We start from the raw sequence: 56,360 nt of genomic DNA, 5'->3' as shown, positions 1-56,360 counted from the left end.
CAAGCTGTTCGACCAGGGCCGGGGAGAGGTATTGCGCGAAGGCGCCGCGCACCTGCTTGCGCTCCCCTTCCGTCCGGATATAGCTGATCAGCGAGGCGGAAAGGTAGATGCCGAGGACAGCCACCGACGGATAGACCGGGTCCAGCAATATCTGTTTTTCGGTATAGCCGTACCAGGACCCGCCAAAGACCGCGACAACCGCAACGCCGCCGATGATTGCGCACCACACAGCGCCGAGGCGGGGCAGCAGCAGGATCAGGATGAGCCCCAACCCCGTGAGATAGGCCAGTTCGGCGCCCATCGCCCAGTCCGGCCGATTCAGGAAGTCCCCTTCGAGTATCTGCTCGATCAGTTCCGCATGCACCTCCACCCCCGGCAGCACCTGATCCAGCGGCGTGGACCGCAGGTCGAGCAGCCCGGCCGCGCTGGCGCCGACAAGAACAATATGGTTCTCGATCAGCGAACGGTCGAAGGAATCGTCCAGGATTTTCCAGATCGGGACGTAACGCGCCGCCTGGCTGCCGGCGTAATGCACCCAGACGCGGCCCTGATTGTCTGTCGGGACCTCGATCCGGCCGATCTTGAGGCTGACGACGCCGGTCTTTTCGCCAAATCCCGTTTCACCGCTGCCGCCGGACGACTTGATGATCATCGTCTTCGCACCCTGCGCCACGCGCAGGGCTTCCACCGAAATCATCGGGTACAGCCGGATTCCGCCCCCGGCTTTTTCATCGAGCTGGAATCCCGCAACGAGCGGCACCCGGCGGATCAGCCCGTCGGTTTCGGGCAGGACATTGAAATTGCCGTTGCCCGCCGCCGCTTTTTCAAAGGCGGCAAGATTGGCGACCGCGCCCGGCAGCGCCGGCAGGAACTGGGTCGGGTCGTCGCCACTGAACGCGAAATTTCCCCGTTGCACCGGGATGCGCGGGGCCTTGCCCGCGGTCAGCGCGAACCCGGTGACAATGCCCTTCAGTTCGCTGATATAGGCGGCAAACATTTCGTCATGGTCCGGCAGGCCAATCGCCTGATCGCGCAGCGACGCATATTCCGGCGCATGCGTCCAGTTTTCGACGATGTTGCGCGGCGATGTCCGGTCCGGCTCCGAAAACACGATATCGAAAACAACAACCGCCGCCCCGGCCTCGCGCAGTCGATAGATCAGTTCGGCCAGCCTGGTGCGCGGCCAGGGCCACTGTCCCAGCCGCTCCAGCGATTCATCGTCGATATCGACGATCCGGACGCCGGATTCGGGATTGTAGGGCCGCGGGTTCTCCACATTAAGGATATCGAACCAGATAACCTGGAACTCAGCCAGCCAGCGCGGCTCATAGATCCGCAGCGTCGCCGCCGTGGCCAGCAGGGTCAGCGGCAGCAGGATATGCATCGAACGGATCAGAAATCGGCGCAACGTGGGTTTCCTTCCGGCCGTCGGCCCGTACAGGTCTTCAGGAGCAATGCCAGTAATGACAGAATACAGTTAATATTTCGATACCCGCCTAACGGCACGGTTACCGCCAGAACCCCGGCACGCAGCCGCATCCGAAGGATTTCAGGGGTTCCCTTTGCGGCCGGCAACGCCGCTGGAAATCAATATGCGGTCGACAATTATTTCGGCGCCGAATCCATCGCCGACCGGCGCAGCAGATTCCAATTAAACCTGTGAAGGTGCTGCATCTTCAACAAGATAGAGCGAATTCAAATGGTTGCTGGATCGCCACGGGCGATTCCAGCAGACCATGATCTGGTTTAGTCGGGGACGCTGCCTTCCACGGTAACCGGCGCCGAACCCGTATTTCCCTGATGTGCGAGCGTTACGTTCAGATCAGCCGTACTCGAGGATACATCTGTAACGGCGATATCAAGTTCGCATCCCGCGCAGTGATTGGACAGGGCGGTATCCGCGTCGGCTTCGGTAAACAGCGCCTGTCCGGTCCGGTTCGTGTAATCGACCTCGCAGGAACTGAAACAGCCGATCTCCTGGCCATTCAGGCCCCCGCCGCTGATATTCTGCAGATGGAACTGGAACTGGTTACTGGAAAAATTGAACGAAAACAAGAAGTTGCCGACATTAAAGACGCTGCCCAGATTCAGGTTATTGCCGCTGATCGAAGCCGACCCGGTCGGTATGTTGCGGAGGTCATCGAACGAACAGCAAATTTCGGGTATTGGCGGCGGCGGTTCGGCGATATCGCCCTGACGGCTCACATTAAAAGCGTCGCCGGACGCTTGCGCGATATCGTTGCCGCTCAGCGTTCCGACGTCACTGGCGGCGCTGGCTTCCTGTGCATTCGGATCAGACGCGCTTCCCTTTGGCCCGGCCGGCGGCTGCGCGCCGAGGCTGTTGGTGAATCCCTGGGTGACGACCGGCGGCGCGGGAAACGGACCGAATATATTGCCGCCCGGGTCGGAGGCGACCGCATAGCCGCTGCGCGATACGGTCGTTCCGGGGCCGCCATCGCCATCCTGAAAAACCTGCGCCAGCTGCGAGAAGCCCGATCCGGCGCTCCGGCCGGTTTCCGCCCGCGCGGCACCGCGCGGTGCATAGGTGAAGGCGCCGCCCTTGTCATTGGTATTGTTCTCGCTGCCGGGGCCCAGCAGGACGACAAAATCCCGTGCCGAATCCGCGTTTGGCACCTGCTCCCGGATACCGTCGAAAACCGCATCGACCTGCGCATCCACTCCGACCGCGGGCCGGACGGCCCCGGCCACGATGGTGCCACGGATACCGATGGTCGCGGTCGGCAGGCGGACGGTCATGTCTTCCGGCCGCTGCTGGGCGATCTTGCCCGTAATGAACCGGAAGACCCCCTTGGCCACGGAGGCGGTGACCTTGCCGGCGCTTGTTTCGGGGTCGTAGACGAATTCGTCAATCGAGATTTCGCTGTTCGGCCCGATCGTAAACACCGTTTCGTCCAGCAGCATGACCTGCATGCCGCTGTCCCTGCCCGATGTAATCGCATCGCCCAGGAAAATGGCGTCGCCGCTTTCCACCTGGCGGCCAACGATGTTTTGAGACGTCCGCGCCAGGGCGACCTGCCCCCGAACGGCGGCGGAAACCCCGGCCTGTTGCGATTGCGCCGTGGCCGGACCCGATATGGCGGTCGACAGGGCGAGAGCGGCGACGGCGGAGATCAAGCGAAACATGGTTCGTTCCTTCCCGTTTGCGCCTAGAAGTCCCAGGACCGGGTGAGCATGGTCTGCGCCCGCCGGTTCTGGTAACTGAAATTCGGAAGATTCGATCCCTGGTCGAGAACTTCGCCGGTGACGGTCCAGGTCCAGTCCTTCAGGAAATCATAATATTTTTTAGAGGCCTCGGTGCCGAAATGGGCTTCGCTCAGGAAATTGCCCAGCGGCGCGCCATAGGTGACGCGAAAGCGCACCTGGGTGTCGTGGCGGGTCTGAAACGCGGTAACGGACGGGTCGGGTTCCTTGTACAGGTTCGTCGCATATTCCAGCCCCGTCAGCAGGAACTGTCCCTCGCCCAGCAGCCAGGTATGCTGCAGGGAAACCTTGTGGCCGCGAAACCCGTTGAACGATTTGTCGTAAGGCAGCTTGCGCGTATACAGGGCGGCGCCGGACAGGCTGTGTGTCGGGTTTATCTGTTTTTTCAGACCGAATTCCGCTTCCACCCGCTGACCGTCCCGTTCCGGCCCCAGCGCATTTTCGGAAATAACACGGAACCTCTCATCCTTCACGCCCAGCCGGAAATGCCCGTCGATACCGCCAAAATTCGGCAGGACATTGCGCCGGTCAAACTGCACATCGGCGCCCCAGCTGGTATAGAATTTTTCACGCGACAGGCGCAGGGTCGTATAGGAAAGCTTCGGCGTCATCATGAAGTTTTCATAATTCAGCCTCAGCGCGACGCTGGCGCTACCGGACTGCAGATCCTGCTGGTCGATCGACATCTGCTCGTTATGAAAATACGTTGCCGAAAACAGAAATTTGTCCGGCGCCTGATGGCCGAGATCCTGTGTCACATCGGCGGTAATGACGCCAAGCGCGGCGAAATCATCCTGTTTCCGCGCCCGTCCGGTCGGCGCGAATAAAAGGCCGGCACCGAGCGCCTGTCCGCTACGGGGGCCGGCATTGACGTTCGAGTCGCGCTTCACGCCGACAGCGACCTGCACACGCGCCGTTGTTGTCTGACGCCGCTTCTTGATCGCGCCCAGAAAGCGGTCGATTTCCGCTTCCAGGCTTGCCGCCATATTCAGTTCCTTCAGCGCGTTGAATTCGCGCTCGGCCTCGTCAATATTGTCCAGCCGGAACAGAACGATGGCGTACATCAACCGAATCTGCGGCAGATCGGGCGTGACCAGCAGGATACGCTCCAGCGTGGACGCCGCGCCGCGGACATTGCCCCGCGCGACCTGCGCCTTGGCATAGCGGAAATTCAGATCGACATTGTCCGGGTCCTTCAGGACGTCGGCATAGGAGATATCTTCGGCGGCCGGCAGGACCTCCTGGGATGCGCTGCCGGCACGCTCCTGCTCTTCCAGCAGTCGCTTCTGGCGCGCGGCCTCTGTCTCATCGAAACCCGGTTGCGTCTGCGCCATGCCTGCGGCCAACGGCAGGACCGTTCCGGACAGGATGACTGCAACGAACCGAAGCCCGATCCCGGATACTTTTACCATCAACGGCATCCTCCCCCCGCAACCGGGGACTACGCAACGATCATGCCGGAACGCGTCACGCACCAACCACGCACCGCACCGATGCAATTGTCGTATTACAAGCGTTCTCAGGCGCGATCCCACCGCCAGCGACTATGCATTTGCAGGACATCTGAAGTCAATTCACCGGCGACCATGGGCGACGCGGGGAAAAGTCGGATTTAAATCGCTTTAGCGTTTTTTTTCAAAAAGTTATATGTTTCTTGTGTGATTTTTCGCTCAATCCACAGCAGCGCTTTTCACGGGTAATGTTGCGGTTCTGCAACAGCGGGGCCGACACCCGAATTGACGCCGCAAACAGCCTCGGGACGAAATCCGGTCCATGGATGCGCCATGATTGCAGCCGCCGGAAACGGATCGGCCGGGACAGTGGCCCGGCCGAAAGGATAACGTGGACAACCGGAATCACCCGAAATGAGTCCGGCTGTCTGCTTCAGACGACACCATACGCCATCATGGCGTCGGCGACCTTCACGAAGCCGGCAACATTGGCGCCCTTGAGATAATCAACGCTACCGCCGGGGACACCGCCATATTCAGCGCAATTGTCATGAATATCCTTCATGATGCCATAGAGAAGATCCTGCAGTTCCTGTTCCTTCCAGGAAATCCGCGCGCTGTTCTGGCTCATTTCCAGGCCGGAAACCGCGACGCCACCCGCATTGGCGGCCTTGCTGGGCGCATAGAGGATGCCCGCGCTCTGGAACGCGTGGATGCCCCCTATCTCCGTCGGCATGTTCGCGCCCTCGGACACCGCCATGCAGCCGTTCGCGAGCAGCATTTCGGCTTCCGCCTTCGTGATCTCGTTCTGCGTGGCGCAGGGCACCGCGATATCGCAGGGAACGGACCAGGGCCGGCCCTCATGGAATTGGACTCCGAATTTCTCGGCATATTCGGAAATACGACCGCGGCGGACCTGCTTCAGATCGACCATATAGGCCAGTCTCTCTTCGTCGATACCGTTAGGGTCGTGAATGAACCCGGACGAATCCGACATGGTCAGGACCTTCGCACCGAGCTGCCGCGCCTTTTCCGCCGCATAGGTCGCCACGTTGCCGGAACCGGAAATGCAGATGCTCTTGCCTTCCATCCCGTTATTGGCATGTTTCAGCATGTTATCCAGCATATAGATCGTGCCGTAACCGGTCGCTTCGGTACGGATCAAACTGCCGCCGAATTCGAGGCCCTTGCCGGTAAGCACGCCGACAAACTCATTTTCGAGGCGCTTGTACTGGCCGAACATATAGCCGATTTCCCGGGCGCCGACGCCGATATCGCCGGCGGGAACATCCGTATTCTCGCCGATGTGCCGATGCAGTTCGGTCATGAAGGACTGGCAGAAACGCATGACTTCGTTATTTGACTTGCCCTTCGGATTGAAATCCGCACCGCCCTTGCCGCCGCCCATGGGCAGGCCCGTCAGGCTGTTCTTGAAGGTCTGTTCGAACCCCAGGAACTTCAGCACGCTGAGCGTGACAGTCGGGTGAAAGCGAATGCCGCCCTTGTAGGGGCCGATGGCATTGTTGAACTGGACACGGTATCCGCGGTTCACGCGGATATTGCCCTTGTCGTCCTCCCAGCAGACGCGGAAGATGACGGCCCGATCGGGTTCCGCCATACGTTCCAGAATCTGCATTTCCTGGTATCTCGGATTATCATGCAGGAACGGAATTACCGACGAGGCCACTTCCAGAACCGCCTGGTGAAATTCCGTTTCGCCCGGATTGCGCTTTATCAGGCCATCCATGAAACGATCGAGGCTATCAGATCTAACAGTCATTCATTCTCTCCTTGAACACACAGCTTCGTCACCCGAAAACCGGGAACGAATACCCCCTCACCACCGTCCAGGAACTAGGCGTTCAGAACCAGCGGTCCCTTTGGAATAGAAATACACGCAAGACACGAGCCCGATTCCGGCTTTTCACCAGGCTCTGAAATATAGTCGACATCACCGGATTTGATGGCCGTAATGCACGTCCCGCAATTGCCTGCCCGGCACCCGAAGTCTATTTCGATGCCGTTTTCTTCAGCAAAATCGAGCAGGGAGCCGATACCGGGATCCCACTTCACCGATTTTCCGGACTTACCGAAGGTGACCTCGAATTCGGATGTCGCGGCGGCGGGCGCTCCTGTACCGGATGTATCGGCCTCTTTCTTTTTCTGGACCGTCGCGGGTCCGAACGCTTCGTAATTGATATGCTCTTCGGGTACGCCCCATTCGCGGAGTCCCTCGAAGAGCGAGTTCATCATTGGCGGCGGACCGCAGAAATAGTATTCGTAATTGCTCGACGGCAGGACGCGCTTGAAGAGATCCACCCCGACACGTTCACGATGATGGTAGTCCTTACCCTGAACGTCCGCGTCGGTCGCGTCGGAATAACAGACATGCAATGTGACGTTTTCGTGTTCCAGCGCCTTTTGCTCGAGATGTTCCTTCATGATGTGCTCGGCGCGATTGCGGACTCCATAGAAGAAATGCGTCTCGCGCGTGGAACCCGATGCCGTGATCTGGTTCAGCATGCTCATGACCGGCGTCAGTCCGATCCCGCCGCCGATCAGCACGACAGGCGTATGCTTCGTCGTATCCAGGTAGAAATGACCGCTCGGCGCCTTCACATCGAGAATGTCGCCTTCGTTTATGCTGTTATGGAAGAAGTTGGATGACAGCCCCGGCGGCACATCCGGCTTGTCGCGCGGTGGCGGTACGGCCTTGATCGATACCCGGTAGTAATCAGGATTGGGGCTGTCGGACAGGGAGTAACACCGCATGACCGGCTTCGACTGCCCTGGAACGTCAAGCCGGAAGGTCAGATACTGCCCCGGACTGAACGCCGGCAATGGCTTGCCGTCATGCGGCCGCAGATAGAACGAACAGATGCCGCCGCCTTCGGGAACCTTCCGCGCCACTTCGAATTTCCGGAAACCGTTCCATGAGAACTCGTTCTTTTCGCGCTCGAAATCCCATTTCCCCATGATCTCGGCGACCCGGGTCTGCATCAGCTTGCGTTCGGATTCCGCAATGCCCGTTGCCAGCCTGGCCGCGCGAAACCCGCCATACAGCAACTGCGCAACATAAAGCGTCAGCATCAGAAGAACGGCCAAAGCCGCAAACTGGATAACAGTCCCCATATCCCCCCCCTCGGCCGTCCGCTAGAACTTACGTCGCAATTCCAGGCGCGCGCCGCCAATGTCGTCTACATTTTCAAGCCAGCCATACATGGCGTCGGCCCGCACGATCCAAGCCGGGGAAATTGGCAACTGATAACGGATCCCCAGTGCATATTGCGAACCCTCCGCCGCGCGGCCGACATCGAAGTCCCCGCCAATCGGCTGAACCGTCGCGGCCTCCACAACAATCTGCTGGTCCAGATTGAACAGATACTGAAGGCCGAGGGCGCCGCCATAGGTGTCGTGGCCCGTATCGTCAAGCTTGGGAAATCCGGTCAGTGCGTCTGTTTCGAAATTGATGCCGGTGTTCTTCAACAGCCCCGTATCATCCACCAGCGGCTGCGGCCGGTCCAGACCGACCCAGGCGTTGAAATAGGGGATCAGGGTCGACGGCTTCGACGTGAAGAACGAGCTTTCGAAAAGCAGGGCGACACCATCAGCTGTCTGCTGCTTTCCATCGGCGTCCTGTCCAAAGGTCCAGACCGCGCGCATGCTGTTGGACATCAACCGTCCGTAACGTTTCGAATGCGCGACCGTCGCGTTGGTATAGCTGAGATCGGAGAAATTGCCTTCGCCATCGACCCGGCCGATACCCGCTTCGATATAGGATTCACGCGTTTCGATGAATGTCGCAAATCCGTAAACGTTCACACCGTGGTCGGCCAGGTTGCCCTGCGCATCCTTGATCGCCGGGGTCGTTACCTTGTCAATCCCGCCGAAAAAGGTAAAATCCATATTGCTGATATCGAGCTTGGGGCTGTTCAGCGCCGGAATCGCGAAGGCGCCGCCGATAAATGCATCTTCCGCCCACACGCCGTTCTGGAAAATCACGGGCATCAGGCCAAAGGCGATTGGCAGGTCGAGCGACGTGTATTCATCCGAAAGGCCCGCATAGATGGCGCCCAGATCGCCTTCGAAAAACAGCGTCTCCAGGTTCAGGTCGAAGATCGCCTTGTTCTCATCGCGATCGTCGCCGAAGAACTCAACGCGTGAAAACTGCCCGCCCTGGTCGATCGGGCGTATGAAGGCATGAATTCTTTCGGTACCGGTCAGCTTCAGGTCGAGCTCGAGATTAAGCCGTGTTGCGATCTGCCCGACCTCTTTATCGCCGTTGTCGTTGAAGGCTACAGCCGTCCGCCAGTCGCCGGAAATGTTGAAGGCCGGGAACAGCAGGTTCTTCTCGCCGATGAGGTTGATTCCCTCGCCATAGACACCTTCGGTATAGATAGGCCGGCCCAGTTCTATCAGGGGCCTGGGCGCGTCTATCGCGGTCTTGCCGCCATAGATATTGATCTGCTCGCCGGCGTCATAGGGCTTGTCCTCATAAGACGGATCCGATCCGAACACATTCGTATCGTGCTCCACCGGTTTTGCATCCGGAGACATCGTGCGCGGTGCATCATGGCCTTCACTGGCCGCGAAGGCCGCGCCGGACAGTGTCAAGGCTGCCGCGATTGTCGCCGACCATATGGAACAACGGACAGTGATCCGATTTTCATAATTTCTGTTAGCCACGAACCCTACTCCCTGGGACAGATAACGACCGATTCACCCGATACGACCGTCTCCGGTCCTTTTAACTACCCCTATGGTTAACAAACCCCTAACCGTCTCGAAGCCGGGATGCATTGACATGCGTCCCGGGTGACGCCCTACTTGACCTCGAATTCGACGGTGTACGGATGGATATCCAGCATCCATTCGTTCATGGACTGCTCCATCTCGCTCGTCGCCCCGACGAACCGCATGAAGTAGATCGGCTCCGCCCGGCTGCGCAAACGCGCCGCAAGACGGTATTTGCCAGGCTTCTTCATGACACTCGCCGGGATGGTGTATTCGGCATCCCTTTTGCCCAGCGGCGGGATCGACCGCCCTTCCATCCGGACAAACGGCGGATGGTTCAGCACCGTTGTCGGCACGTTGATCGGGCGCAGGAACGGGCGCTGATCGATATCAAAACTGACCGGCAGGTACATTTCCCGATCCGTTCCCTTGACATTCGTCGTCAGGAACTTGGTCTGGAAATTGACCAGCTGGTCGTCAAATTCGATCTTGCCTGCCGCCACGTCCAGCGAATGGATATCGGCGAAATCGCCATTGCTGTCGACATATCCCGATTCCCAGACACGCTCGCCATCGGGATCGATAAGCGCGACGTTGAACCAGATCTCCGGCTGCGCGCCAAGCGAACCGGACGGCAGGTTATGACCGTCATCGGTATTCACGATGGTGTACTTGAAGCTGAGCGATTCGCCCGCTTCCGGATCGCCGGAGAAGAACGGGCCGTCAATGCGGCTGCCGTTTTCCATAACCTGGCGGCGCAATTCCCGCTTTTCTTCCAGGGCGACGATATTTTCCTGGATGATCTCGTTGGCTTCCTCACGGTCGCCGGGGTATTCCCAGATTTCCGGGAAACGGACGCCCAGAACCGACGCCATTTTTTCAACGGATTTCTTCACGACGTCCGGATCCGCGGTTTTCGCGGCAATAAGGGCGGCAAGCGCCTCCCTGACCCGCGGTTCCTTGCGGTCCGCCAGAAGTTCCGCCAGGGCATCCGTCTGTTCCGCGAAGGTTTTCCTGGCCTCGTCGTCGCTGGCGATATCCTCCACCGCATCGTCCAGGTCCTCGAAGATTTCCGCGATATCCTCAATGGAGGATTCGAACTCCTCGGTACCCCAACCGGCGCGATAGTCGAATTTCAACCATTCCTGCATGGTCCAGCGTTCGGCTTCCGGATTATGCGGGAAGACGCCGGGATGGGCGATCGGATAACCCGGACCATAGAAGGCGTGGTTGCTGTGCTTCCGGCCCGGATTGATCGGAACGCCGTTGACGACGGCAACCGGTGCGGTGGTGTACCCTTCGGCGCGTCCCGGAACCTTGCCCATGTGGCAGTCCTGGCAGGTAACGCCGTTCTTGGCGGCCGGCGAGTCGCGGTACTGTTCCCAGACGACTTCCAGCTTGATGCCGAGATTGACCGCGACCTGATGGCAGGAAGCGCAGAATTCGGATTGTGAAATCTGGCTGAACTTCACGACATTCGCATGCGTCTTGGCGCCGCGATCCTCTTCGGACGTCGCGATCTTGTATTCGTCCTTCTTGGCGATCACCTCATCGAATTTACTGTTCTCCAGCGACCCGTAAACCGGGTTGTGGATATTGCCGTAATTAATGCGACGTTCGCCGTTCTGGCCCCGGCCGTATTCTTCCGTGACGCGATGACAGGTGATGCAGGTGATGCCTTCGCTGGATACACGGCTGCGTTCCCAAAGGGGAAGTTCGCGCGGTTCGCCGCGCTGCGTGCCGACCTGCTGATGGCAGCGCACGCAGAATGTGCCGATCGTTCCCTGGGTCAGGTCGCTGATGGCCTGCTCGAACTTGTGAAACATCGGCGAGATCGACGCGTAGGCGTGATTCGACGACGCCCATTCCTTGTATATCTGCTGGTGGCACACGGCGCACTGGGATGCGCTGGGATAATTATCTTCTGCGAACATTTCCGCATGCGGGTCGCCTGCCGCTCCCGGCGTCGTCACGGCCTGCTGGATTGCGGCGCCCTGATCATCCGCCGATGCGGGCAATGCAAACAGCAGGGCGACGCCACACCCCAGGACGGCGAACCACCGCACGATGTTTCTGGAAAAGATCGAATTCAACATAACCAAATCCCTCTCGATCACCCCATCCCGATAAAAAGCACTATAGCATGCCCCCGGGACCCGACAATTCAATATGACGCATATCACACTTCGCGGATGCGACACGTTGCGCCAACGCAACACCCAGCCCTCTCTCAATTCGCCATTGGACCGCCTGTATTCTGGTCATTGTCCGTTGCTGACATGCGGTGCCTGAAACCATGTCCGTTGTGATATTCATGGCACAGCGTGCAGTCCTGCCGCACCTCGCCCTCCGCATGGCAACCGATACAGGTATTATTTTCAATCGATTTAAAGTTGCTTGCGAACTTGTTTGGATCGAACTGCTTGAACGCGGCGTCGAAATCCGCTTCCTGATCCATTTTGTGACAGGTTTCACACGCCTGTTCCATTCCAAGCAAATTCAGATGCGGCACATGCGAATAGCGGACATGGCGCTGCTTGGATTCGGCGCCGAGTTTCCAGCCTATAGTGAGAGTATCGGCATTTTCCGCATCCGCGTTCACCGAATGACACTTCGTGCAGGCGCCGACCCCATCCGAGCCGCCAATCATCGTATCGCGAAAATCCTCGTCGATGCCCTCGCCGCCGGCCGCGGCCAGTTCAACCCAGGCCCTGGCAACCGGATCCGCATGTCGCACCGGCTTGTACCGCAGCGAAAGGGCATCGGCATACCAGCCCCCGGCGATCGGATCCGCCGGCGCTTCGTATTCGACATTGGACGCCCATGCGCAACCGACACGGTGTACGAGATCCGAGGACAGTCCGGCGAACAGCGTATCTGCGGGAACGCCGCGTCCTTCGACGGCGCCCTCAAACGCCTCGCCGCCTTCATCGATCATCGCCAGAACAAGATCGCGGACAGGTTCGGTATACTCTTCCATGTCCCCGCCATCCTCGATCCCCAGCAGCATGACCGCAGCGGCGGGCAGGAATTCGATCGAAACCGACAGGAATTCTTCTTCTTCCGCCCCGTCGCCGGCGGCAAGTCCCAAGCGGCTTTGCAGCGCCTTCATGCTTTTTTCTATACCCACGGTATCCTCGGCCACCAGGGCATCGGCGACGTTGTCGAAGATGTCCGACGCACTGTCCAGGTCGGCGACCGACGGCCCGCACGCTTCGCGGACGGCGGAAAGGTCAAATGGATTTTTTTCGAATTCGGGCAAAGTAAATACCACGATTTCACGGTCGGCAATCTGGCTCTCGTGGCATCCCGCGCAAGTCTGCTCGAACGCCTTGACCGGAACATTGCGGCCCGCGCGATCCGTATCGTGGCAGGCGACGCAACGGTCCTTCGGCGCCCGATCCGCGAAACGCTGATCCTCGAAATGCCTGGTGAAGTGACTCGTGTGGTTGAACGCGATGGCCGTTCGCCGGCGCGACGGGTAGGTTTCGGAAAACGGCGGATGTCCGTTTGAGAAACTGGCGAATTTCTGTTCATGGCACGCGTTGCATTGCGCGTCGGCCAGCTTGACGGTCGTCCCGTTCTCCCCTTTGTGTTCGGTGTGACACATCGTGCACTGTGTCTGGCGTTCCGCGCCGGCACTGGCATTCTGGAAGGTTTCGTTATGCGGCGCCGATGCCGGGCCGTTGAAGGTATGGCAGGTTTCGCAGGACTGGGACAGTTCGCCCGGCGACCAGGCGGCCTGCAGCCAGTTCGCCGCATCCTGACCATGCGGCTGGTGGCAAGTCGCACAGCCTTCGCTACTGGAAAACTTCGAATGCGCACCGGATATTTCACCGGGGTTCACCGAGCTAATCGCGCGCGCATCGTCGCCCATGAATCCGAAGGCCGACACCAGCGCCAGGACAAGCGCGGCCGCCAGCAGCGACAGGCGGCCGCGGAACCGGCGCAGGGACGGGATCGGCCGACACGCCGCGTGCTGATTACAACATCGTCCGTCGGGCAGCGGTCCGGATTCGCACGGCCCGCCATTGCGGACGGAACGCCGGCACTCCCAGCGGCCGTTGCTGAAATAGGGCGTACATTCGCTGACGCCGCCACATGCCCCTTCGCTGGACGGTCCCCGGCCGCAAGGCTTGCCCCAGAAGCTTAACCTGCCGCAGCGATACGGGAAGTTCGGTCGCTCATAGGGGCTCTTGTCCTGCCTGAACCGGTCCGGATCTGTAATCATAGCGCGTACACATTCACCAAAATGAGGTGCCAGACGGCCACGAGTATTACAGCCATTGCCAGCGGCACATGCACCAACAGCCACTTTTTCAACAGTTCCTGACACGCATAATGCCGGTCTATCAGGCATTTGAGCTCGCCGAGCTCGATAATCTGATCGAAATATGCCCTTTCGGGATCGTTAAGGTAGCGACTGGCGGCGGAACCGGGCCCCCGCAGCCAGTGCCCCGCGGCATCGCCGCCGACAATATGGCTGATCCGGAATCGCGGGCGGGCGAAAAACCAGCTCAACGTCCCGATATAATGCTGGGCGACCGTATCGCTGCCCGTTTTTTCCGTGCATTCCAGCACGAGCGCCTCGATTTTTTCGCGGATTTCCGCGAGTTCGGCGGGTATGCGTTCAAAGATGATCTCGATTTCGGTCTGCGCCAGACGGCGAGGCAGCATGCGGGACAGACCGTAGCCGACTATGCCGCTGAGGCTGACCAGATAAAAAAGCCCCGTCAGTACCTGCTCGTAGAGTCCGACCGGCCAGATCGTTCCCGTGTGCAGCCAGAACATTGCCAGCGCCAGGATTCCGGCCACCACGTGGAAGGCGAGCCAGACGCTCGCCCGGCCGACCGGCAGCATCGAGAGCCGCTTGCGGGCATTGAGGAAGCCCAGAAGCAACATCAGGACAAACAGCGTGTAGCCGGTCAGAATAGCGGGATTGCCGAGATTTTCCCACGTATCGCGCGCCGCCCAGGCCGTCAGCCCAAACACAGCCGCGCTCAGGACGCAGAATGTCGTTACGGGCACGGCGGAATAGCGTTGGGACATCAACCCGCTCCCGCCGGGTTGAATTCCCGGAAATGGACCCGACGCAGCGCGCCATACGGGCACGCCCGGACACAGGCGGGGCCACCGGGATTACTGTCGCAGAAATCGCATTTGGTCGCCTTGAAGATCGGCTTGCCGGTATTCGGGTCGGCGATCGTATGGCCGTCCTTCGTCCGGATCGCGACCATCGCGATGTTGTTGTACGGGCATGAATTCGCGCAGGTCGCGCAACCGATACAGGTCAGGTCGTTGATGACGACGATGCCGGTTTCAACGGTTCGATGGATCGCCCCGGTCGGGCAGCCGATCATGCAGACCGGATCCGCGCAATGCATGCAGGCATTGGCCACCATGATGTTATCGAATGTCCGCCCATGCCGGCGAAAGCGCGGATTGCCGCCATGGGTCGACGCGCAGGCGCGGACGCAATCGTCGCAACGCACGCAACGCTCCAGGTCGATCACCATCGATCGCGTCGCGTTGATGAAGCGCTCCTCGACCGCCCACTCCATCATGGCGTCATCGGCGACCGGCTTCGACGCGATATCCATCGTCGTCGATGTCGGCTGCTCCATGAACGGAAAAACATGTTCTTCCAGGATCGGGGCCGGCACCCGGATAACGTCGACATAGCCCAGCGCCGTCAGCGTCGTGTACAGCGCAATGTCCGGAATGTCGGGATTTTTCCAGGCCGCGTACAGTTCGCCCAGCCCGAAATGGTCGCCGGCGCCAAGATAGGTCAGCGTCCGCTCCCCATTGCCGTGCTTCACGCTGACCCGGGCAAAACCGGCGCGGATCATCAGCACGCCGTCGGGATACTCGCCCTGCCTTGCAATCACCGGTTCCTTGGCGTTGCCGCTCTGGCGCTGCTTCTGGAATGCGACATTCCAGTCAAATGCGCCATACGTCTCGAACAGAACCTTGTCGACAACGGACTGCAGGGCATTTTCGTCCAGGCGCGAAAACATGATGCTTTCCTGCAGATGCGTCTTCAGCGCATTTTCGCGGTAGCGCTGGTCGATCATCCGGCGCCAGCCTTCGTCATACTTGCGCAGTTCACGCAGCCCCTGCCAGCGGATTTCCAGCAGGGTCGCTTCCTGTTCGGCGAAAATCGTCGCTGTCCGCGGCACACGCCCCAGCGCCGCCAGTTCCCCGAACAGGGCGCCGTCTTCCAGCTTTGCGGTGCGGTGCCTGTCCAGCACAGCCGGCACGTCCTGCAGGAATACCCGGGCATTCGCACTGTCGGACCCGCCGCGCAGCCCCTGCCCCTGATAGCGCGAAATGTCGCGCACCTCGGGCACTGTCGAATTTGTCCAAAGTTGCGAAAGCGCCTCGAAGAACCCTTTTTTCCCGGTCTGCTGGCGCCCCAGCAGCGATTGCGGCAATTCCGGCGCCAGCACGACCCGGAGGCTACCTTCCAGAACCAGAAACGCCGAGTTTCCGTAGTCGCCTTCCCGGACGACGATATCGCCGGCCCGGAACCGGACGATCCGCGTATCGTTCAGAAGCACCCCCTTCAGGGGGGTGTGTTTGGGGAAATTATCCGCTTCGATAGCCGCGATGTCCGGACGGCGCAACAGCGACTCGACATCGCTTTCGGTCATTTCCGCACCGAATGGCGTCGACCACCGTTGCGGCCGCTCCATAGTTGCTCTACCCGCGAGATCCACCAAGCCCATTGCCCCCGAAACGCTGCTGGCCGTTATACACCTTCCCGCCCCAGGCGGGAGGATCGCCCTATTTACGGTCCTTCGGAAGCATGTCGCCAACGGCTCCTGTCAGATCCTTCCCCTTGACCGCCGCCGCCAGCGCGCGGCCGTTTGCAACACTGGGATCGGCAAGCAGCGCGCCGGCTTCCGGCACCTGCGCCTTGACCGCGTTCAGCGCCGTCGTCGCGGTGGCGATCCGCTTTTCCTGAGCCTCCTTGTACTTGGCGTGGTCGGATTTCGACATCGCCTTCGTCGCACTCACCAGCGCGGCAGCCTGGCCGACAACGTACATCTGGGACAGTTCGGCCGGCGTCATCTCCTTGTTAACGGTCACGTCCGGAGGATAGAAGCGGTGGCGCACCGTGCCCTGGCTATAGCTGACCAGTTCGAATTCCGGCTTGATCGGGTGCCCGGCGTCCAGCATCGCGGCCGCATCCTTGGCCTCCAGTTCATCCCGCGCCAGCCCGTGACAGCCCATGCAGTTCGACGCCACGTCAAACAGCTTGTCCGGACGGATCATCCCGGCCGCTTCGGCCTTCGCGATCCGTTCGGCCTTGTGTTCGGCGGTTTCGTCTTCCCGCTTCACGCCCGCGCCGTAATCGTTGTGGACGGCGATCCAGTCGGACGCCGCACCGTGGCAGCTTTCGCAGGATGGACCCGCAACCTGCTTCGGCCTCGCGCTTTCATCCTTCTGCTCGTCACTGTAATGGCAGATCGTGCAGGTTTCGGACCGCTTCATGCGTTTGTCGCCGACGGCCTCCACGATGTCGTCGGCTTTATCGTGCCGGTGAATATCCTTGAAGGACTTGAAATGCGCCGTGCCTTCCCAGACCGTTGCCTCGGCCGTATGGCACTCCTGGCATTTCTTTGGACCGACGTTGAACGGCGCCGCCTGCGTTTCCGCCGCGAATCCGATGAAACCGCTGACCACCACAAACGACAGAACCGAGAATATTGTCACCAAGAATTTGTTCAAAACTATTCCCCCTGCGGTATATCGGTTTCACGGACCGTTCAACGGAAGCCATCCGTATCACGCATTGCCGGATGCAAACTACCGCCCGAACGGAGCAATCTCAAGTCCATATTCTCGAAGGACCGGCAAATATTACGGATGAAATGTTAAGCAAAAGAGAATCCGCACCGCACTGGCCTGCCGGTGTTGACGCCGATACAACGTCAGGCGGCTCTTAAAGCAGATTGATTCGCATGTTTTCGCGAGCCACGATCGCCCCCGGCCAGACGGAGCGCGATTCCGCTTCAAGCTGCTCCATGAATCCGTCTTCATGATCCGGGTCATGATGGAAGATCGCCAGCATCTTGGCGTCCGCGGCGCGCGCCAGACGCACGCCCTCCTGCCATGTGGAGTGCCCCCAGCCGACCTTGCCGGGAAATTCATCATCGGTATATGTCGAATCGTAGATCACCAGATCGGCGCCTTCGATCAGCGCCAGCACGTTTTCGTCCGGCTTGCCCGGCACATGCTCCGTATCCGTGACATAACACATTGCCTTGCCCTTGTACTCGACCCGGTATCCTGTCGCGCCAAAGGGATGGTTAAGGGGCATGGTCCGTATCTGGATATTGTTATACAGCTTGAAGTTTTCGCCGGCCTTGAAATCCTCGAATTCCAGGGAACTCCGCATTGCCTCCAGCGGCACGGGAAATGTCGGCGTGGTCATCTGCCCTGCGAGGATACGCTTGATGCCGCCGTCCTCGCTGACATGCCCCGCCATGATCGTAAAGGAACTGCCTTCATGAAACGCGGGTGAAAAAAACGGAAAGCCGTTTATATGGTCCCAATGGGTATGCGACAGCAACAGATGCGCATCGTATACATTCTTGCGCATCAGCCAGTGGCCGAGATTCCGGATACCCGTCCCGGCATCGAATATCAGGCGTCGGCCGCCGCAAGAGACTTCGACGCAACTGGTATTGCCGCCGAAGGCGACGTGTTTCGGGGATGGCGTGGCGATGCTGCCACGAACGCCCCAGAACTTGACCTTGAAACTCATCGCCCACGACCTTCCGTTACCTTGTCCGCCACACCCCAAACACTAGAACGGATACGTCTAGTACAGCCCGCTTGTCCTGCACGCCACCTGGAAATCGCCGCTAACGCGAACCGGCAAGATCAAGAGGCACGTCAATCCCCACTCAAATTCCTTCAATCAACGGCTTATTTTCGAAGCGTTGCTGTGACGCCGGTCACTCCCTGTGACATTTAATTAAATTCCAACGATATCAGCACCGCCCGAAACGCCGCGACAACATCGGCCGGGGAGACTTCCGCCGCCCCGGCGCAATGGTCAGATCGTAAATTGAAGATCGCCCAGACGCTTGGTAAGTTTCATGTTTTCCGCATAGTCGATCGGCACGGCGAGCAGCGCCGGTCCGTCCTGTGCAAACGCTTCGGACAGCGCCGCGGGCAGCTGATCGGCGGCGGTGAGGGTCTTGCCCCACATGCCGAACGCCTGCGCCAGCAATTCGAAGTCCGGATTGCCGAATGACAGTTCGGAATGCTTGCCGTTGAAGTGGTTCTGCTGTTTCCACTTGATGAGGCCGTATTCGCCGTCGATCCAGACCATGATCACGGCATTCAGCTTGCGCCGGACCATCGTTTCCAGGTCCTGCACATTCATCAGGAATCCGGCATCGCCGCAGATCGCGAGGATCTTGCGGTCCGGCATCGCGATTTTCGCCCCCATCGCGCCGGGCAGGGCGAATCCCATGGAACAGAAGCCGTTGGAAATCAGGCAGGTATTCGGCGTATCGCACTGGTAGTAGCGCGAAATCCACATCTTGTGGGCGCCGACGTCGCTGAGCAGGATATCGTCCGGCCCCAGGGCCTCGCGGACATCCCAGAGAACCTTCTGCGGCTTCATCGGGAAGGATGCATCGTCCTTTTCCATCGCAAAATCGGCGAGGATCGCGTCGCGCATCTTCTTATGGTCGTTGATGTCGAACAGCGGCAGCTTGCCCTCGTTGTCGTAACGGAGATTTAGTTCCTCGTTGATCTGCCACAGCGCATCGGCCACATCGGACACGATATCGACTTCCACCGGATAATCGGAATCGACCTCGGCCGGCCAGAAATCGATATGGACGATCTTCTTGCCGCCCGACTTGTTCCAGAAGGCCGGGGAGAATTCGACCAGGTCATAGCCGACCGAAATTATCACATCGGCCGCTTCCGTTGCGGCGATGATGTGGTCGCGGCCCTGCAGCCCCATCGTGAACAGGCAGTGCGGATCGGTCCGCGGGACCGCGCCCTTGCCCATGAAGGTGTTGACCACGCCAATGCCGGATTTGTGCGCGAGGCGCTTGAGCTGCTGTGCGGCCCGTTTGCGAACGGCGCCGTTCCCGGCGATGATCAGCGGCTTCTTCGCCGACGCAATAACATCGACCGCCTGCCGGATCGCCTTGTGATCGGCGGCGGGGCGGCGGGTCCTGCCAGTCTTCATCGGCGCTAGGTTGACGTCTTCCTCGGCGATGTCTTCCGGGAATTCGATAACCGTCGCGCCGGGCTTTTCCGCTTCCGCGATCTTGAAGGCCTTGCGCACGACTTCGGGAATGTTCCGTGCGTCGTAAATCGACTGCGCCCATTTGGAAATCGGCCGGAACATGGCAATCGCATCCATGTTCTGATGGCTTTCCTTGTGCAGCCGCGTCGTCGAGGCCTGCCCGATAATGGTCACGACGGGCGCGCGGTCCATATTGGCGTCGGCCACCCCTGTCACCAGGTTGGTCGCCCCCGGCCCGAGCGTCGCGAGGCAGATACCGGACTTGCCGGTCAGGCGTCCATATACGTCCGCCGCGAAGGCCGCCGCCTGCTCGTGCCGACACAACACAAAATCGATCGGACTATCGTTCAGGGACAGCATCGTATCGGCATTCTCCTCACCCGGAATGCCGAAAATGTGCTCGACGCCCTCGTTTTCGAGACAGCGCACAAATAAATCAGAAGCCTTCATTAAAGTCCCCTCTTTTCTCTGGCCGATAAATCAAGAAATTCGCCCCACGCCGCAGAGTATGCCGCACGAACCCGTCAGGTAAAAGCGAACAATACGTTTCCCGTCGGCACCTGACATTATCATGGATGCAGCCGAATGGTTATGCGCCGGTTCTTCTCCCTGTTTCCGGGGATGACTTCCCCGAACAGGTCCCGGTTCGGATATTTCGGTTTCACATCCGCATAGCCGGAAGCCTTCATCCGGTCCGGCTGAGTACCGGCCCCGATCAGATAGCGGACAACGCCGGTCGCGCGCGCCGTGGACAATTCCCAGTTCGAGGGGAATTCCGGCGTATTGATGGGCGAATCGTCCGTATGCCCTTCCACATCGACGTAGTACAGGTCGTAAGGCGGCTGCTCCAGCTGGTAGGAAATCTCGATCAGGATCTGTTCGGCCTCGGGCAGCAGTTCCGCGGAACCGGACCGGAAAAAGGACCGGCTGGCGAATTCGATCACCACGCCAGCCTCGTCGAATCCCGTATGCACTTCCTGCTGGTCGATCTGCACCCTGTCAAGGATGGAATTCAGGTTCTGCGACAGCTTGAACATCGGCCGCTCGGGCGCTTCCTCCGCGCCCAGCTTGTCCTTGATGCCGGCCATGGCTTCCTCGAATTTCGGCAGATCGATTTTCGAGAACGACACCAGCATGACGAAGAACGCCATCAGCAGCGTGATCGCATCCGCGTAGGTCGTCAGCCAGCTTTCGTCTTCTTCAGGCGGGGACTTGGCGCGCTTCGCCATCACCTGTCCTTCATCTGCTGGTCGATGTTGAAACGGATCGACGGGTCGAGGAAGCTGTTCATCCGGTCCTGGATGAAACGGGGGCTGCGCTTTTCCGACAGCAGGGCAAAGCCCTCCACCATCAGTTCATGACGAAAGCGGAGAATTTCCTGGCGCTGCTGAAGCTTGTTCGCCGCCGGCACGAACACCATGCGGGAGAGCATCACGCCGTACAGCGTCGTATTCAGCGCGACCGCCAGACCGGGGCCCAGCATTTCAGGATTGCTGCCCATGGCGTCCAGCATCACGATCAGCCCGATCAGCGTTCCGATCATGCCGAAGGCCGGCGCTGTCCCGCCCATGGTCCGCAGGATATTGGCGGGCACCATGTTGCGCTCGAAGGTGTGATCCGCCACGGCCTGGAGAGTCTCGCGGACATCCTTGCCATCGTAACCGGTGATCAGCAGTTCCACGCCGAAGACCAGAAACTGGTCCGACGCGACTTTCTTTATTTCATCTTCAAGCGGCAGAAATCCCTTTTCCTTGACCAGGTAACCCCAGCGGATAATCCGCCCGACCTCCATGTTCAGGACATTTCGGTTGACGCGCTGCGGCAGAAAGGTGCTGCCGATCCCCTTGAGCGCCAGGATGACGTAACGCGCCTCCTGACCGACAAAGGTCGCGGCCAGGGTCCCGCCAACCACCAGAATAAAGCTCGGCAAGTCCAGAAACAGTCCAAAATTGTTTGTCGCAAGCAGAATCGAGCCGATAAACAGGCCGATGGCAGCAAGAAATCCGAAGAATGTCGCAAAGGACATGAAGCCTCATCACCCGCCGGCCGATAATATGGCTGGCCCCCACCCAAACTCTTCCCCAGTATGGCAACGATATCGTTAACGCTAACGGTCGTGAACCTTCATTAATATACATATATCAAGTATGAACAAATCGTTTCCAAATAATAACCGCCTGTCGAAGGTAACAGTCGACAGTCTAGGCGTGCATGGCGATGGAATCGCAAATGCCGAAGGCGGGCGATACTTCATTCCCTATTCGGCGCCGGGCGACATACTTGACCTGCGCATTGGCGCCAGGCGCGAAGACGGTCATGCCGCCACGATCGAAACCATCATTCGCGGCGGGCCCGGCCGCACCGCACCCGCCTGCCGCCATTTTGAAACCTGCGGCGGCTGCACGCTGCAACACATCGAAACCGCCACCGTCGCGGCGATCAAGCGGGAACTCATCGCCGTGGCGCTGTCGCGGCACGGATTCCGCGACCTGGCCATAAGGCCCGCGATTTCCGTGCCGCCCGGTCAGCGGCGCCGTGTCCGGTTCGCCTTCTTCCGGGCGCAGAAGAACGCCTTCGGGTTCAGCGCGGCGCGTAGCAACCAGATCGTCGACATATCGGAATGTCCGGTCACCCGACCGGCGATTACGGCGCTCATTGCGCCGCTGAAGGCGCTCGCGGCGGACATCGCGTCGCTGGGCCGGCGGGCGGAATTCCTGGTCACGGAAACCGACAGCGGCATCGACCTGCTACTGCGGCCCGACAGGCGGGCGGATCCGGACCTGGACGAACGCATGGCCCTGGCGGCCTTCGCCGAACGGTACGATCTGGCGCGGATCGGCTGGGAGGCGCCGCAGGGATACGAACCGCTTGCGGCCAGACGGGCGCCGGAAGTCGCCTTCGGCCCGGCCCGCGTCGCCCTGCCGCCGAACGCCTTTTTGCAGCCCAGCCGGGGCGGCGAACGCGCCATTATGGATGCGGTTGGCGCCGCGGCGGCGGGGGCGAAAAACATTGCCGACCTCTATGCGGGCTGCGGCGCGCTCAGCTTCCCGTTATCGACCATCGCCCCTGTGCATGCCTATGAAGGCGATTCACAGATGGTCCAGGCGATCCGGCGGGCGGACAGCGAACGCGCCGTCACCGCCGAGATCCGCGACCTCGCCCGGCAGCCCCTGCGCCAAACGGAACTGAAAAACTTCGACACCATCGTCTTCGACCCGCCCCGCGCCGGGGCGAAGACACAGGCCGCGGCGATTGCCGAATCCGAGGCCGCTACGGTGATCGCCGTGTCCTGTAATCCGGCCACGCTGGGACGGGACCTGCGGCTGCTGGCGGATGGCGGCTACCGGATCGAGTCGGTGCAACCCATCGACCAGTTTCCCTGGTCGGCGCATGTCGAAGCGGTCGCGGTGCTGCGCCGCTGACTATTCTTCTACCGTCGCCCCAGGCATCAACTGGCGCGCGGTCAGCACCGATTCGGGACCGACCGACGCCCATTCGGCGAATTCGACGACCATGGCGTCGTCGCTCAGCAGGTAGTCGAGCACGCCGCCGAGAAAGGCCGGGTCCGCGGCGCGGGCGCGGATATCCGCCGGCCCGATGCCGCTTAGCGCGAGGAACCGGCCGAGGCGGTCGGAATCCTCGGCGATAAAAGCCAGGCAGCGAATGGCGAGCAGTTGCGCCGCATCGCTGCGTCCTGTTTCAACTGGATGCTTCATGCCGCCTACGTTATAGCACCTTCAATATGATTGATCAGATTCACGTATTCGGCTGGATCGCCGGATTCCAATCAAACACAATCTGATCTAAAAGCGTATGGTCCATCCGGGCAACCCGGAAATCGCCCGACTGCCGAAAGAAACGCCGCATGGCATGGAACCCAGGCCAGTACCTCGCCTTCGCCGGACCGCGCATGCAGCCGGCCATCGACCTGCTGGCCCGCATCCCGCAGGAAACGCCCGGCACGGTCATCGATCTGGGCTGCGGCCCCGGCAATATCACGCCGCTGCTGCGCCGGCGCTGGCCCGACGCAAGCATACTGGGACTCGACAATTCGGACACGATGCTGGCGCGCGCCCGCACGGCGATGCCGGATGAGACCTTTGAATTCGCCGATATCACGGAATGGACTCCGGCCACGCGGTACGACGTCGTTTTTTCCAACGCGGCCCTGCAATGGGTCCCGGATCACGACACGCTGTTCCCGCGGCTGCTGGGGTATGTCGCGCCCGGCGGAACGCTGGCCATCCAGATACCGCGCAACGACGACGCCCCGTCGCACAGGCTGATCGACGACGTCATCGAAGACGGCCCGTGGCGCGACCTGCTGGCGCCGATCCGCGACGCCAACCCGACGCAGAAGCCGGCATGGTACCGCAACCTGCTTGCCGGGCAGGCGAAAGACCTCGATATCTGGGAAACCGAATACCTGCAGGTCCTGGACGGCGACAATCCGGTCGCCGAATATACCAGGGGCAGCCAGTTGACCCGATACCTGGGAAAGATGGACGAACCCTGGCGCAGCGAATTCGAATCGCGGTACCGGGCCCTGGTCGCCAAAGCCTATCCACCGGAATCCGACGGCAGGACGCTGTTTGCGTTCCGCCGCCTGTTCATCGTGGCATCCGCCTGAATTCAACTGGAGTACAAGACGTGAAACTTCTCGTTCTCGCCGCCGACGGCATCGGCCCCGAAATCACCGGCGCGACGGTCAAGGCCGTCGAGGCCCTGAATCACCGGTTCAACCTGGGGCTGGAACTCACCCATGCCGAAGCGGGGCTGGAAAGCTATGAAAAGAACGGTACCACCCTGACCGAAGCGGTTCAGGCGCAGGTGATGGCGAGCGACGGCGTCATCCTCGGGCCGACCGATTCGCTGGTCTACCCGCCGGAGTCGCAGGGCGGCATCACCCTGTCGCCCTGGTTCCGCAAGAACCTGGACCTGTACGCCAACATCCGCCCGTCGCGGGCGCGGCCGGGGGTGCCCTGCCTGGCGTCGGACATCGATCTCGTCATCGCGCGGGAGAACACCGAAGGCTTTTATGCCGACCGGTCGATGTTCCAGGGATCGGGCGAATTCATGCCGACCGAGGACATGGCGCTGGTCGTGCGCAAGATCACCCGCGCGGCATCGGAGCGCATCGCCGAATCCGCCTGCCGGCTGGCGATGACCCGGCGCAGGAAGCTGACCATCGTGCACAAGCGCAACGTCCTGAAACTGTCCGACGGGCTGTTCTACGACGTGGTGCGCGGTGTCGCGGCGGATTACCCGGAACTGGAAGTGGACGATGTCATCGTCGATGCCATGGCCGCGCTGCTGGTGCGCAAGCCCGCCGCGTTCGACGTGGTCGTCACCACCAACATGTTCGGCGACATCCTGTCGGATCTGGCCGCGGAACTGTCCGGCGGGCTGGGTCTCGGCCCGTCGATCAATGCCGGCAAGGACCGCGCCATCGCCCAGGCCGCCCACGGTTCCGCCCCGGACATTGCCGGCAAGAACAGCGCCAACCCGACCGCGCTGATGCTGTCGGCCGGCATGCTGCTGGCATGGCTCGGCGAACGGCGCGGCCGCGAAGACCTGAGCGAGGCCGCCCGGCGGCTCGACGAAGCAGTCGATGCGCAACTGGTCGACCCGGCCGGTCGGACCGTTGATCTTGGCGGGAAACTGGGTACGGATGCATTCGGCGCGGCAGTCGCTGCCAGGATCGCGGGGTGAGGCCGTTGACGAAAAACCCTGTCCAACGAAACGGTTAGATAAAATAATACACAAGTTATCCACAAGATGTTGTCCGTTAACCCATCGTTAACGCATTACCTAGTAAAAATGTCGCTGCGATACGTTGGCCCCGTAAACCATGCGGGGCCGCTCTTCCAGGACAGGACCGGAAAGCGGTGACAATGCCCGATTTACCCGATGGACACGGCAGAAAGCCGCGCAGAACGGTCACCCATCGCAGCCAGTCCGGCGTCTACTTCGGGTTTACCGAGTTTGGAATCGACGACCCGCTGCCGAACGCGGCCGGTATATACCTGCTGGTGACCGACACCCTGGGACCCGATCGCTGGCGGATCATCCTTGTCGGCGAAACCGGCAACTTCGCGGCCGGCATCGCGCCGGTCGCGGCCGCGTCCGAAGCGCGGCGCCGGGGCGCGAGCCGGGTGCTGCTGCATTTTTCGCCGCTGGGCGGTCGCGAGCGGCTGGCCGCCGCCCAGGATATCTGGATGGCGAATCGCGCGCCGCTGGTTTCCTGGACGCCGGAAACGAACCGCCGGACCGCGTAGAATACCGCCGCGACAAGCCGCCCGTTACCACTCAGCCGCCCTGTGTCTTGGGCAGCATCGTCCGCTCCGCAAAAACCCGCAGATCGCCATCCGCGCTGGCGCGCGCCGCGTCGCGCACCCGCCGCATCAGCGCGCCCGCCGCGGTCCGGTCCCAGAACCAGCCCTGCACCTCCTGGCTGGACCGCCTGCCCGGCTGCGCGGTTCCCGCTTCGGAATAATACGCCAGGATATCGGTGAACGCGTCCTTGAAGGCGAAGGCCGGGGCCCGGTCCGGCAGCGGATTGTCGGCGGGAGTCCCCTCCAGGAACGACGCCACATAACGCGCCGCCGCCTCGATCTCCAGCCCGCTGACGCCGACCATGGTCCGTTTGCGGCGGTCCAGCGACAGCTGGTACCAGGGCGACAGTTCGCCGATTTCCCGCAGCATGGCGGTGACCGGTCCCTCATCCGCGGCGGGCGGGGCGCCGAAACTGACCGGGCAGACCCAGCCGGTCATGTCCAAGGATTTCGGCCCCGGCGCATCCTCGTCGAAATCCGCCAGCACCACCGGCCCGTCCGGCGATTCGAGCAGCGCCAGCGCGGCGCGCAGCACGCGTTTCTGGAATGCCGGTTCGTCCGGCGCGCCGAGCGGCCGGCCAAGTTCGAACGGCACCCACAGCGCCCGCGGCGGGCGGATCTTTTCCGCATGGGGCCGCACCAGCGCGATGGCGGTCGTCGCCAGCCCCTCTTCCTCGAAGTAATGGGCAAGCGCGCTCACGGCGCGCGTGCAGTTGGGTCAGACGGGGGTCAGGATGACCGCGTCGACCCGGTCCGCCTTCATCATGCCGGCCAGTTCCCGGGCGCTCGCCTCCATCGGCGCCGTATCCGTCGCGCCCATGAAGGAATAGTGGAAATCCGCGACCGACCCGATTTCCCCCGCCGCCGCCATCTCCTTCAGCCGGTCGATGGGGTAGACGACGTTCACGTCGTCCTGGAAGCCGGTGCGGTCGAAATTCACCGAGACATGGTTCATCAGCACGTCGGCGGTATCCGCGTCGCCCGCGATCACCCGGTAATCCGCCGCGCCGCGCGTAAACAGCTTCTCGCCGCGCAGGCTCAACCCGGCGGAGGTGACGATCGCCACCCGCCGTTCCGCCAGCGGCGGCCCCGTAACCCAGGGCGTGGTGTCGAATTGCGGCAGCGGCAGGCGCCGCAGGTGTTCCTGTTCGGACTCGACGAGGTCTTCCATCCGGGCCATGTGCGGTATCCTTCGTTCCGTTCAGTGGGGTTGCGGCGAATTATGGCGCAAGCGGCTGTCCCGTCATAGCCGCCCACCGCCGTTGCGCCGGATCGTCCGGGAGCGCTACGCTGTCGCTCCCGGCATGTTAACAAAGGACGCACTCCCATGAAGGAAGCCGTTATCGTTTCCACCGCGCGCACGCCGATCGGCAGGGCCTATCGCGGCGCCTTCAACGATACCCACGGGGCGGAGCTTGGGGCGCATGCGGTGCGGCATGCAGTCGAGCGCGCCGGAATCGAGCCCGACGAGGTCGAGGACGTGCTGATGGGCTGCGCCATGCCGGAGGGCGCGACCGGGGGCAATATCGCGCGGCAGATCGCGATCCGCGCCGGGCTGCCGGAAACCACCTCGGGCGCCACGATCAACCGGTTCTGTTCGTCCGGCATGCAGACCATCGCCATGGCGGCGCAGCGGGTCATCGTCGACCATGTCCCCGTCATGGTCGCGGGCGGGCTGGAATCGGTCAGCCTGACCGTCAACGAACACCGCAACAGTTACCATGAGGAAAGCGACTGGATTCGCGCGCACAAGCCGGCGCTGTACGACAGCATGATCCAGACGGCGGAAACCGTGGCCCGGCGCTATGGCGTCAGCCGCGAGGCCCAGGACGAATATGCGCTGCAGAGCCAGCTGCGCACGGCGGCGGCGCAGCAGGCCGGGCGGTTCGACGACGAGATCGTGGCGATGACGACGCGCAAGGTCGTCACGGACCGGGAGACCGGCGAGACCCGGCCGGAAACCGTCACCCTGTCGCAGGACGAGGGCAACCGGCCGACGACTTCGCTGGACGGGCTGGCCGGGCTGAAACCGGTCATGGGCGACGACGCCTTCATCACCGCCGGCAATGCCAGCCAGTTGTCCGACGGCGCCTCGGCCACGGTCGTCATGGATGCGAAGCTGGCCGAGCAGCGCGGCCTCGAACCGCTGGGCTGGTTCCGGGGCCTCGCCGTCGCCGGCTGCGAACCGGACGAGATGGGCATCGGCCCGATCCATGCGGTGCCCCGGCTGCTGGAACGGCACGGGCTGAAAATGGACGATATCGACCTGTGGGAACTGAACGAGGCCTTCGCGGTGCAGGTCCTGTACTGCCGCGACTATCTCGGCATTCCCAACGAACTGCTGAACGTGAATGGCGGCGCGATATCCATCGGCCATCCTTTCGGCATGAGCGGCGCACGGATGGTCGGCCACGCGCTGATCGAGGGCAGGCGCCGCGGTGCGAAACGGGTTGTCTGCACCATGTGCATCGGCGGCGGCATGGGCGCGGCGGGGCTGTTCGAGGTGGCCTGACGGTATAGGGACGCTCGCCGCCCGCTACCGGCGCGGAATCGAAAACGGCGGCCCGAATATTCGGACCGCCGGAGCCAGCTTTCGACATGATGCTTCAAATACGAACGGACTGTCTCAGCCGCCCACCCCCGTCCCCTCAGGAACATCGTTGCATGGGAGCAGCAATTTTCGGGCCATATAGATACAGTATTGATTTATAACGATTAATCTATTATTTCCACATTTTCCGGTTCGCTTTTTGTAAAGTATTCCGACACTTTCCCGGTTCAAATTCCGGCCCCGGCGCCCGTTCCCGTCACAAAACGGCAACATTCCCAACGCACTGCATGGTATCGGGACCGGCAAACCGCAATCGTAAGAAATCCCGACAGACGTGATGCCGGTCACTGCGGCAACGCCATTTCCGGCGCATCCTCAATCATGAGACATCCTGATTGCGAGGTGTTGCCATGATACCGATAGATTTTCAGGAACTGAACCGGCGGTGCGAACAGGCTATCGGCCTGACGCACCGCGCCCGCCAGCTGGACAGCATCAGCGCGCGAAAAATGGGTGAAGTCGCCGCCCATCTGCTGAGGCAGGCCGTGCGCGACTTGCGCGTCTCGCGCCGGAACAAACGCCCCCGGCGTGTCGTTCTATGCCGTTAATCCGCCTTCACCGGTCACGGTGACCGGACACCCCTCGCTACGCAGAACAGAAGCGACACCATCTGCCGAAATTGGATTGAAACCCGGTCCGATACGCAACGTCACCGGCTTTCCCTTGACCATCGCCGTTTCGCCCGTTGCCTCTGTCGCGGCGACGCGCGTGGTCTGTGTGGTCGCGTCCTGGGCGACCGCTGGCGATTGCGGCGCAAGGGCCGCGCTTGCGGCCAGAACGCTGCCGAAGAACGCAGTACTTAATTTGCTCAGTGCCATTTTTCCGGCTCCCTCCCGGCAATGGGACCAAGTAATAGTCCCGCTTTATTGCCGGATTTCTGCATGTTTTACTGATGCTAAAGGGACCCGTTTGGTGAACATTAAAACCATCTTGGCAAGGGGACCCGCTGGCGCGTCCCCGTTGCATCCCCCCGGTCTTGGCGCAATATAGGCATCGAGCCTAATTGCGCCATCAAACCGTATCGCCGGTTCATCACTCGCATCCGTCTGGCCGGTGCACCTCCATTCAGGGGAGCCTCCGCGCTCCCCCGAAACCCCCATGGCCATCGTTGTCGCCGATGGACCTGCGACCAGGGCGTCTGCCGCCCATGGAACCCGCACCATGGTTTCGCCCCTGGAGACGACCGGGAGATTTCGCTCTCCCGGACCATCGACCAGAAGCCTGCGCCCCTGGACCCGCATACCCAATTGCGGAGAATGCTAGACATAATCCCCGCATATTTTGCGGAGAAATTTCTGGCGTTTTGCGGTGAAAATCGGATATAATCTCCGTAAGGAGTGCGGAGAATGCCGCCATATATCCATGAGATAAAAGAGTGGCCCGGCTTTCGGTGGGACGAGGTTTCGGTGTCCCATCGGCTCGCGCCGCTACGCCATCGGCAGGGGCGGTTGATCGGGCGCATGGAATCCCTGGGCTTCGATCTGCGCGCCGAAGCGGTGTTGGCCACCCTCACCGAAGATGTACTCAAATCCAGTGAGATCGAGGGCGAAATCCTCGACAGGGAACAAGTCCGCTCCTCGATTGCCCGGCGGCTAGGCATGGATATCGGCGCGTTGACTCCGGCCGAGCGGCACGTCGAAGGCATGGTCGAGATGATGCTCGACGCCACCCAGAAATACGATGAACCGCTGACCGATGAACGCCTGTTCGGCTGGCATGCCGCTTTGTTCCCCACAGGGCGCAGTGGCATGACCAGAATTATCGTCGGCGCATGGCGTGACGATAAAACCGGTCCGATGCAGGTGGTCTCCGGGCCGCTGGGGCGTGAGCGCGTTCACTTCGAAGCGCCCGCCGCGCCGCGTCTCAATGCGGAAATGTCGGCTTTCCTGAAATGGTTCAATGCCGGCCTGCCGCTCGACCCGGTCCTCAAGGCGGCGCTCGCGCATCTATGGTTCGTCACCATCCACCCCTTTGACGACGGCAACGGCCGCATCGCACGCGCCATTGCCGATATGGCGCTGGCACGTTCCGACCAAAGCCCGCAGCGCTTTTACAGCATGTCCGCGCAAATCCGCCTGGATCGGAATGCCTATTACAGCGTCCTGGAGGCCACGCAGCGGGGTAACCTCGACATCACCTTGTGGCTGAATTGGTTCCTGGGTTGTCTCGACCGGGCTATTGGCGGCGCGGAAGAAACCCTTGCAGGTGTTCTGCACAAGGCCCGGTTCTGGGAAACGCACAGGGAGCAGCCGCTCAACGAGCGCCAGCGCAACATCCTCAACCGGCTACTTGACGGGTTCGAGGGTAAGATGACTTCCTCGAAATGGGCGAAACTCACCAAGTCCTCGCCCGACACCGCGCTGCGCGATATCAACGACCTCATCGGCAAAGACATTCTCGCGCGCGACCCCGGCGGCGGGCGGAGCACCAGCTATTCGCTGAAGGCGGTACAGTGATGGGCCACTTCATACTTCAGCCCTTTGATCCCGGTGTCTTTGATATCGTCGTCTTCGATGAAGCTAGTCAGTGTGATATCGCTTCCGCATTGCCCCTGTTATATTGGACGGGTGAGCTTTGTCGTCGGGACCCAATTCGAAACCAGAGACTTTTTGAGCTCGGATACGATGTACTCCGATTCTGGGTTTATGAGGTGAGAGATGACCTCCCGTCGTGTCTTAAACGCATTGAAGCGTGGCTGGCCCGGTAACAATTCACGCTGTTCTGACGCCCGGAGATCGGTTGAGCGGACACCGTCTGCTATCGTTCGGGGCTCCGGTCGCGGCGCGACCGCGCCGGTTTCGCGGAATCCGCTCTGTCAGTCTGATCGACATTCCGTGCCGTGCTCGCCCTTCGACCCCGACGAATGGGCCGATCCGTTTCCGGCTGCTCCTGACGTTGTTTGGCTGCCTTGAAGAATGCGTCCCTGTGAGCCTCCAGCGCGGATTTCTCCATCGCGCCATAATGCCGAATATCGTCGTCCAGTTCATGGACGCGGCCTGTGTGCCGTTCCGTCAATGCCCCGCGCAGCCTCTGGAACTGCTACGGCGGCGGGGCTTTCGGCTTCCGCCTGCTGGCGGGCGCGGCGGAATCGTTGAACGGCTTCCGGCTCGACTGAAGGGGCAGGTCCATCATGGCTGCGGCCCTCCGAAATCGTTGTCGAGCTTATCTATATCCAAATGTTGAAGTTGTTCGTTCCAGTCTTCCAGTGTTTCCGGTAAGGTGTTCGAGGTTGCACCCTCTAGGCGCACCATTTCCGGCCATCGTATCTCAAATCAAACGGCAATCCGTGACGATGGGCCGCACCGTCGCCCGCGTCTTGCGTGGCTTCCATCGCTGTCGTTACAATACGCACGGTTTAATCATCCGCCGATGGCGGGTCACCGCGGTGGGCTTATTGCGAAAATTCTGTGGGAGGATGTCCGTGGCGGACGAAATCAGGATGCCGGTCGAGGCGGGTCATATCATGATGTTTGCGCGCTCGATAGGCGACGAAAACCCGATTTACAGCGATGCGGAATACGCGAAAGACAGCGAGGCGGGGCATATCCTGGCGCCGCCGACCTTTGCGCGCGCCGTCTACCAGTTCGACCCAGATTATCACCTGAGGTACCGCCCGAACGTGCCCTGGTTCGGTTCCGGCAAGAACCCGACCGGGCTGGACGGCCCCGCCCCCAGCACCGGCGGCCTGCATGCCGAAATGCATTTCGAGTATCACCAGCAGATGAAGCCCGGCGATGTCCTCACCGTCACCAGAAAGCCGGGCAAGACCTGGGAAAAGGAAAGCCGGCGGGCCGGAAAGCTGCTGTTCACGGAAACCATCCATGAATACCGCGACCGGAATGGCGAGCTTGTTGTTACCGCGCGTAGCGTCGGCGTAAAGACCGAACGCCCCGTCGAACAGAATTAAGGGGATCCCGGATGCCGTTAAGTGCAAGCAGGCTCAGCGTTGGCGACACCTATGAAGAGGTCGTCGTCGATGACCTGACGCGGACGCAGATCGTCATGTATGCCGGCGCTTCCGGCGACTACAACCCCCTGCACAGCGACGACCTGTACAGCCGTGAAGTCGCCGGATATCCCGGTGTGTTCGCTCATGGCATGCTGTCGATGGGCCTGACCGGCAAGATGCTGACCAATTATGTCGGCGACGGACGGCTGACGAAATTCGGCGTCCGCTTCACCAATCAGGTATGGCCCGGCGATACGCTGACATCGAAGGCGACGGTGCTGGAAGTCCGCGAGGAAGGAGGCGCGCATTATGCCGAACTCGCCCTCGAAACGGTCAACCAGGACGGCAAGACGGTTATCACCGGGTCGGCGACCGCGCGCGTGGACCCCTGACCCCTGCGGCCTCTCAGCTCCTGATCTCCGGCGCCGCCGATGTTGGCGTTATGCCCTGCGGCTTGCCGACGACGACCACCGTCAGTTTCTCCGGCGCCAGCAGCCGCTTCGCCACCCGCCGCACATCGTCCAGCGTGACCGCATCGATGATTTCCGCGCGCCGCTCGATATAGTCCTGGCCCAGTTTGTGGTACTGCATGGAAACCAGCAGCCGGGCGATGCTGCTGGTGCTGCTCAGCCGCAGCGGGAATGACCCGTTCAGAAACGTCTTGGCATTGGCCAGTTCCGATTCGCTCGGGCCTTCCTCATACATCCGCAGCCATTCGTCCCGAATGACGGACAGCGATGTCGCCACCCGGTCGTTTCGCGTCGCGACACCGCCGGAAATCAGCGCGCCGTGCCGCGTCGGGTTCAGATAGCTGTAAACGCTGTAGGCAAGGCCGCGCTTTTCACGCACCTCGTGATACAGCCGGGAGGCGAACCCGCCGCCGCCAAGCACGTAATTCATCACATAGGCGGCGTAATAGTCCGGATCGTCGCGCCGCAGGCCGGCCTGGCCGAACACGACGACGCTTTGCGGATTGTCCATTTCGACGACATAGGTTTCGCCGCCGGAAACGATCGCCGCGTCCGCCAACGGCGTCGGACGGGACGTCGCGGGCAATGCGCCAAAAATACTGTCCAGCATCGGTCCCAGCGCATCCACCGTGATATCGCCGACGACGCCAATAATCAGGTTGTCGCGCGCAAAGCGATTGGCAACGAAATCCTTCATGTCATCGATGGTGATGCCCGCAACCGATTCAACCGTCCCGCCGACGGGCCGCCCGTAGGGATGATCCGCAAATACGGCGCGCCGCCAGACCTTGCGGGCAATCGAATCCGGGTCGGTTGACTGCTGCTGCAGGCCCACGAGAATCTGTTGCCGGATCCGCGCGACGGCATCGGGATCGAAACGCGGCGCGGTCAGCGACAGGCGCAACAGGTCCGCGGCATCGTCCCGGTGCCGGTTCAGGGTCTTCAGGCTGCCCCGGAACGTTTCCAGCCCGGCCGAGAAGCTGATCCGGATCGACATGTCTTCCATCTTGCGCTGAAAGGCCTGGCTGTCCAGGTCGCCGGCGCCCTCGTCGATCAGGCTCGAGACCATTTCCGCCAGCCCCGCCTTGCCGTCCGGGTCGTGCGCCCCGCCAGTGCCGCTGAAGCTGAATTCAATCGCGGTTATGGGAACGCTATGGTCGCGGACGAGCCAGGCCTCGATACCGCCAGGGCTGACCACACGCTCCACCTCCACCGCCCGCGCGGGGTTTACGGCAAGCCAGAAAAGACCCAGTACGAGCCCACAGATCAAGCGCTTCGACATCATGATTTCCTCAACTCGTCGGTTCCGGCAACAACAGCGCCGTTACCGAGTGCTGGTCTTTCAGAACCGCTGCGATTGCCCGGTTAACCGCATCGACCGTTATCGCGCCGATCCGATCCGGCCAGGATTCCACATCCTCAATTGTCTGACCGATGGAAAGCGCTCCGCCGATCACGCGCGCCGGAGTCTGGAAGGAATCCAGCGCATATATGGCGGAATCCTGCAATTCCCTGACAGCGCGCTCGACTTCGTCTTCGGTGACGCCCTTGTCGATCAGCTTCTTGATTTCAGCGTCCATCGCCACCGCCGCAGCCCGGACATCGCCATTCTGCGGCGGCGAGATATAGAAGCCGAAGACGCCCGGTCCGCGCCCGTCGCCTTCATACCAGGCTCCGGCCGACACCGCGACCTTCTCCTCGACAACCAGCGTGCGGTACAGGCGGCTCGTCGCACCGCCGGCGAGGATTTCACTGAGCACCTGCAGCGCATCCGCATGTTCGGTCGCGCCATAAATCACGCCTGGCGCCATGAAACGCCGCGACCAGACCGGTTGCCGGACCCGGGGATGCTTCATTTCCACCCCCCGGTCGGCATTCAGCGGCGGCTCGCGCCATGCCACGCGTTCGGGCAATGGGCGAGCGGGAATAACACCATAATACTTTTCCGCCAGGGGCCGCACCATTTCGACCGTCACGTCGCCGGAAATGACGAGAACCGCGTTATTGGGCGCATACCAGGCCCGGTAAAAGGATATCAGGTCATCCCGCGTGAGACCCTCGATTTCGTGCTGCCAGCCGATAATCGGAAGCCGATAGGGATGATTCTGAAAAAATGCCGTATTCACCTGTTCCCGCAACAAGGCCGACGGTTCGTTGTCGGTGCGGCTGCGGCGCTCCTCGATCACGACCTGTCGCTCGGGCTCGATGATTTCATCGGTCAGGACCAGGTTCGTCATCCGGTCCGCCTCTATCTTCATCATCAGTTCCAGCCGGTCGACGGCGACAGACTGGTAGTATCCGGTATAGTCCTGTGAGGTGAACGCATTTTCCTGCCCGCCATTGCGGGCCACGATGGCGGAAAACTCACCGGGCTCCAGGGATTCCGTTCCCTTGAACATCAGGTGTTCAAGGTAATGCGCCAACCCCGACTTTCCCGGCGGTTCGTCCATGGCCCCGACCTTGTACCAGATCATGTGGGTCACCACGGGAACGCGGTGATTGCTTACCACGACAACCTGCATGCCATTGTCGAGCGTAAAGGATTCCGGACTGAATACGACCGCGCGTCCCGGCAGCGAAGCCGCCAGGGACAGAATGGCTGATAATGTGATTATTGCGGCAAGGCGCGCCATGGAACCTCCAATACGATACCAGTTGGATACCGTGACAGATGGGTCCTCGCCGTCCCTCTCTCAAGGTCGATGGAGAAAGATCACAGCGCTTTGATCGGCGGCAGGCCAGCCGGGGCTGGAGTACCTTCCCCCGGACCGTGGGCACCTGACCGTGGGATCGCCATGGACGATTCCAGCAAACCCGATCCGATCTAGAAAAGCAGACCGCCTTCCTTGCGTTTGATCGTCGGGGTCTTCCCCGCCGTGACGGGCTTGCCGAGGCTTTCGTTCTCGCGCAGCCGCTGCTTTTCGCGGGCCGGGTCGATCACGGCGTATTCCGACGTTCCCTTAACTTCTTTCCTGTCACGCCAGAAAAGCAGCTTGTCGACAAAACTTTCCTCGACATCGTTTACGGCGCCGGCCGTTTCGCTGTTGATAACCTGCCGGATCGAGGGATCGACTTCCAGCGCCCCTGTCCGGTTCAGCAAGGCGATTTCGCCGGCCGAACGACCGGCGGTGCGCTCCGCCCGGGCGATACGAATGTCCCGGCGGGTCTGGCGTTCGGGCGCCGAGGTGCCGCCGATCAGGCTGTTCTGTGCTGTTTGCCTTGCGTCTTCCTCCTGCGGACGCGGCGCGCCGGGCCGCGGCGGACGAAGACCGTAATCCGGCGGCAGGGCAAGCGGCGCCCGTTTTACGACCGCGAATTCATCCGGGGCGTTCTTTTCGAATCCGAGGATGTTGCCACCCTGGGCGCCGCCGCAACCGGACAGCAGGACCCCCGCGGTCAAAATCGTCATCATGGATATGGGGACTGTTTTTCGCATCGGTCCGAACCCTGTTCTACCGTAAAATGCCGTGGGCATATTACCTGGTTTTACTTTTACCCGCAAACAACCCGTCCAGAAGAATAAGAAATACCCCCACGCAAATCGCTGAATCGGCAACGTTGAAGGCTGGCCAGTGATAACCCATCGCGTGGAAATCCAGAAAATCGACCACAGCGCCATGCACCAGCCGGTCGACCGCATTGCCGATGGCGCCGCCCAGCACCAGACCGATGGCGGCGCCAAGGAAGCGCGTTTCCGCACGCCGCAGCCAGATGAGCAGCACGATCGAAATACCGAATGCCAGCACCGCCAGTACCGGCTGCGCCCAGGGAGAATCATTGCTCAACAACCCGAAACTGATGCCCCGATTGCCGACCAGCACAAGATTAAAGAACCCTGTAATTTCCACGACGCGCGGCGGCGACATCACCTGTGTCAGGATCAGCCATTTCGACGACTGGTCGAGAATGGCGACCAGCGCCGCCAGGCCGAGCCCGAGACGGATCATTCGGGAACCGCCTATTCCGCCGCCGCCCGCAACACCCGCACCGCATCCGCGCACCGGCCGCAGACTTCCGGCATTTCCGGGTCGGCGCCGACGTCGATCCGCACCTGCCAGCAGCGTTCGCATTTTACGCCATCCGCCGGCGCGACAACGACGCCGATACCAGGAATATCCGGCAGGCTGAAAGCGTGCGCCGGCGGCGCGCCCTCGACAATATGCAGCGCCGAGGTGATCGCGATTTCGGCCGCATCGACGCCGCTGAACGCCGCGACTTCCGCCGCGCCGGTATAGACGGTCGGCGTCGCCTGCAGGCTGGAACCGATGCGCTTTTCCGCCCGCTCGATTTCCAGCGCCCCCGTCACGGCCCGGCGGACCTGGCGGATCACCGCCCATTTCGCCGCCAGCGCATCGTCGCGCCAGTCGTCGGGAATGTCCGGGAATTGCCGCAGATGGACACTGTTATCCGGCGTGTCGCCGGTCCGGGCCAGCCATGCTTCTTCCGCCGTGAAGCACAGGATTGGCGCGAACCAGGCCGTCAGGCAGTTGAACACCTCGTCCAGCACCGTCAGCGTGGCCAACCGGGTCGGATCGTCCGGCCGGTCGCAATACAGGGAATCCTTGCGGATATCGAAGTAGAAGGCGGACAGGTCGACGGCGCAGAAATCATGCAGCTCGCGAAAAATCCGGTGGAAATCGTATTCCGAGGCGCATTGCCGCACCAGCGTATCGAGTTCCCGCAACCGGTGCAGCACCCAGCGTTCCAGTTCCGGCATATCGGCGACCGCAACCCGGTGCGCCGGGTCATAGGCCCGCAGATTTCCCAGCAGCCAGCGCAGGGTATTGCGCAGGCGGCGGTATGAATCGGTCAGCCGCTTGATGATCTCGGGGCCGATTTTCAGGTCTTCGGAATAATCGGAGGCAACCACCCACAGCCGCAGCGTTTCCGCCCCGAACTTGTCGTTGACCTCCTGCGGCACTACCACGTTGCCGAGCGATTTCGACATCTTGCGGCCGTCTTCGGCCATCACGAAACCATGCGTCAGCACCGCGTCATACGGCGCGCGGCCGCGCGTGCCGCAGGCCTCCAGCAGCGAGGAATGGAACCAGCCGCGATGCTGGTCCGAGCCTTCGAGGTAGAGCGACGCCGGCCAGCGCAGGTCATCCCGGTCCTCCAGCACGAAGCTGTGGGTCGATCCGGAATCGAACCAGACGTCGACGACGTCGGTCACCCGTTCGTAGTCATCGGCATTGTAGTCATTGCCGAGGAAGCGCTCGGGCGGGCTGGAGAACCAGGCATCGGCGCCTTCTTCCTCGAACGCCGCGGCGACCCGGTCGATGACGGCCTGATCGCGCAGCGGCTCGCCGCTCGCCCGGTTGACGAAGATCGGGATCGGCACGCCCCAGGCGCGCTGGCGCGAGATGCACCAGTCCGGGCGCTGCGCGATCATCGAATGCAGCCGGTTCTTGCCGCCTTCGGGATAGAATCTTGTGTCCTCGATCGCCTGCAGCGCCTTGTCCCGCAACCCGTTCGTTTCCATCGAAATAAACCACTGCGTGGTGTTGCGGAAGATCAGCGGCGCCTTCGACCGCCATGAATGCGGATAGCTGTGGCGCAGCGAGCCCTTGGCCAGCAGGGCGCCGGCTTCGATCAGCAGCCGGATCACGGCGCCGTTTGCATTACCGTCCTTCCCGTCATCCGTCAGAATCGCCGTCCCGCTCATCAGCGGGACTTCCGGAAAATACGTGCCGTCCTCGGCCACCGTGCGTGGCACTTCCAGCCCATAGCGCATGCCGAGGATATAATCGTCCGCGCCATGACCGGGGGCGATATGCACGAATCCGGTGCCGGTCTCGTCCGTCACGAAGTCCGCCAGCATGACCGGAATATCGAAGTCATAGCCCTGCCCGCGCCAGGGATGGGCGCAGAGGCTGCCTTCGATGGCGGCCCCCTTGACGCGGCCAAGTTCGCGATGACTGGTGATTTTCGCCTTTTCCGCCGTTTCTGCCAGCAGCGCCGAGGCAAGGACCAGCCGGTCACCCGGCCTTGCGAGGCTGTCGTCCGCCGTCTCCGTCACCTCGATCACGACATAGTCGAATTTTTCGTGGCAGGCGACGCCGCGATTGCCCGGAATGGTCCAGGGGGTCGTCGTCCAGATCACGATGTCCGCGCCGTCCAGCAACGGCGTTTTCGCCGAAACGACCGGGAAACGGACCCATATCGTCGGCGAACGATGGTCCATGTACTCGACTTCGGCCTCCGCCAGCGCCGTCCGCTCGACAATCGACCACATCACCGGTTTGGAGCCCTTGAACAAGCCCCCGTTCATCAGGAACTTGCCGATTTCCCGTGCGATCTGCGCCTCGGCACCGTAGGCCATGGTGGTATAGGGATTTTCCCAGTCGCCCAGTACGCCCAGCCGCTTGAATTCCGCGCGCTGGATTTCGATCCAGTGCGCGGCGAAATCGCGGCATTCCTTGCGGAACTCGGCAATCGGCACCTCGTCCTTGTCGAGGCCCTTCTCGCGGTAACCCTCCTCTATCTTCCATTCGATGGGCAGGCCGTGGCAGTCCCAGCCGGGTACGTAGTTCGCATCCTTGCCGCGCATCTGCTCGAACCGGTTGATCACATCCTTCAGGATCTTGTTCAGCGCATGTCCGATATGCAGGTGCCCGTTCGCATAGGGCGGGCCGTCATGCAGGACGAAGGGTTCGCGTCCCTTCGACTGCGCGCGCAGCTTTCCCCAAAGATCCATCGACTCCCACCGGGCCAGCAGTTCCGGCTCGCGCTGCGGCAATCCCGCCTTCATCGGAAAGTCGGTCTTCGGCAGGAAAACCGTATCCTTGTAATCCGCGCTCATTGCACGGGCTCCGTTCCTGTAAATATCAAATGGTTTCCGCCAGTTGACGGGCGCGCGATCCTATGCATGACACCGTCCGAGGTCAAGGCGCGCCGGCGGCCCGCACTTTAAGTATCCGCCGCGCCGTGGCGCTGTCTTCGGCGATCTGCTTCTGCAGGGCCTCAAGACTGTCGAACCTGTGGTCCGGCCGCAGGTATTCGATCAGCGCAACCCGCATGTTCCGGCCGTAAAGGTCGCCGTCGAAGTCAAACAGATTTACCTCCAGCAGCAACCCCTTGCCGTCCACGGTAGGCCGGTCGCCGAAATACGCGACGCCGTCGATCCATTCGGGCGCGCCATTGGGATCGATCGCCGCGCGCACCGCGTAAACGCCCAGCGCCGGATGCACATAGCCGCCGATATCGATATTCGCCGTCGGAAATCCCAGCGTGCGGCCGCGCTTTTCGCCATGCTGCACCGTGCCCTCAACCTCGAAAGGTCGGCCCAGCATCGCCGCGGCATGGGCCGGTTTGCCCGCAACGATATTTTCGCGGATATGGCTGGAGGAATAGGTTTCGCCGTCGGCGGAAGCGACCGGGGAAATGGACGTCACGCCGAATCCGTTCGGTTCCCCCATGACACGCAGCAGCGCCGCATCGCCGCCGCGCTGGCGGCCGAAGCGGAAATCGTGGCCGACCACGATATGCCTTGCATGCAGGCCATCGATCAGCACCTGCTGCACAAAATCTTCAGCCGCAATCTGCGAAAACGCCACGTCGAAATCCAGCACGACAAGGGCGTCCACGCCCAGCGCCGCGATCTGCCGCGCCTTGCTGCGCGCCGGCGTCAGGCGGAAGGGCGGATCGTGCGGCCGGAAAAAACTGCGCGGATGCGGTTCGAAGGTCAGCACAACCAGCGGTGCGCCCAGCCTGCCGGCGATTTCGGCGCCCTGGCCGATCACCGCCTGATGGCCGCGGTGGACGCCGTCAAAATTGCCCAGGACGACGACGCAATGCTGTACCGCCGCCGGGACGTCCTTGAAATGCCGCAGAATTTGCATGGCCCCTCCCTCGCGCTGCGCTGTGTAGCCGAATTGCCCCTGGAACAAAAGGGTCACGCGGACGCAGCGCGGCGGCCGGGCACGATCATGACCGCATGGCCGTCGATCACGACCGTCGCGCCGACCGTCGCCACCGTTTCCAGTGTAATCCGGCGGCTTTCGCGATTGATGTCCACCACGGTTGCCCGTGCCTGGACCGTATCGCCCGGCCGCACCGGAGCCCGGAAATTCATGTCCTGCTTGACGTAAATGCAGCCCGGCCCCGGCAGCTTCATGCCAAGGCATGTCGAAATCAGGCTGCCGGTCAGGAAACCGTGCGCAATCCGCCCCCTGAAGCGGGTTTCCTGCGCATATTCGTCATTGACGTGGATCGGGTTCATGTCGCCGGACGTGCCCGCGAACAGGACGATATCGGCCTCGGTGATCGTCTTGGCGAAAACCGCGGTCATGCCGACCGACAGTTCCTCGATATGGTATCCTTCCAGCGATTCGCTGATTCCGCCGCCATCCATCCCCTGATCCTCATCTGCCATGCCTGGCAGGGATTTAAAGCGATTCCGCCCGGCTGGCAAACAGGGCATGCTTGTGGCGCGGATGCAGGCTGATGCTATACTGCGGCATGCCCTTGCCGCGCGCCTTCAAAGCGGGTCCGCACGACCATCAGCACTGTATCGATACCGCCATCGATACGGCGGCGAAGCTATGCGCCGAACGGGGCATCCGGTTTACGAAAATCCGCCAGCGCGTATTGTCGCTGATCTGGGAAACCCATGAACCGATCGGCGCCTACGCGATCCTCGATGCCCTGAAACCCGAATATCCCCGCGCCGCCCCGCCGACCGTATACCGGGCGCTCGAATTCCTGATCGAAATCGGCCTGATCCACCGCATTGAATCCATGAACGCCTTTGTCGGCTGCATCCATCCGACCGAAAGCCATAGCGGACAGTTCCTGATCTGCGCGCGATGCAGCGCCGCCGTCGAGATGAACGACAGTGGAATCAACGATGCGGTGCGCCGGGGTGCGGAACAGATGGGCTTTCAGGCGCAGCGCCAGATGATCGAAGTCACCGGGCTGTGCCCCGACTGCCGCGGCGCCGCCAAAGGGTGAATCCATGAACGACACACAGATTCACGAAACGGCGGGCGAACGCCTGCCGGTATCCGTATTGACCGGGTTTCTCGGCAGCGGCAAGACGACTGTCCTGGCCCATCTGCTGCGCGACCCGGGCATGGCCGACACGGCAGTCGTCATCAATGAATTCGGCGAGGTCGGGCTCGATCACATGCTGGTCGAATCGTCCAGCGACGATATCACGGTGCTGTCCAGCGGCTGCCTGTGCTGCACGATCCGGGGTGACCTGATCGATACCCTGCGCAACCTGTTTCGCCGCCGGGTCAAGGGCGAGGTGCCGGCGTTCAGGCGGCTGGTCATCGAAACCACCGGCCTGGCCGATCCGGCGCCGATCCTGCACACGCTGATGACCGATCCGCTGCTGGCCGCGCGCTACCGACTGGACGGCGTCATCACCACGGTCGATGGCATGCACGGGCTGGACCAGTTCGACAAGCAGTTCGAAACGGTGAAACAGGCCGCCGTCGCGGACCGGCTGCTGATCACCAAAACCGACATGGCGGCGCCGGAAGGAATCGCGGCGCTGAAAGCGCGGCTGGCGTCCATCAATCCCGCGGCGGCGGTCCACGAGATCGCCCATGGCGCGGTCGACCCCGCCATGCTGTTCGGCGCCGGGCTGTACGACCCGGCAACCAAAAGCCCGAATGTGGCGCGGTGGCTGAACGAGGAGGCCTTTGCCCTGGCCGGGCAGCATGACGGACACGACCACGATCACCACCATCATCACGACGTCAACCGGCATGACGATCACATCCGCGCCTATTGCCTGACGGCGGATGAACCGATCTCCTGGGATTCCTTCACCGGCTGGATGGACGCCCTGATTTCGACCCATGGCGAGTCGCTGCTGCGCGTGAAGGGTATCCTGAATGTGATCGAATCCGACAAGCCAGTCGTCGTGCACGGGGTACAGCATATCTTCCACCCGCCGGCGACCCTGGACGCCTGGCCGGACGACGACCGCCGCAGCCGGGTGGTGATGATTACCCGCGACCTGAACCGCGAGCCGGTCGAACAGATGTTCCGCGCCTTCGTCGCAGACAAGGCCGCCGGATGATCGCCGACGATATTGTCGGCGCTAACCTGACCGCGCGGAACCGCGACTGGGCCGCCGAGGCCGTCAGCCGGATCGCCGCCGATTTCAACCGGTCCGCCGATACGCACCTGATCCGGCTTGACCTGCCGGGCCTGCCGGATTTGACCCTGTATCTCAAGGATGAATCCACCCACCCCACCGGCAGCCTGAAACACCGGCTGGCCCGCTCCCTGTTCCTGTACGGGCTGTGCAACGGCCATATCGGTCCCGATACGCCTGTCGTCGAATGTTCCTCCGGCAGCACGGCGATTTCCGAAGCCTATTTTGCGCAGCTTCTCGGCCTGCCCTTCATCGCCGTGCTGCCCAAAAGCACGGCCCGGCGGAAGATCGACCAGATCGAATTCTATGGCGGCGAATGCCGCAGGGTCGAACCGCGGGCGATCTACGACGAAGCGGAGGCGCTGGCGGCGCGGATCAACGGCCATTACATGGACCAGTTCACCCATGCGGAGCGCGCCACCGACTGGCGCGGCAACAACAATATCGCGGAAAGCCTGTTCGCGCAGATGGCGCAGGAATCCCATCCGGTGCCGGACTGGGTCGTCATGAGCGCCGGCACGGGCGGCACGTCGGCCACCATCGGCCGCTATATCCGTTATAACCCGGCGCTGGTGAAGAAAACCAAGCTCTGCGTCGTCGATCCGGAAAACTCCGTCTTCTACGATTTCTACAGGACGCGCGATGCCGGGTTGCGCAGCGGCAGCGGTTCGCGCATTGAAGGCATCGGCCGCCCCCGGGTCGAACCGTCCTTTCAGCCCGCCGTGATCGACCGGATGATGCGGGTGCCGGACGCGGCGAGCATTGCAACCCTGTACTGGCTGGAACGGATACTCGGCCGGAAATGCGGCGGATCGACCGGCACCAATGTTTTCGGCGCGCTTGCGGTATTGAACGAGATGCAGGAGCGCGGCCGACAGGGCAGCGTCGTCACGCTGATCTGCGATTCAGGCGAACGCTACCTCGACAGCTATTTCAACCCGGACTGGGTGGCGGCGCAGGGGCTGGATCCCGAGCCGTTCAGGGAACGGCTCGACAGTATCGCCCTTGCCCGGAGCGTATAAGGACGGTCTTACGGCTTGCTTGCCGCGTCGATCTGGTCGATGTCGGCCTTGTCCAGCGTCACGGTCGCGGCGCCCACCAACTCCGCAAACTGGTCCATATTGGTGGCGCTGGCGATTGGCGCGGTAACGCTCGGCCGCGCGATCAGCCAGGCCAGCGCAACCTGTCCCGGTTTGGCCTTGTGTTTGGCGGCCACCGCATCCAGCGCCTCAAGGACGCGGAAACCCTTCTCGTTGATGTATTTTTCAACCCGGGGCGCCCGGACCCGGCCCTTCATATCCTCGGTCGAGCGGTACTTGCCGGTGAGGAACCCGCTGGCCAGCGAATAGAAGCCGATGACGCCGACATTTTCCTTCAGGCACAGCGCTTCAAGTTCCCCTTCGAACGTGTCGCGTTCGACCAGGCTGTAGAGCGGCTGCAGGCTCTGATAGCGCGGCAGCCCGTCGCGCGTGCTGGCATCCAGCGACGCCTTGAGCCGGGCCGGGCTGAAATTGGACGCGCCGATTTCGCGCACCTTGCCCTGCTCGACCAGTTTCGCATAGGCGCCCAGCGTCTCCTCGACCGGCGTGTCCGGGTCGTCCTTGTGTGACTGGTAGAGGTCGATGTAATCGGTTTTCAGCCGGCGCAGGGAGGCGTCCACCGCCTGCGCAATGTATTTGGCCGACAGGCCGACCTTGCCGTCGCCCATATCCATGCCGAGCTTGGTGGCGAGGACGATCCTGTCGCGCCCGCCACGGCTTGCCAGCCATTTGCCGATAATGGTTTCGGATTCACCGCCGCTGTTGCCGTCGACCCAGCGCGAATACACATCCGCCGTGTCGATGAAGTTCAGACCGGCATCGACGCAGGCGTCCAGCAGTTTGAACGAGGTCGCCTCATCCGCCGTCCAGCCGAATACATTGCCGCCGAAACAGATCGGCGACACGGTTAGCGACGAATTCCCCAGTTTGCGATATTCCATATTCTTTCCTTCCCTGCCGGGTGATTTCCGGCGTTCTTTCTTAGCCGTTCACGGGCTTGACTTGGCGGCAGGCGCCACAGGCGATTTCAGCAAGCCATGATCCGGTCTAGGCGGCGCCGAGGATTCCCGGTACCAGATAGCCGGATGTTTCGCCCTGGACGGTCGTCCGCGTCATGTGGCGCGGTTGCTTCGGATCGAAATCCGCCAGCGCGACATGCATCGTGGTCCGGTTGTCCCAGCCGATGAAATCGCCCGGCAGCCAGGAATGACGGTAGACGTTTTCCGGCCGGGTCGCATGATCGCAGAAATATTTAATCAGCGGCAGGCTTTCCGCCCGCGTCATGCCATCGAAATGCGATACCCGCTCGCTGACATACAGCGCCTTCACGCCGCTGTCCGGATGAACCCGAACCGCCGGATGCGCGATCGGCGGGTTGAGGCGCAACTGTTCCTTGACATATTCCGGCGTGCGTTCGGCAAGCCCCGCGACCAGACTGAAATCATAGACCGAGTGCAACCCCTCGACGACCTGCTTCATCTTGTCCGACAACTCGTCATAGGCGCGCGCCATATTGCAGAACATGGTGTTGCCGCCTACTTCGGGCATTTCCAGGCAATACAGCATCGACGCCGCGGCCGGCCGCCCCGTATAGGCATAGTCCGAATGCCAGTTCCGGCCGGTATTGCGGGTATCGGATGGCTTGCCGTCCCGTTCCCTGTTGGTAATGACCATGACTTCATGCTGTTCGCTGTGCCGCGAAAACGGCGTCGCGTCATGCGGATCCAGGCTGCCGAAACGGCTGGAAAACGCAACCTGCTGCGCCGGCGTCCAGTCGACGCCGCGAAACAGGATGATGTGGTACTGGTTCCAGATCGACCGGATCGCATCGATCTGCGCGTCGGAAACCGCCCCGGTAATGTCGATTCCGCTAATCTCCGCGCCCAGCGCGTTCGACAGCGGCCGCACCGTCAATCCTGTATTCGTCACATATGGCATACCCAGCCTCCCGACAAAGCGTTTAACCTCGGGCCAATCATTCGCGATCGCACGGGTTTGTGCAAGTCGTGGCGCTCCCGCCAGACAATGTCGCGTTGCCGCGGCTAAAAATATCGAAGGCCAGTCACGCGAGCTTGGGACCCCGGCCTATTGACACTTTTTTGACGTTTTATTGTCACTTTCTTTTGATCTGTGAAGGATTATGAAAGATTGAAGGGTCTCTCATACGGATAACAGGCCGTATGGATAACAGATGGCTATCAACAAGATAGTCTACAAGGGCGGGATTCAATTCCACGTATAACGTTATCAGGTGGAAAACTGCTAGTAAGGGGGGGTAACAAGGTGCTTTTTCCCGAGACAACTTTCAGGATGCCCGCCGCAGTGTGCGCGGGAATAACTCGAAAAATCAACGATTCGTTTCGCATGACGGTTGACGGAAAACCTGCCACCCGGGGAATGCCACTCGAAAGTGAGTTGCGATATTATTACAACTTCTATTTTGCCCATCACAGCATTACTTTTGGCGCTTTCCTTTCGGAACTTTCCCGGGAACTATCCGGGGTTTTTCCGGGCCTGGACCTGACGCTGGGATGGGCACGCGAATGCGATGAAGCCGGCAGGATCAGCGTTGCGCGCAATTATATGCAGAAGCTTCGATCCTACGTTCAGCAGGGAAGTTATTTCCGGACCAGTTTTTGGGATACCCTCTGGAAACTGACTGAAGTTTCCATAAAGACTTTCGGGATAAATCTCCGCGAGATCGGAACGACGTCATCCGAACTCATATCCTTGACTTACCGGTATTTCCTGAAGGAATCCAGCGATCGCGTGCAGGTTCTGAGAAAAGTCGAGAAACGACCTGATTCGGCCAATGCCCAAAAAGCGTTTCTTGTCGTCGACGGCATACTAAATGGTATTCCTATACCGCCCAACGAATTTTGCCGGAATAGCCGCATCCATTATTCACGCGGCAGCGGATATGAGATGTACCGTAAAATGGCGGAAGGGACCATAATTCCACCGTGGAAAATCGATTGGTCAACAACTGAACACCTCGCATGCCGGGCAAACATATTTCCAGCAGGGGTACCCGATAACGTGCCGGAAACCGGCAAATCGGACCCCACGGCGCCTGCGACAATTGAACCAACCGGTCCGATCCGCACCATATCGGCGAGACCGGAAAAATTAGCGGCCCGGATCCCAGAAACAATTGAAGTGCGCAGAAACCGCGGCACCGGTTATAGGGAGGCATGGAGCATGCCGATATTCCTGGGTGCGGCCCCTGCTTAAGGTGGCACATTCCATTAAAAATATTGTATCTTCAATAAGATAAAAAGGATTCATATACCTGTTGAATCGTCAGGGGCGGTCCAATTAATCCGCCATCTGATTTAGTTCCCTTCCGCCGTTTTCGGCGCGGCCTCCGGGTTCCACTGGCCGCGGCGCATATGGGAAACGGTGACCCGCTTGAACAACCCGCCCTTGCGGAAGGGTTCGTTCTCCGAGAAACGGTCCGCCGCCTCGCGGCTGTCCACATTGATGATCAGGACGCTGCCGGTGCGGGTCTTGCCGTCATCGGCCAGCATGGCGCCGCCCAGCACCAGGATATCCTCGTGCGCGTCCAGGTATTCGAAATGCGCCGGGCGCAGCGTTGCGCGCAGTTCCGCCGCGCCGGGCCGGTCTTCCTGATATATAATGTATAACATTGCTGTTCTCGCTCTGATATTCTTGTGGAGTCCCGCTTATCGATAGCGCCGCGCGCCGCAACGGGACAGATAATTGACGGGCGGTGTGGCTCCTTAATCTCGCAGGGCGAAAAGCGCCTCGATCTCGACCGTGACATTGTGCGGCATCGCCGAAACGCCGACGGCGGTGCGGGTATGGCGCCCCGCATCGCCAAACGCCTCGATCATCAGGTTCGACGCGCCGTTGACCGCCTGCGCGACTTCGGTGAAGCCGTCCGCCACGGCAACGAACCCCCGCAGGTTCAGGACCCGTTCGATCCGCCCCAGGTCGCCGTCCAGCGCCCGCCGCGCCTGCGCCAGCACGTTCAGCGCCGACAGACGCGCCGCCGCCGTGGCTTCGTCCAGTGTCCGTTCCGCGCCTGCCCTGCCCCGGTAGCGTATCTCGCCGTTCCAGACCGGCAACTGCCCGGAAACCCGAAGGCTGCCGCGGTGGATCAGCACCGTTTCGATATTGGCGGCCTTCGTCACGGCCGGTTCCGGCAGTTCAATGCCCAGCCTGGCCAGCCGCTGCACAATCGTTTCCGCCATCGCTTTATCCCTGTCTGTCCATCGCCCAGGTCACGGTGTGAACCCTATACCGGACACATGGCGGGGAAAAGGACCGCGCGCCGTAACACTTGACGCTCGAAAATTTAAAACAACCGACCGTTGACAGCATAGGGACAAGTGCCGATACTCCGCGCCTTTCGGAAATTGGCCGCCTGAATTCAGGCAATTAAGGAGACTAGCGATGGCAGCGGTGATGTCGACCTATGGTCGTTACGACCTCGCGTTTGAACGGGGCGAAGGTCCCTATCTATACGCGACGGACGGCCGCCGATTCCTCGATTTCGGCACCGGCATCGCGGTGACCTCGCTGGGCCATTGCCATCCCCATCTGGTGAAGGCGCTGCAGGCGCAGGTGGCGACGCTGTGGCATTGTTCGAACCTTTATACCATTCCGGGCCAGGTCAAGCTGGCCGAACGGCTGGCGGCGAACAGTTTCGGCGATGCCGTGTTCTTCTGCAATTCCGGGCTGGAAGCAATGGAAGCAGCGATCAAGCTGTGCCGGCGCTATCATTTCCAGAAGGGCGACGCCAAGCGCTGGCGCACGCTGACCGTCGAAGGCGCCTTCCACGGGCGGTCGCTGGCGACTATCGCGGCGGCCAAGAATCCGAAGCATCTGGAAGGTTTCGGCAAGCCGGTCGATGGATTCGATCAGGTGCCCTTTGGCAACCTGAACGCATTGCGGGCGGCGATCACCGAGGAAACGGCATGCATCGCCTTCGAACCGGTGCAGGGCGAAGCAGGCATATTCCCGGCGCCGCTCGACTATCTGCGCGAGTTGCGCACGATCGCCGACGAATTCGGCATCCTGCTGCTGCTGGACGAGGTGCAGTCCGGCATGGGCCGGACCGGCAAGCTGTTCGCGCATCAGTGGGCGGGGATCACGCCGGATGTCATGGCGCTGGCCAAGGGTCTTGGCGGCGGTTTCCCGATTGGCGCCATCGTCGCCACGGAAGAAGCGGCCAAGGGCCTGACGCCCGGCACCCATGGCAGCACCTTCGGCGGCAACCCGCTTGCCTCGGCGGCAGCGAATGCGGTGCTCGACGTGATGCTGGAAGACGGTTTCATGGACGGCGTCGACAGGAAGGCGCGCAAGTTCTGGAACGACCTCAAGCAGGTCACCGGCCGCTATCCGAATGTGTATGAAAGCATTCGCGGCGCCGGGTTGATGATCGGCATCAAGTGCAAGGCGCCGGCGGGCGAGGTTATCGGCAAGTTCCACGCCGCCGGGCTGCTGCCCGTGCCGGCCGGCGACAACGTCGTGCGCTTCCTGCCGCCGCTGATCGCCGAAGAGAGCCACTTTGCGGAGGCGCTGGAAGTCGTCGATTCCGTCGGCAGGAACTGGGGCTCCGGCGGTGCCTGAACTTCGCCACTTTCTCGACCTCGCCCCGTTCGACGAGGCCACGCTGCGGGAGATGTTCGCCCTCGGCAAGGCCTTCAAGGACGGGTCGGCGTCGAACATGCGGCCCCTTGAGGGCAAGTTTCTCGCCATGGTCTTCGAGAAGCCCTCAACCCGCACCCGTGTCAGCTTCGATGTCGGCATGCGGCAACTCGGCGGGGAAACCATCCAGCTGACGCAGGCCGACACGCAGATCGGCAATGGCGAGACCGTGGCGGACACCGCACGGGTATTGTCGCGCTTTGTCGACATCATCATGATGCGCACGACCTCCCCGGACAAACTGGCGGAAATGGCGGAATACGCGACCGTTCCCGTTATCAACGGGCTGACCGACACGACCCATCCCTGCCAGTTGATGGCCGATGTCATGACCTTCGAGGAACATCGCGGCGCGATCCGCGATGCGGTCATCGCATGGAGCGGCGACGGCAACAATGTCGCGCGCAGCTGGATCCAGGCGGCTGTACGGTTCGATTTCGAACTCCGCCTCGCCTGCCCGCCCGAACTCTCGCCGGCCCCGGAAGCGCTGGCCTGGGCGAAGGCCGAGGGCGGCCGCGTCACGGTCACCGCCGATCCGGAAAAAGCGGTGGCTGGAGCCAATTGCATCGTCACGGATACCTGGGTGTCGATGAACGATACCGCCTCGGAATCGCGCCACAACATGCTGCGCGCCTTTCAGGTGAACGAGCGCCTGATGGCGCGCGCCAACGACGATGCGATCTTCATGCACTGCCTGCCGGCCCATCGCGGCGAGGAGGTGACCGAAGGCGTTATCGACGGGCCGCAATCCGTCATATGGGACGAAGCCGAAAATCGCCTCCATGCCCAGAAAGGCATCCTCGCCTGGTGTCTGTCGTAAACGTGAACGTACCGGCTGACGACCTCATCCAGCCGTTCATCATTGAATCGAGCGGCCTGCACGGGCGCCTGGTCCGGCTTGGCCCGGCGCTGGATACGGCGCTGCGGGCGCATGACTATCCGGCCCCGGCGGCGGCCCTGCTGGGCGAAGCAATGGCGTTGGTTGCCGGGCTGTCCGGCGGGCTGAAATTCGATGGCACCTTCAGTCTCCAGGCGCGCGGCGACGGACCGGTGAGCATGCTGGTCGCCGACGTTACGACCGACGGCGCGATCCGTGGATACGCCGATATAAAGGGCGATATCCCGGACGGCGCGCCCTCCATCGCGCGGTTGCTGGGCGCCGGCATTATGGCGTTCACGGTCGACCAGGGGCTCGATATGGAGAAGTATCAGGGCATCGTCGAAATCCAGGGCGCCACCCTGACGGATTGCGTGCATCATTATTTCCAGCAATCGAGCCAGTTCGCCGCCGGTGTCCGGCTGGCCTGTCAACGCACAGCTGCCGGCGCATGGCGCGGCGGCGCGCTGCTGCTGCAACGCCTGCCGGAAGACGAAGATCTGGCGGAACGCGAACGCATGGAGGACGCCTGGCGCACCGCGATGGTGCTGATGGGCAGTTGCCGAGACGACGAATTGTGCAATGCGGCGCTCGACGCGCACGCGCTGCTGTACCGCCTGTTTCACGAAGACGGGGTCCGGGTATTCCCGCACAAGCCGCTGGAATTCGCATGCAAATGCTCCACCGAACGCATGAAGGCCGTCGTGGCGATGCTGACGGAAGAGGAGGTCGAAGAGATGACGGTCAACGGCAGGATCGTCGTGACCTGCCAGTTCTGTAATGCTGAACGGGTGTTCGATCCCGAGACGCGTGAACTATGCCTGCCATCTTGAACCCCCGCGTATAAGCCCGCATATTCCGTATATTCCCCTCCCTGGCAGCCGAACGGATCATGAAACGATGCTTTTTCGCGGAACCTTCGCCGTCCTTGCCGTAGCGCTGATTGCCCTGACGGGCTGTAGCACGCCGGGTGCGCAAAAGCAGTTTCCGGAACTCACATTTAACCATCTGCCGCCGATCCGGCTGGACGTTGCCCGCATCGAATACGCGCCCCGCTACCTTGCCCCGGTAAACGGCCCGAATATCGGCCATGAATTCCCGACGCCGCCCATCGTCGCGGCGGAACGGTGGATCGCCGACCGACTGGTTGCCGCCGGAACCCGCGGCACCGCTGTTGTGACCATTCGGGAGGCCACCGCCACGGAAACACGTCTGCCGCTGAAGAAAGGCGTTACCGGCGCCTTCACGACGGATCAGGAATGGCGTTACGATGCGCAGGTCGAAATTGCCATCGAGGTTTCGGATCCGGACAGCCAGCGTTCGGCGCGCGCCAATGCCGGCGCAAGACAGAGCCGGACGGTCGGCGAGGACGCCAGCTTGGCAGACCGCGAAAAAATCTGGTTCGATCTCGTCGAACGATTAATGAACCGCTTCGACAGAACCTTTGAGGCACAGATTCGAAAGGACCTGGCCGCCTTCATCAAGTAGACATCCCGCGCCGGAGAGACCCGCCATGACGATTCAGGAAACCATCACACAGAAGATTGCCGCATCGCTGACCCCCGCGCATCTGGAAGTGATCAACGAAAGCCACATGCATAACGTGCCGCCAGGTTCGGAATCCCATTTCAAGCTGGTCGTCGTCGCCAGCACCTTCGATGGCATGCCCCGTGTCCGCCGCCACCAACAGGTCAATGGCATCCTGGAGGCGGAACTGAAGGGCGGCGTGCATGCGCTGTCCATGCAGACGCTGACCCCCGAGGAATGGGCGGCGCGCGGCGGCGCAATCCTGGAGTCGCCCCTGTGCCTTGGCGGAGGACAACGCGGCAAAGGCTGACATCTCCGTCGCAACCGTACTGACATAAAAAAAACGGCGGCCCCGCGGGACCGCCGTTTCGTTTTATACCGGTATCCGCCGGTCAGGCCGGTTCGATCTTCGGTTTGATGAGCATCCCGTCGGCAGGGTCGAGCGCCCAGCCTTTCTGATGCGTCCGCCACAGCATCCACAGGCCGAGCGCCACCATTAACGAGCCGATACCCATCCGAACGGGACTGCCCATCATGAACAGGGGAATCGACTGGATCATCACCATCGCCGGCATGAAACCCAGCGTCCAGGTCTGCTTGCCGCGATGCTTCTGGTACCACGGGAACGCGATCGAGAACACCGACAGCAGGACGAAGAACAGCGACCAGGGCTGGGTGAAGAACAGTGACACATCCTCGCTGATCGTCCAGGCCCGGTTCAGGTTCAGTTCCGCAAGGTCACCCAGCACCACCCCCAGCACCACCGGCGCCAGCGGGAAGTTGAACTTCTTCATCAGGAAGCCCAGCAGGCCGAACCAGAACAGCGTCCACATGTCGAAGCTGCTGTTGTTCAGCGCGAAGGTCCCCACCGCGCAGTACACCAGGATCACCGCCGCCATCGTGTACATCGGCACCCGCGTGATATACAGGAACGCCTTCAGCGCCCCCGTCTGCATCGCGATCATCATGAAATGCGCGAGGAAGAACGCGGTGAAGATGCCGTAGGCCAGGACCGGCTGTTCGGTGATGAACAGCGGGCTCGGCACAACGTTGTGGATCAGCAGCGCCCCCAGCATGATCGCGCACAGCGCCGATCCCGGAATGCCCAGCGCCATCATCGTCGTCAGCGCACCGCCGGCCGTGGCGTTGTTCGCCGCCTCCGGCGCGATGATGCCGTCGAGGTCGCCCGTACCGAAGGTTTCCGGATGCTTGGAAGCCTTCTTCGCCTGATCGTAGGCGAGGATGTTGGAAATCGAACTGCCCGCCGCCGGCAGCACGCCGACGAACACGCCGATCCCCGACGACCGCAACAGGTTGGGCCAGCTTCGCATGATGGTCTTGATGGCGTTCCAGTGCTCGATCTTGATACTGACACTGTCCACTTTGGCCATCAGCGGCGCCCGCGCCACCTTCGTATCCTCGATATCGCCGAGCAACTGGCTGAAGGCGAACAGGCCGATCAGCACCGGCAGATAGGCGAACCCGCCGGACAATGCCTCAAACCCGAAATGCAGCCGGTCGATGGCGTTGATTTCCTCCGCCCCCAGCGCCGCGAACAGCAGCCCGAACGAGCCCGCGATCAACCCCTTGATCATGTTTTCGCCGGCCAGGCTTGCCGTGATGGTCAGCGCGAAGATGATCAGCGAAAACAGCGCCCAGGGCTCGAACTCAAGCCCGATCACCGCGATGCCGGGCGCCAGCGTCGCCAGCACCACGGCGCCGATCAGACCGCCGAAGAACGACGACCACACGCCAAGCCCGAGCGCCAGCCCGGCCTTGCCCTGACGCACCGCCGGGAAGCCGTCGAAGGTGGTTGCGATGGAGGCCGGCGTACCAGGTATCCCCATCAGCATGCCCGAGATCAGGCCGCCCGACAGACCGCCGACATAAATACCCAGCATCGTCGACAGCCCGTTGACCGGCGGCATGCCGAAAGTGAAGGGCAGCGACAGCACCACCGCCATCGTCACCGTGAAACCGGGAATGGCGCCGGCGATGATTCCGAAGAACACGCCGATCAGCATCAGGCCCAGATTGTGCAACTGGAAGACCTGCTCCGCGGCAAGGCCTATGTTTTCTATTAACATTTCTTTTGCGTTCCTTTGAGGCCGCGAAGGGTCAGTAGACGCGAATCAGTTCGCCCTCGGGCAGGTAGACCCGAAGAACGTAAGTGAACAATGCCCAGACGACGCCGACGGAAACCACCGAGATAACAACGTGCATCGCGAGCGCCCGCGGCGTCCGCTCGCCGATCGCCGTCAGCAGCGCGAATGTCACCAGGACGCCGGCGATCAGCATGCCGAGGTAATCGAGCACCAGCAGGAACACGAAGAATATGGCGAAACAGTAGATCGGGTTGCGGTATTTGACAAACCATGCGCCGAGGCTGAACGGTTCCCCCTTTTCCGCCGCGCCGCGCCGCAGCGACTGTATGAGATAGACAACGCAGAGGATGAAAAGCGGCACCAGGATGACCCGGGGCCAGAGCTTCGGCCCCATGCTGCCGTAGCCGGGGTCGACGATGTTGAACGATTCCCAGAAATAGGCACAGGTGACCGCAAGCAGCACCAGCGCAATGACGACATCCCTGTTCAGCGAGCGCATTTGCTAAATTCTCTCCCAAATTCGGCTTCCCCTTCCGGGTTCACGCCGATAGTCGCACGAAACCACCAAAAACGGCCCGCCTCGGATATCTCCGGGACGGGCCGATTACGCTTCAGGTCAGATAGATTTAGCTGCCCTGCCTGTACACTCCCACCTTCTTTGCGATGCGGGTCCATTCCTCGTTGGTGTCTTTCCACCACTTGATGTATTCGTCCTGACGCTTGACGAACATATAGCTCCCCATCCTTTCGACCGTCTCGACGACCTTCTTGTCCTGCGTCGCCTTTTCGAACATGTCACCGTAGTAATCGATGACTTCTTGCGGCGTGCCCTTCGGAACCATGATGCCTCGGGTTGAAGCGATTTCCAGCGGGTAGCCCTGTTCCGTGGCGGTCGGCACATCCGGCAGCCGTGGCGACCGCTCGGGTGTATTGATCCCAAGGATCTTCAGCGCGCCTGACTCCACATGCTTCGTGCCGGTCGATTCCGACACCTGGGCGAAATGAACCGTGCCCGCAAGCAGCGCCTTCATCCGGTCCGCAGTACCGTCATAGGACACGACCTTCATGTCGGGGAGACCAAGCGCATCCTGGACCAGCAGCAACGAAAAATGGCTGGTCGAACCGAGCGTCCCGGCAGCAAGAAGCTTGCCCGGGTTGGCCTTTGTCCATTCCACCATTTCCTTGTAGTTGCTGAACGGCGTCTTCGGCGACGCGCCCATCAGCGACGGGGTCTTGGTCAGCGAAATTACAGGCACCAGCGAGTCCCAGCTGTGTTCGGTCCGCCCCGTAAGGTTGGTCGCCAGGACATGCTCGTGGATCGAAAACAGGGTGCAGCCATCCGGCTTCGCATCCATCGCCGCCTTCCAGCCCTTCATGCCGCCCTGGCCGGTGATGGTCACGACCTGCAGTTCGGGCTTGCCGCCGAGGCGGTTGTAGCCTTCCAGCACGACGCGCTTCAGGATATCAGACTCGCCGCCCGCACCCCATGGCACGATCACGCGCGCGGTGCTGCAGGGTATTTCCACGGCGGTGGCGGCCTGGGCGGAAAGGCCCATCGCCAATCCAGCCGCCAGGATGGCGGTTGTACGCATAGTCCGTTTCATTTCTTGTTTTCTCCTATTCCGGTTTCTTTTAGCGTTTCTCTCAGCCTGGAGCAGATGGTTGGGCCGTCCAGCACATTGAGAGCCTGCCGGTCTCCCCCCAGGGAGAATATCCGACCTGTAAAATTAATCTGCCTTTTACGAAAGTTTGCTTGGGGTAGGAACATTGGAGCCTATTTGCGCCCCGTGTCAACAGAAACCAATTTTCTTCCTGGTATTGTTTTTTTGCAGCGCCGGCATGCGCCGCCGCATTGAAACAGCTCCGGAAGCAGCAACTTTCCCGTCATAAAAAAACGGCGGCCCCGCGGGACCGCCCAGACCGCTGACAAACCCCTCGCCTTTGGTGAGGGGTTTGTGATTCAATGCGGG

52 protein-coding genes are annotated in these 56,360 nt (G+C 61.4%); 17 read left to right on the top strand and 35 right to left on the bottom strand.

Translation table 11 applies throughout. The features are described from left to right. The 15 genes from WD767_02890 to WD767_02820 all read right to left on the bottom strand — a co-directional run. Positions 1-1,408: CHASE2 domain-containing protein (locus WD767_02890; GenBank protein ID MEX2615020.1), on the bottom strand; the 1,408-nt coding region annotated here is incomplete at its 3' end. Positions 1,409-1,746: 338 nt separating this feature from the next. Then, entirely contained in the window at positions 1,747-3,144 is a 1,398-nt protein-coding gene (locus WD767_02885) for a FecR domain-containing protein (GenBank protein MEX2615019.1), read from the bottom strand. A 23-nt stretch (positions 3,145-3,167) separates the two neighbouring features. Continuing rightward, positions 3,168-4,634 (bottom strand): tetratricopeptide repeat protein, encoded by a 1,467-nt coding sequence (locus WD767_02880; protein ID MEX2615018.1) that lies wholly within the window; start codon positions 4,632-4,634, stop codon positions 3,168-3,170. Between the two features lie 472 nt (positions 4,635-5,106). After that, positions 5,107-6,453 (bottom strand): NADP-specific glutamate dehydrogenase, encoded by a 1,347-nt coding sequence (gene gdhA, locus WD767_02875; GenBank protein ID MEX2615017.1) that lies wholly within the window; start codon positions 6,451-6,453, stop codon positions 5,107-5,109. Positions 6,454-6,527: 74 nt separating this feature from the next. Further along, positions 6,528-7,805, bottom strand: coding sequence for a 2Fe-2S iron-sulfur cluster-binding protein (locus WD767_02870; GenBank protein ID MEX2615016.1), 1,278 nt, complete (start codon positions 7,803-7,805; stop codon positions 6,528-6,530). 21 nt (positions 7,806-7,826) lie between these two features. Next, complete coding sequence (locus tag WD767_02865) at positions 7,827-9,359, bottom strand: hypothetical protein (GenBank protein ID MEX2615015.1); 1,533 nt, start codon at positions 9,357-9,359, stop codon at positions 7,827-7,829. Between the two features lie 137 nt (positions 9,360-9,496). After that, positions 9,497-11,503: a multiheme c-type cytochrome gene (locus tag WD767_02860; protein MEX2615014.1), complete on the bottom strand. Its 2,007-nt coding sequence runs from the start codon at positions 11,501-11,503 to the stop codon at positions 9,497-9,499. A gap of 134 nt (positions 11,504-11,637) precedes the next feature. Further along, complete coding sequence (locus WD767_02855; protein MEX2615013.1) at positions 11,638-13,638, bottom strand: hypothetical protein; 2,001 nt, start codon at positions 13,636-13,638, stop codon at positions 11,638-11,640. Further along, positions 13,635-14,456: a hypothetical protein gene (locus tag WD767_02850; protein MEX2615012.1), complete on the bottom strand. Its 822-nt coding sequence runs from the start codon at positions 14,454-14,456 to the stop codon at positions 13,635-13,637. Before WD767_02850 ends, WD767_02855 begins: the two co-directional genes overlap by 4 nt. Next, a complete protein-coding gene (locus WD767_02845) occupies positions 14,456-16,060 on the bottom strand; it encodes a cyclic nucleotide-binding domain-containing protein (GenBank protein MEX2615011.1) in 1,605 nt (534 codons plus the stop codon). Before WD767_02845 ends, WD767_02850 begins: the two co-directional genes overlap by 1 nt. Before the next feature lie 133 nt (positions 16,061-16,193). Beyond that, positions 16,194-17,141 carry a multiheme c-type cytochrome gene (locus WD767_02840; GenBank protein ID MEX2615010.1) on the bottom strand — a complete coding sequence of 316 codons (948 nt, stop codon included), beginning with the start codon at positions 17,139-17,141 and terminating at the stop codon, positions 16,194-16,196. A 214-nt stretch (positions 17,142-17,355) separates the two neighbouring features. Beyond that, complete coding sequence (locus WD767_02835) at positions 17,356-18,180, bottom strand: MBL fold metallo-hydrolase (GenBank protein ID MEX2615009.1); 825 nt, start codon at positions 18,178-18,180, stop codon at positions 17,356-17,358. A 294-nt stretch (positions 18,181-18,474) separates the two neighbouring features. Then, the gene (locus WD767_02830; protein MEX2615008.1) at positions 18,475-20,139 is read right to left on the bottom strand and encodes an acetolactate synthase large subunit; all 1,665 of its coding nucleotides are present in this window, start codon (positions 20,137-20,139) and stop codon (positions 18,475-18,477) included. A 119-nt stretch (positions 20,140-20,258) separates the two neighbouring features. Further along, positions 20,259-20,918, bottom strand: a complete 660-nt coding sequence (locus WD767_02825) for a flagellar motor protein MotB (protein MEX2615007.1) — start codon at positions 20,916-20,918, stop codon at positions 20,259-20,261. After that, positions 20,918-21,715, bottom strand: coding sequence for a MotA/TolQ/ExbB proton channel family protein (locus tag WD767_02820; protein ID MEX2615006.1), 798 nt, complete (start codon positions 21,713-21,715; stop codon positions 20,918-20,920). Before WD767_02820 ends, WD767_02825 begins: the two co-directional genes overlap by 1 nt. A 121-nt stretch (positions 21,716-21,836) precedes the next feature. Between WD767_02820 and WD767_02815 the strand changes: the two genes are divergently transcribed. After that, positions 21,837-23,111: a class I SAM-dependent RNA methyltransferase gene (locus tag WD767_02815; protein MEX2615005.1), complete on the top strand. Its 1,275-nt coding sequence runs from the start codon at positions 21,837-21,839 to the stop codon at positions 23,109-23,111. Here the strand turns inward: WD767_02815 and WD767_02810 are convergent, their stop codons facing one another. Next, a complete protein-coding gene (locus tag WD767_02810; GenBank protein MEX2615004.1) occupies positions 23,112-23,405 on the bottom strand; it encodes a DUF3572 domain-containing protein in 294 nt (97 codons plus the stop codon). It abuts the gene before it with no gap. 149 nt (positions 23,406-23,554) lie between these two features. Between WD767_02810 and WD767_02805 the strand changes: the two genes are divergently transcribed. The 3 genes from WD767_02805 to WD767_02795 all read left to right on the top strand — a co-directional run bounded on the left by WD767_02805 (position 23,555) and on the right by WD767_02795 (position 25,967). Further along, positions 23,555-24,319: a methyltransferase domain-containing protein gene (locus WD767_02805; protein ID MEX2615003.1), complete on the top strand. Its 765-nt coding sequence runs from the start codon at positions 23,555-23,557 to the stop codon at positions 24,317-24,319. 20 nt (positions 24,320-24,339) lie between these two features. Next, positions 24,340-25,401, top strand: coding sequence for an isocitrate/isopropylmalate dehydrogenase family protein (locus WD767_02800; protein MEX2615002.1), 1,062 nt, complete (start codon positions 24,340-24,342; stop codon positions 25,399-25,401). 182 nt (positions 25,402-25,583) lie between these two features. Then, a complete protein-coding gene (locus WD767_02795) occupies positions 25,584-25,967 on the top strand; it encodes a hypothetical protein (GenBank protein ID MEX2615001.1) in 384 nt (127 codons plus the stop codon). A gap of 31 nt (positions 25,968-25,998) precedes the next feature. On the opposite strand, the gene WD767_02790 is transcribed toward WD767_02795, so the two are convergent. Continuing rightward, on the bottom strand, positions 25,999-26,724 hold the full coding sequence (locus WD767_02790) for a hypothetical protein (GenBank protein MEX2615000.1): 726 nt from the start codon (positions 26,722-26,724) through the stop codon (positions 25,999-26,001). An 18-nt stretch (positions 26,725-26,742) separates the two neighbouring features. Next, a complete protein-coding gene (locus tag WD767_02785; GenBank protein MEX2614999.1) occupies positions 26,743-27,204 on the bottom strand; it encodes a glycine/sarcosine/betaine reductase selenoprotein B family protein in 462 nt (153 codons plus the stop codon). 147 nt (positions 27,205-27,351) lie between these two features. On the opposite strand from WD767_02785, the gene WD767_02780 reads away from it, so the two are divergent. Next, positions 27,352-28,536, top strand: coding sequence for an acetyl-CoA C-acyltransferase (locus WD767_02780; protein ID MEX2614998.1), 1,185 nt, complete (start codon positions 27,352-27,354; stop codon positions 28,534-28,536). 383 nt (positions 28,537-28,919) lie between these two features. Here the strand turns inward: WD767_02780 and WD767_02775 are convergent, their stop codons facing one another. Together WD767_02775 and WD767_02770 are read right to left on the bottom strand one after the other, a co-directional pair. Continuing rightward, positions 28,920-29,105, bottom strand: coding sequence for a hypothetical protein (locus WD767_02775; GenBank protein MEX2614997.1), 186 nt, complete (start codon positions 29,103-29,105; stop codon positions 28,920-28,922). A 66-nt stretch (positions 29,106-29,171) separates the two neighbouring features. Continuing rightward, a complete protein-coding gene (locus tag WD767_02770) occupies positions 29,172-29,453 on the bottom strand; it encodes a hypothetical protein (protein MEX2614996.1) in 282 nt (93 codons plus the stop codon). Between the two features lie 528 nt (positions 29,454-29,981). Here WD767_02770 and WD767_02765 point away from each other — a divergent pair. From WD767_02765 to WD767_02755, 3 genes are all read left to right on the top strand, one after another. Next, on the top strand, positions 29,982-31,091 hold the full coding sequence (locus WD767_02765) for a Fic family protein (GenBank protein ID MEX2614995.1): 1,110 nt from the start codon (positions 29,982-29,984) through the stop codon (positions 31,089-31,091). A 959-nt stretch (positions 31,092-32,050) separates the two neighbouring features. Further along, positions 32,051-32,542 carry a MaoC family dehydratase N-terminal domain-containing protein gene (locus WD767_02760; GenBank protein MEX2614994.1) on the top strand — a complete coding sequence of 164 codons (492 nt, stop codon included), beginning with the start codon at positions 32,051-32,053 and terminating at the stop codon, positions 32,540-32,542. Positions 32,543-32,553: 11 nt separating this feature from the next. Continuing rightward, positions 32,554-32,976 carry a MaoC/PaaZ C-terminal domain-containing protein gene (locus tag WD767_02755; protein ID MEX2614993.1) on the top strand — a complete coding sequence of 141 codons (423 nt, stop codon included), beginning with the start codon at positions 32,554-32,556 and terminating at the stop codon, positions 32,974-32,976. A 13-nt stretch (positions 32,977-32,989) separates the two neighbouring features. On the opposite strand, the gene WD767_02750 is transcribed toward WD767_02755, so the two are convergent. The 7 genes from WD767_02750 to WD767_02720 all read right to left on the bottom strand — a co-directional run bounded on the left by WD767_02750 (position 32,990) and on the right by WD767_02720 (position 41,407). Further along, complete coding sequence (locus WD767_02750) at positions 32,990-34,339, bottom strand: pitrilysin family protein (GenBank protein ID MEX2614992.1); 1,350 nt, start codon at positions 34,337-34,339, stop codon at positions 32,990-32,992. 7 nt (positions 34,340-34,346) lie between these two features. Further along, the gene (locus tag WD767_02745) at positions 34,347-35,687 is read right to left on the bottom strand and encodes a pitrilysin family protein (protein ID MEX2614991.1); all 1,341 of its coding nucleotides are present in this window, start codon (positions 35,685-35,687) and stop codon (positions 34,347-34,349) included. 191 nt (positions 35,688-35,878) lie between these two features. Then, the gene (locus tag WD767_02740) at positions 35,879-36,490 is read right to left on the bottom strand and encodes a DUF3035 domain-containing protein (GenBank protein MEX2614990.1); all 612 of its coding nucleotides are present in this window, start codon (positions 36,488-36,490) and stop codon (positions 35,879-35,881) included. A gap of 40 nt (positions 36,491-36,530) precedes the next feature. Next, positions 36,531-37,001, bottom strand: a complete 471-nt coding sequence (lspA, locus tag WD767_02735) for a signal peptidase II (GenBank protein ID MEX2614989.1) — start codon at positions 36,999-37,001, stop codon at positions 36,531-36,533. Positions 37,002-37,012: 11 nt separating this feature from the next. Then, positions 37,013-39,856, bottom strand: coding sequence for an isoleucine--tRNA ligase (gene ileS, locus WD767_02730; GenBank protein ID MEX2614988.1), 2,844 nt, complete (start codon positions 39,854-39,856; stop codon positions 37,013-37,015). Between the two features lie 82 nt (positions 39,857-39,938). Beyond that, a complete protein-coding gene (locus WD767_02725; GenBank protein MEX2614987.1) occupies positions 39,939-40,895 on the bottom strand; it encodes a bifunctional riboflavin kinase/FAD synthetase in 957 nt (318 codons plus the stop codon). Between the two features lie 53 nt (positions 40,896-40,948). Beyond that, entirely contained in the window at positions 40,949-41,407 is a 459-nt protein-coding gene (locus WD767_02720) for a MaoC family dehydratase (GenBank protein ID MEX2614986.1), read from the bottom strand. Between the two features lie 107 nt (positions 41,408-41,514). On the opposite strand from WD767_02720, the gene WD767_02715 reads away from it, so the two are divergent. From WD767_02715 to WD767_02705, 3 genes are read left to right on the top strand one after another with little or no spacing between them, the layout of a single operon-like run. After that, a complete protein-coding gene (locus tag WD767_02715) occupies positions 41,515-42,006 on the top strand; it encodes a transcriptional repressor (protein MEX2614985.1) in 492 nt (163 codons plus the stop codon). 4 nt (positions 42,007-42,010) lie between these two features. Then, on the top strand, positions 42,011-43,087 hold the full coding sequence (locus WD767_02710; GenBank protein ID MEX2614984.1) for a GTP-binding protein: 1,077 nt from the start codon (positions 42,011-42,013) through the stop codon (positions 43,085-43,087). Then, positions 43,084-44,187 (top strand): PLP-dependent cysteine synthase family protein, encoded by a 1,104-nt coding sequence (locus WD767_02705; protein ID MEX2614983.1) that lies wholly within the window; start codon positions 43,084-43,086, stop codon positions 44,185-44,187. Before WD767_02710 ends, WD767_02705 begins: the two co-directional genes overlap by 4 nt. Positions 44,188-44,195: 8 nt before the next feature. Here WD767_02705 and WD767_02700 read toward each other — a convergent pair whose 3' ends face one another. Together WD767_02700 and WD767_02695 are read right to left on the bottom strand one after the other, a co-directional pair. After that, positions 44,196-45,146, bottom strand: coding sequence for an aldo/keto reductase (locus WD767_02700; GenBank protein MEX2614982.1), 951 nt, complete (start codon positions 45,144-45,146; stop codon positions 44,196-44,198). A 106-nt stretch (positions 45,147-45,252) separates the two neighbouring features. Beyond that, complete coding sequence (locus tag WD767_02695) at positions 45,253-46,143, bottom strand: TauD/TfdA family dioxygenase (GenBank protein ID MEX2614981.1); 891 nt, start codon at positions 46,141-46,143, stop codon at positions 45,253-45,255. A 426-nt stretch (positions 46,144-46,569) separates the two neighbouring features. Here WD767_02695 and WD767_02690 point away from each other — a divergent pair, with 426 nt between their 5' ends. After that, a complete protein-coding gene (locus tag WD767_02690) occupies positions 46,570-47,439 on the top strand; it encodes a hypothetical protein (protein MEX2614980.1) in 870 nt (289 codons plus the stop codon). Between the two features lie 101 nt (positions 47,440-47,540). Here WD767_02690 and WD767_02685 read toward each other — a convergent pair whose 3' ends face one another. After that, positions 47,541-47,855: a YciI family protein gene (locus tag WD767_02685; GenBank protein MEX2614979.1), complete on the bottom strand. Its 315-nt coding sequence runs from the start codon at positions 47,853-47,855 to the stop codon at positions 47,541-47,543. 93 nt (positions 47,856-47,948) lie between these two features. Then, positions 47,949-48,422: a RidA family protein gene (locus WD767_02680; GenBank protein MEX2614978.1), complete on the bottom strand. Its 474-nt coding sequence runs from the start codon at positions 48,420-48,422 to the stop codon at positions 47,949-47,951. Positions 48,423-48,624: 202 nt separating this feature from the next. Here WD767_02680 and WD767_02675 point away from each other — a divergent pair, with 202 nt between their 5' ends. The 5 genes from WD767_02675 to WD767_02655 all read left to right on the top strand — a co-directional run bounded on the left by WD767_02675 (position 48,625) and on the right by WD767_02655 (position 52,595). Beyond that, positions 48,625-49,803 carry an aspartate aminotransferase family protein gene (locus WD767_02675; GenBank protein MEX2614977.1) on the top strand — a complete coding sequence of 393 codons (1,179 nt, stop codon included), beginning with the start codon at positions 48,625-48,627 and terminating at the stop codon, positions 49,801-49,803. Then, positions 49,796-50,701, top strand: coding sequence for an ornithine carbamoyltransferase (gene argF, locus WD767_02670; protein MEX2614976.1), 906 nt, complete (start codon positions 49,796-49,798; stop codon positions 50,699-50,701). The genes WD767_02675 and argF overlap by 8 nt, the downstream gene beginning before the upstream one ends. Continuing rightward, complete coding sequence (locus tag WD767_02665) at positions 50,689-51,591, top strand: Hsp33 family molecular chaperone HslO (GenBank protein MEX2614975.1); 903 nt, start codon at positions 50,689-50,691, stop codon at positions 51,589-51,591. Before argF ends, WD767_02665 begins: the two co-directional genes overlap by 13 nt. A gap of 67 nt (positions 51,592-51,658) precedes the next feature. Beyond that, positions 51,659-52,246 carry a hypothetical protein gene (locus WD767_02660; GenBank protein ID MEX2614974.1) on the top strand — a complete coding sequence of 196 codons (588 nt, stop codon included), beginning with the start codon at positions 51,659-51,661 and terminating at the stop codon, positions 52,244-52,246. A 25-nt stretch (positions 52,247-52,271) separates the two neighbouring features. After that, positions 52,272-52,595 (top strand): BolA/IbaG family iron-sulfur metabolism protein, encoded by a 324-nt coding sequence (locus tag WD767_02655; GenBank protein MEX2614973.1) that lies wholly within the window; start codon positions 52,272-52,274, stop codon positions 52,593-52,595. Between the two features lie 82 nt (positions 52,596-52,677). On the opposite strand, the gene WD767_02650 is transcribed toward WD767_02655, so the two are convergent. The 4 genes from WD767_02650 to WD767_02635 form a co-directional block, all read right to left on the bottom strand. Next, a complete protein-coding gene (locus WD767_02650; GenBank protein MEX2614972.1) occupies positions 52,678-54,372 on the bottom strand; it encodes a tripartite tricarboxylate transporter permease in 1,695 nt (564 codons plus the stop codon). Positions 54,373-54,403: 31 nt separating this feature from the next. Beyond that, positions 54,404-54,889, bottom strand: coding sequence for a tripartite tricarboxylate transporter TctB family protein (locus WD767_02645; GenBank protein MEX2614971.1), 486 nt, complete (start codon positions 54,887-54,889; stop codon positions 54,404-54,406). Positions 54,890-55,016: 127 nt separating this feature from the next. Next, positions 55,017-55,982, bottom strand: coding sequence for a tripartite tricarboxylate transporter substrate binding protein (locus WD767_02640; GenBank protein MEX2614970.1), 966 nt, complete (start codon positions 55,980-55,982; stop codon positions 55,017-55,019). A gap of 198 nt (positions 55,983-56,180) precedes the next feature. Then, positions 56,181-56,360 (bottom strand): hypothetical protein (locus WD767_02635; protein ID MEX2614969.1); only part of this gene is annotated, 180 nt, incomplete at its 5' end.

It is taken from the genome of Alphaproteobacteria bacterium (assembly GCA_040905865.1).
In the GTDB taxonomy this organism is placed as follows: Bacteria; Pseudomonadota; Alphaproteobacteria; order UBA8366.
This window is presented reverse-complemented; position numbering and strand designations above follow the sequence as displayed.

What these genes read in the sequence shown, in the direction of transcription:
- WD767_02885 (MEX2615019.1), bottom strand. Translation starts at nt 3,144, where the DNA reads ATGTTTCGCTTGATCTCCGCCGTCGCCGCTCTCGCCCTGTCGACCGCC.
- WD767_02880 (MEX2615018.1), bottom strand. Translation starts at nt 4,634, where the DNA reads ATGGTAAAAGTATCCGGGATCGGGCTTCGGTTCGTTGCAGTCATCCTG.
- gdhA (MEX2615017.1), bottom strand. Translation starts at nt 6,453, where the DNA reads ATGACTGTTAGATCTGATAGCCTCGATCGTTTCATGGATGGCCTGATA.
- WD767_02870 (MEX2615016.1), bottom strand. Translation starts at nt 7,805, where the DNA reads ATGGGGACTGTTATCCAGTTTGCGGCTTTGGCCGTTCTTCTGATGCTG.
- WD767_02860 (MEX2615014.1), bottom strand. Translation starts at nt 11,503, where the DNA reads ATGTTGAATTCGATCTTTTCCAGAAACATCGTGCGGTGGTTCGCCGTC.
- WD767_02855 (MEX2615013.1), bottom strand. Translation starts at nt 13,638, where the DNA reads ATGATTACAGATCCGGACCGGTTCAGGCAGGACAAGAGCCCCTATGAG.
- WD767_02850 (MEX2615012.1), bottom strand. Translation starts at nt 14,456, where the DNA reads ATGTCCCAACGCTATTCCGCCGTGCCCGTAACGACATTCTGCGTCCTG.
- WD767_02845 (MEX2615011.1), bottom strand. Translation starts at nt 16,060, where the DNA reads ATGACCGAAAGCGATGTCGAGTCGCTGTTGCGCCGTCCGGACATCGCG.
- WD767_02835 (MEX2615009.1), bottom strand. Translation starts at nt 18,180, where the DNA reads ATGAGTTTCAAGGTCAAGTTCTGGGGCGTTCGTGGCAGCATCGCCACG.
- WD767_02830 (MEX2615008.1), bottom strand. Translation starts at nt 20,139, where the DNA reads ATGAAGGCTTCTGATTTATTTGTGCGCTGTCTCGAAAACGAGGGCGTC.
- WD767_02825 (MEX2615007.1), bottom strand. Translation starts at nt 20,918, where the DNA reads ATGGCGAAGCGCGCCAAGTCCCCGCCTGAAGAAGACGAAAGCTGGCTG.
- WD767_02820 (MEX2615006.1), bottom strand. Translation starts at nt 21,715, where the DNA reads ATGTCCTTTGCGACATTCTTCGGATTTCTTGCTGCCATCGGCCTGTTT.
- WD767_02815 (MEX2615005.1), top strand. Translation starts at nt 21,837, where the DNA reads ATGAACAAATCGTTTCCAAATAATAACCGCCTGTCGAAGGTAACAGTC.
- WD767_02810 (MEX2615004.1), bottom strand. Translation starts at nt 23,405, where the DNA reads ATGAAGCATCCAGTTGAAACAGGACGCAGCGATGCGGCGCAACTGCTC.
- WD767_02805 (MEX2615003.1), top strand. Translation starts at nt 23,555, where the DNA reads ATGGCATGGAACCCAGGCCAGTACCTCGCCTTCGCCGGACCGCGCATG.
- WD767_02795 (MEX2615001.1), top strand. Translation starts at nt 25,584, where the DNA reads ATGCCCGATTTACCCGATGGACACGGCAGAAAGCCGCGCAGAACGGTC.
- WD767_02785 (MEX2614999.1), bottom strand. Translation starts at nt 27,204, where the DNA reads ATGGCCCGGATGGAAGACCTCGTCGAGTCCGAACAGGAACACCTGCGG.
- WD767_02780 (MEX2614998.1), top strand. Translation starts at nt 27,352, where the DNA reads ATGAAGGAAGCCGTTATCGTTTCCACCGCGCGCACGCCGATCGGCAGG.
- WD767_02775 (MEX2614997.1), bottom strand. Translation starts at nt 29,105, where the DNA reads ATGGGCGGCGACTTCACCCATTTTTCGCGCGCTGATGCTGTCCAGCTG.
- WD767_02770 (MEX2614996.1), bottom strand. Translation starts at nt 29,453, where the DNA reads ATGGCACTGAGCAAATTAAGTACTGCGTTCTTCGGCAGCGTTCTGGCC.
- WD767_02765 (MEX2614995.1), top strand. Translation starts at nt 29,982, where the DNA reads ATGCCGCCATATATCCATGAGATAAAAGAGTGGCCCGGCTTTCGGTGG.
- WD767_02760 (MEX2614994.1), top strand. Translation starts at nt 32,051, where the DNA reads ATGTCCGTGGCGGACGAAATCAGGATGCCGGTCGAGGCGGGTCATATC.
- WD767_02755 (MEX2614993.1), top strand. Translation starts at nt 32,554, where the DNA reads ATGCCGTTAAGTGCAAGCAGGCTCAGCGTTGGCGACACCTATGAAGAG.
- WD767_02750 (MEX2614992.1), bottom strand. Translation starts at nt 34,339, where the DNA reads ATGATGTCGAAGCGCTTGATCTGTGGGCTCGTACTGGGTCTTTTCTGG.
- WD767_02745 (MEX2614991.1), bottom strand. Translation starts at nt 35,687, where the DNA reads ATGGCGCGCCTTGCCGCAATAATCACATTATCAGCCATTCTGTCCCTG.
- WD767_02740 (MEX2614990.1), bottom strand. Translation starts at nt 36,490, where the DNA reads ATGCGAAAAACAGTCCCCATATCCATGATGACGATTTTGACCGCGGGG.
- lspA (MEX2614989.1), bottom strand. Translation starts at nt 37,001, where the DNA reads ATGATCCGTCTCGGGCTCGGCCTGGCGGCGCTGGTCGCCATTCTCGAC.
- ileS (MEX2614988.1), bottom strand. Translation starts at nt 39,856, where the DNA reads ATGAGCGCGGATTACAAGGATACGGTTTTCCTGCCGAAGACCGACTTT.
- WD767_02725 (MEX2614987.1), bottom strand. Translation starts at nt 40,895, where the DNA reads ATGCAAATTCTGCGGCATTTCAAGGACGTCCCGGCGGCGGTACAGCAT.
- WD767_02720 (MEX2614986.1), bottom strand. Translation starts at nt 41,407, where the DNA reads ATGGATGGCGGCGGAATCAGCGAATCGCTGGAAGGATACCATATCGAG.
- WD767_02715 (MEX2614985.1), top strand. Translation starts at nt 41,515, where the DNA reads ATGCCCTTGCCGCGCGCCTTCAAAGCGGGTCCGCACGACCATCAGCAC.
- WD767_02710 (MEX2614984.1), top strand. Translation starts at nt 42,011, where the DNA reads ATGAACGACACACAGATTCACGAAACGGCGGGCGAACGCCTGCCGGTA.
- WD767_02705 (MEX2614983.1), top strand. Translation starts at nt 43,084, where the DNA reads ATGATCGCCGACGATATTGTCGGCGCTAACCTGACCGCGCGGAACCGC.
- WD767_02700 (MEX2614982.1), bottom strand. Translation starts at nt 45,146, where the DNA reads ATGGAATATCGCAAACTGGGGAATTCGTCGCTAACCGTGTCGCCGATC.
- WD767_02695 (MEX2614981.1), bottom strand. Translation starts at nt 46,143, where the DNA reads ATGCCATATGTGACGAATACAGGATTGACGGTGCGGCCGCTGTCGAAC.
- WD767_02690 (MEX2614980.1), top strand. Translation starts at nt 46,570, where the DNA reads ATGACGGTTGACGGAAAACCTGCCACCCGGGGAATGCCACTCGAAAGT.
- WD767_02685 (MEX2614979.1), bottom strand. Translation starts at nt 47,855, where the DNA reads ATGTTATACATTATATATCAGGAAGACCGGCCCGGCGCGGCGGAACTG.
- WD767_02680 (MEX2614978.1), bottom strand. Translation starts at nt 48,422, where the DNA reads ATGGCGGAAACGATTGTGCAGCGGCTGGCCAGGCTGGGCATTGAACTG.
- WD767_02675 (MEX2614977.1), top strand. Translation starts at nt 48,625, where the DNA reads ATGGCAGCGGTGATGTCGACCTATGGTCGTTACGACCTCGCGTTTGAA.
- WD767_02660 (MEX2614974.1), top strand. Translation starts at nt 51,659, where the DNA reads ATGCTTTTTCGCGGAACCTTCGCCGTCCTTGCCGTAGCGCTGATTGCC.
- WD767_02655 (MEX2614973.1), top strand. Translation starts at nt 52,272, where the DNA reads ATGACGATTCAGGAAACCATCACACAGAAGATTGCCGCATCGCTGACC.
- WD767_02650 (MEX2614972.1), bottom strand. Translation starts at nt 54,372, where the DNA reads ATGTTAATAGAAAACATAGGCCTTGCCGCGGAGCAGGTCTTCCAGTTG.
- WD767_02645 (MEX2614971.1), bottom strand. Translation starts at nt 54,889, where the DNA reads ATGCGCTCGCTGAACAGGGATGTCGTCATTGCGCTGGTGCTGCTTGCG.
- WD767_02640 (MEX2614970.1), bottom strand. Translation starts at nt 55,982, where the DNA reads ATGCGTACAACCGCCATCCTGGCGGCTGGATTGGCGATGGGCCTTTCC.